At 37.0% G+C, this 57,671-nt stretch carries 53 protein-coding genes (1 of these 53 running past the window's edge); 32 read left to right on the top strand and 21 right to left on the bottom strand.

The genetic code is table 11. The features are described from left to right. A protein-coding gene (locus AC106K_RS24445) for a polyprenyl synthetase family protein (protein WP_482448164.1) crosses the window boundary here: on the top strand, positions 1-127 show its end. It extends 851 nt beyond the left edge of the window; the window shows 127 of its 978 coding nt (coding positions 852-978); the start codon falls outside the window, past its left edge; it ends in the stop codon at positions 125-127. A 1-nt stretch (position 128) separates the two neighbouring features. On the opposite strand, the gene AC106K_RS24440 is transcribed toward AC106K_RS24445, so the two are convergent. Then, complete coding sequence (locus tag AC106K_RS24440; RefSeq protein ID WP_482448163.1) at positions 129-422, bottom strand: hypothetical protein; 294 nt, start codon at positions 420-422, stop codon at positions 129-131. Positions 423-559: 137 nt separating this feature from the next. Between AC106K_RS24440 and AC106K_RS24435 the strand changes: the two genes are divergently transcribed. Both AC106K_RS24435 and AC106K_RS24430 read left to right on the top strand, forming a co-directional pair. Beyond that, positions 560-2,992, top strand: a complete 2,433-nt coding sequence (locus AC106K_RS24435; protein WP_482448162.1) for an alpha-ketoacid dehydrogenase subunit alpha/beta — start codon at positions 560-562, stop codon at positions 2,990-2,992. Between the two features lie 85 nt (positions 2,993-3,077). Then, positions 3,078-3,419, top strand: coding sequence for a hypothetical protein (locus AC106K_RS24430; RefSeq protein ID WP_482448161.1), 342 nt, complete (start codon positions 3,078-3,080; stop codon positions 3,417-3,419). Between the two features lie 54 nt (positions 3,420-3,473). Here AC106K_RS24430 and AC106K_RS24425 read toward each other — a convergent pair whose 3' ends face one another. Continuing rightward, complete coding sequence (locus tag AC106K_RS24425; RefSeq protein ID WP_482448160.1) at positions 3,474-3,854, bottom strand: carboxymuconolactone decarboxylase family protein; 381 nt, start codon at positions 3,852-3,854, stop codon at positions 3,474-3,476. 170 nt (positions 3,855-4,024) lie between these two features. Here AC106K_RS24425 and AC106K_RS24420 point away from each other — a divergent pair, with 170 nt between their 5' ends. Next, a complete protein-coding gene (locus AC106K_RS24420) occupies positions 4,025-4,768 on the top strand; it encodes a methyltransferase domain-containing protein (protein ID WP_482448159.1) in 744 nt (247 codons plus the stop codon). A gap of 108 nt (positions 4,769-4,876) precedes the next feature. On the opposite strand, the gene AC106K_RS24415 is transcribed toward AC106K_RS24420, so the two are convergent. Further along, a complete protein-coding gene (locus AC106K_RS24415; RefSeq protein ID WP_482448158.1) occupies positions 4,877-5,260 on the bottom strand; it encodes a winged helix-turn-helix transcriptional regulator in 384 nt (127 codons plus the stop codon). A 124-nt stretch (positions 5,261-5,384) separates the two neighbouring features. On the opposite strand from AC106K_RS24415, the gene AC106K_RS24410 reads away from it, so the two are divergent. Both AC106K_RS24410 and AC106K_RS24405 read left to right on the top strand, forming a co-directional pair. Then, positions 5,385-6,446, top strand: coding sequence for an NADH:flavin oxidoreductase (locus AC106K_RS24410; RefSeq protein ID WP_482448157.1), 1,062 nt, complete (start codon positions 5,385-5,387; stop codon positions 6,444-6,446). Between the two features lie 431 nt (positions 6,447-6,877). Further along, a complete protein-coding gene (locus AC106K_RS24405; RefSeq protein WP_482448156.1) occupies positions 6,878-7,963 on the top strand; it encodes an acyltransferase family protein in 1,086 nt (361 codons plus the stop codon). Positions 7,964-8,044: 81 nt separating this feature from the next. Here AC106K_RS24405 and AC106K_RS24400 read toward each other — a convergent pair whose 3' ends face one another. Together AC106K_RS24400 and AC106K_RS24395 are read right to left on the bottom strand one after the other, a co-directional pair. Beyond that, positions 8,045-8,206 carry a bacteriocin-like protein gene (locus tag AC106K_RS24400; RefSeq protein WP_482448155.1) on the bottom strand — a complete coding sequence of 54 codons (162 nt, stop codon included), beginning with the start codon at positions 8,204-8,206 and terminating at the stop codon, positions 8,045-8,047. 194 nt (positions 8,207-8,400) lie between these two features. Next, positions 8,401-9,603 (bottom strand): C1 family peptidase, encoded by a 1,203-nt coding sequence (locus AC106K_RS24395; protein ID WP_482448154.1) that lies wholly within the window; start codon positions 9,601-9,603, stop codon positions 8,401-8,403. A gap of 300 nt (positions 9,604-9,903) precedes the next feature. Here AC106K_RS24395 and AC106K_RS24390 point away from each other — a divergent pair, with 300 nt between their 5' ends. The 16 genes from AC106K_RS24390 (at position 9,904) to AC106K_RS24315 (ending at position 28,314) form a co-directional block, all read left to right on the top strand. Beyond that, positions 9,904-10,422 carry an RNA polymerase sigma factor gene (locus tag AC106K_RS24390; protein ID WP_482448153.1) on the top strand — a complete coding sequence of 173 codons (519 nt, stop codon included), beginning with the start codon at positions 9,904-9,906 and terminating at the stop codon, positions 10,420-10,422. A 12-nt stretch (positions 10,423-10,434) separates the two neighbouring features. Further along, positions 10,435-12,711, top strand: a complete 2,277-nt coding sequence (locus AC106K_RS24385; RefSeq protein ID WP_482448152.1) for a T9SS type A sorting domain-containing protein — start codon at positions 10,435-10,437, stop codon at positions 12,709-12,711. A gap of 69 nt (positions 12,712-12,780) precedes the next feature. Continuing rightward, positions 12,781-15,552, top strand: coding sequence for a SusC/RagA family TonB-linked outer membrane protein (locus AC106K_RS24380; protein WP_482448151.1), 2,772 nt, complete (start codon positions 12,781-12,783; stop codon positions 15,550-15,552). 3 nt (positions 15,553-15,555) lie between these two features. Continuing rightward, positions 15,556-20,070, top strand: a complete 4,515-nt coding sequence (locus AC106K_RS24375; protein ID WP_482448150.1) for a TonB-dependent receptor plug domain-containing protein — start codon at positions 15,556-15,558, stop codon at positions 20,068-20,070. Positions 20,071-20,219: 149 nt separating this feature from the next. Further along, positions 20,220-20,723, top strand: a complete 504-nt coding sequence (locus AC106K_RS24370; RefSeq protein ID WP_047097028.1) for a GbsR/MarR family transcriptional regulator — start codon at positions 20,220-20,222, stop codon at positions 20,721-20,723. A gap of 11 nt (positions 20,724-20,734) precedes the next feature. Further along, a complete protein-coding gene (locus AC106K_RS24365) occupies positions 20,735-21,430 on the top strand; it encodes a hypothetical protein (RefSeq protein WP_482448149.1) in 696 nt (231 codons plus the stop codon). 69 nt (positions 21,431-21,499) lie between these two features. Next, positions 21,500-21,844, top strand: a complete 345-nt coding sequence (locus tag AC106K_RS24360) for a hypothetical protein (protein ID WP_482448148.1) — start codon at positions 21,500-21,502, stop codon at positions 21,842-21,844. Between the two features lie 7 nt (positions 21,845-21,851). After that, positions 21,852-22,253 carry a hypothetical protein gene (locus tag AC106K_RS24355; protein ID WP_482448147.1) on the top strand — a complete coding sequence of 134 codons (402 nt, stop codon included), beginning with the start codon at positions 21,852-21,854 and terminating at the stop codon, positions 22,251-22,253. A 78-nt stretch (positions 22,254-22,331) separates the two neighbouring features. After that, on the top strand, positions 22,332-22,691 hold the full coding sequence (locus tag AC106K_RS24350; RefSeq protein ID WP_482448146.1) for a hypothetical protein: 360 nt from the start codon (positions 22,332-22,334) through the stop codon (positions 22,689-22,691). Positions 22,692-22,697: 6 nt separating this feature from the next. Beyond that, positions 22,698-23,510: a DCC1-like thiol-disulfide oxidoreductase family protein gene (locus AC106K_RS24345; RefSeq protein ID WP_482448145.1), complete on the top strand. Its 813-nt coding sequence runs from the start codon at positions 22,698-22,700 to the stop codon at positions 23,508-23,510. A gap of 11 nt (positions 23,511-23,521) precedes the next feature. Continuing rightward, the gene (locus AC106K_RS24340) at positions 23,522-24,304 is read left to right on the top strand and encodes a fatty acid desaturase family protein (RefSeq protein WP_482448144.1); all 783 of its coding nucleotides are present in this window, start codon (positions 23,522-23,524) and stop codon (positions 24,302-24,304) included. A gap of 3 nt (positions 24,305-24,307) precedes the next feature. Then, positions 24,308-24,769 carry an SRPBCC family protein gene (locus AC106K_RS24335; RefSeq protein WP_482448143.1) on the top strand — a complete coding sequence of 154 codons (462 nt, stop codon included), beginning with the start codon at positions 24,308-24,310 and terminating at the stop codon, positions 24,767-24,769. A gap of 63 nt (positions 24,770-24,832) precedes the next feature. After that, complete coding sequence (locus AC106K_RS24330) at positions 24,833-25,537, top strand: YqjF family protein (RefSeq protein ID WP_482448142.1); 705 nt, start codon at positions 24,833-24,835, stop codon at positions 25,535-25,537. Positions 25,538-25,595: 58 nt separating this feature from the next. Then, positions 25,596-25,886, top strand: coding sequence for a hypothetical protein (locus AC106K_RS24325; protein ID WP_482448141.1), 291 nt, complete (start codon positions 25,596-25,598; stop codon positions 25,884-25,886). 42 nt (positions 25,887-25,928) lie between these two features. After that, positions 25,929-26,828 carry a TIGR01777 family oxidoreductase gene (locus AC106K_RS24320; RefSeq protein WP_482448140.1) on the top strand — a complete coding sequence of 300 codons (900 nt, stop codon included), beginning with the start codon at positions 25,929-25,931 and terminating at the stop codon, positions 26,826-26,828. 49 nt (positions 26,829-26,877) lie between these two features. Further along, complete coding sequence (locus AC106K_RS24315; protein WP_482448139.1) at positions 26,878-28,314, top strand: alpha-L-fucosidase; 1,437 nt, start codon at positions 26,878-26,880, stop codon at positions 28,312-28,314. A 55-nt stretch (positions 28,315-28,369) separates the two neighbouring features. Here the strand turns inward: AC106K_RS24315 and AC106K_RS24310 are convergent, their stop codons facing one another. Both AC106K_RS24310 and AC106K_RS24305 read right to left on the bottom strand, forming a co-directional pair. Beyond that, on the bottom strand, positions 28,370-29,269 hold the full coding sequence (locus AC106K_RS24310) for a hypothetical protein (protein ID WP_482448138.1): 900 nt from the start codon (positions 29,267-29,269) through the stop codon (positions 28,370-28,372). A gap of 120 nt (positions 29,270-29,389) precedes the next feature. Continuing rightward, positions 29,390-29,776 carry a hypothetical protein gene (locus AC106K_RS24305; protein WP_482448137.1) on the bottom strand — a complete coding sequence of 129 codons (387 nt, stop codon included), beginning with the start codon at positions 29,774-29,776 and terminating at the stop codon, positions 29,390-29,392. Between the two features lie 310 nt (positions 29,777-30,086). On the opposite strand from AC106K_RS24305, the gene AC106K_RS24300 reads away from it, so the two are divergent. Together AC106K_RS24300 and lpdA are read left to right on the top strand one after the other, a co-directional pair. Next, on the top strand, positions 30,087-30,350 hold the full coding sequence (locus AC106K_RS24300) for a hypothetical protein (protein ID WP_482448136.1): 264 nt from the start codon (positions 30,087-30,089) through the stop codon (positions 30,348-30,350). Positions 30,351-30,576: 226 nt separating this feature from the next. Beyond that, entirely contained in the window at positions 30,577-31,965 is a 1,389-nt protein-coding gene (gene lpdA, locus AC106K_RS24295) for a dihydrolipoyl dehydrogenase (RefSeq protein WP_482448135.1), read from the top strand. Positions 31,966-32,033: 68 nt separating this feature from the next. Here lpdA and AC106K_RS24290 read toward each other — a convergent pair whose 3' ends face one another. Beyond that, entirely contained in the window at positions 32,034-32,792 is a 759-nt protein-coding gene (locus tag AC106K_RS24290; RefSeq protein ID WP_482448134.1) for a helix-turn-helix domain-containing protein, read from the bottom strand. A gap of 359 nt (positions 32,793-33,151) precedes the next feature. After that, positions 33,152-33,835: a helix-turn-helix transcriptional regulator gene (locus AC106K_RS24285; protein ID WP_482448133.1), complete on the bottom strand. Its 684-nt coding sequence runs from the start codon at positions 33,833-33,835 to the stop codon at positions 33,152-33,154. Between the two features lie 857 nt (positions 33,836-34,692). Between AC106K_RS24285 and AC106K_RS24280 the strand changes: the two genes are divergently transcribed. After that, on the top strand, positions 34,693-35,517 hold the full coding sequence (locus AC106K_RS24280; protein ID WP_482448132.1) for a LuxR C-terminal-related transcriptional regulator: 825 nt from the start codon (positions 34,693-34,695) through the stop codon (positions 35,515-35,517). Positions 35,518-35,775: 258 nt separating this feature from the next. Then, positions 35,776-36,576 carry a patatin-like phospholipase family protein gene (locus tag AC106K_RS24275; protein ID WP_482448131.1) on the top strand — a complete coding sequence of 267 codons (801 nt, stop codon included), beginning with the start codon at positions 35,776-35,778 and terminating at the stop codon, positions 36,574-36,576. A 52-nt stretch (positions 36,577-36,628) separates the two neighbouring features. Here AC106K_RS24275 and AC106K_RS24270 read toward each other — a convergent pair whose 3' ends face one another. Continuing rightward, the gene (locus AC106K_RS24270) at positions 36,629-37,069 is read right to left on the bottom strand and encodes a hypothetical protein (protein WP_482448130.1); all 441 of its coding nucleotides are present in this window, start codon (positions 37,067-37,069) and stop codon (positions 36,629-36,631) included. 393 nt (positions 37,070-37,462) lie between these two features. Between AC106K_RS24270 and AC106K_RS24265 the strand changes: the two genes are divergently transcribed. After that, a complete protein-coding gene (locus tag AC106K_RS24265; protein ID WP_482448129.1) occupies positions 37,463-37,744 on the top strand; it encodes a hypothetical protein in 282 nt (93 codons plus the stop codon). A gap of 39 nt (positions 37,745-37,783) precedes the next feature. On the opposite strand, the gene AC106K_RS24260 is transcribed toward AC106K_RS24265, so the two are convergent. The 4 genes from AC106K_RS24260 to AC106K_RS24245 all read right to left on the bottom strand — a co-directional run bounded on the left by AC106K_RS24260 (position 37,784) and on the right by AC106K_RS24245 (position 41,225). Beyond that, positions 37,784-38,479: an ABC transporter ATP-binding protein gene (locus tag AC106K_RS24260; protein ID WP_482448128.1), complete on the bottom strand. Its 696-nt coding sequence runs from the start codon at positions 38,477-38,479 to the stop codon at positions 37,784-37,786. Between the two features lie 81 nt (positions 38,480-38,560). Further along, positions 38,561-39,103 carry a hypothetical protein gene (locus AC106K_RS24255; protein WP_482448127.1) on the bottom strand — a complete coding sequence of 181 codons (543 nt, stop codon included), beginning with the start codon at positions 39,101-39,103 and terminating at the stop codon, positions 38,561-38,563. A 369-nt stretch (positions 39,104-39,472) separates the two neighbouring features. Further along, on the bottom strand, positions 39,473-40,168 hold the full coding sequence (locus AC106K_RS24250) for a LytR/AlgR family response regulator transcription factor (RefSeq protein WP_482448126.1): 696 nt from the start codon (positions 40,166-40,168) through the stop codon (positions 39,473-39,475). Next, the gene (locus AC106K_RS24245; protein WP_482448125.1) at positions 40,161-41,225 is read right to left on the bottom strand and encodes a sensor histidine kinase; all 1,065 of its coding nucleotides are present in this window, start codon (positions 41,223-41,225) and stop codon (positions 40,161-40,163) included. Before AC106K_RS24245 ends, AC106K_RS24250 begins: the two co-directional genes overlap by 8 nt. Before the next feature lie 181 nt (positions 41,226-41,406). On the opposite strand from AC106K_RS24245, the gene AC106K_RS24240 reads away from it, so the two are divergent. After that, a complete protein-coding gene (locus AC106K_RS24240; RefSeq protein ID WP_482448124.1) occupies positions 41,407-42,525 on the top strand; it encodes an acyltransferase family protein in 1,119 nt (372 codons plus the stop codon). A gap of 11 nt (positions 42,526-42,536) precedes the next feature. Here AC106K_RS24240 and AC106K_RS24235 read toward each other — a convergent pair whose 3' ends face one another. Next, the gene (locus tag AC106K_RS24235) at positions 42,537-42,746 is read right to left on the bottom strand and encodes a hypothetical protein (RefSeq protein ID WP_482448123.1); all 210 of its coding nucleotides are present in this window, start codon (positions 42,744-42,746) and stop codon (positions 42,537-42,539) included. 37 nt (positions 42,747-42,783) lie between these two features. Continuing rightward, complete coding sequence (locus tag AC106K_RS24230; RefSeq protein WP_482448122.1) at positions 42,784-43,812, bottom strand: serine hydrolase domain-containing protein; 1,029 nt, start codon at positions 43,810-43,812, stop codon at positions 42,784-42,786. Positions 43,813-44,385: 573 nt separating this feature from the next. On the opposite strand from AC106K_RS24230, the gene AC106K_RS24225 reads away from it, so the two are divergent. Beyond that, positions 44,386-45,699 carry a pepsin/retropepsin-like aspartic protease family protein gene (locus AC106K_RS24225; RefSeq protein ID WP_482448121.1) on the top strand — a complete coding sequence of 438 codons (1,314 nt, stop codon included), beginning with the start codon at positions 44,386-44,388 and terminating at the stop codon, positions 45,697-45,699. Between the two features lie 54 nt (positions 45,700-45,753). On the opposite strand, the gene AC106K_RS24220 is transcribed toward AC106K_RS24225, so the two are convergent. Together AC106K_RS24220 and AC106K_RS24215 are read right to left on the bottom strand one after the other, a co-directional pair. Next, positions 45,754-46,293 carry a hypothetical protein gene (locus AC106K_RS24220; RefSeq protein ID WP_482448120.1) on the bottom strand — a complete coding sequence of 180 codons (540 nt, stop codon included), beginning with the start codon at positions 46,291-46,293 and terminating at the stop codon, positions 45,754-45,756. Between the two features lie 44 nt (positions 46,294-46,337). Next, positions 46,338-47,792 (bottom strand): hypothetical protein, encoded by a 1,455-nt coding sequence (locus tag AC106K_RS24215; protein ID WP_482448119.1) that lies wholly within the window; start codon positions 47,790-47,792, stop codon positions 46,338-46,340. A gap of 540 nt (positions 47,793-48,332) precedes the next feature. Here AC106K_RS24215 and AC106K_RS24210 point away from each other — a divergent pair. Beyond that, complete coding sequence (locus AC106K_RS24210) at positions 48,333-48,887, top strand: hypothetical protein (protein ID WP_482448118.1); 555 nt, start codon at positions 48,333-48,335, stop codon at positions 48,885-48,887. 726 nt (positions 48,888-49,613) lie between these two features. Here the strand turns inward: AC106K_RS24210 and AC106K_RS24205 are convergent. The 3 genes from AC106K_RS24205 to AC106K_RS24195 form a co-directional block, all read right to left on the bottom strand. Then, positions 49,614-51,077 (bottom strand): RagB/SusD family nutrient uptake outer membrane protein, encoded by a 1,464-nt coding sequence (locus AC106K_RS24205; protein WP_482448117.1) that lies wholly within the window; start codon positions 51,075-51,077, stop codon positions 49,614-49,616. A gap of 9 nt (positions 51,078-51,086) precedes the next feature. Further along, positions 51,087-54,041, bottom strand: a complete 2,955-nt coding sequence (locus tag AC106K_RS24200) for a SusC/RagA family TonB-linked outer membrane protein (protein ID WP_482448116.1) — start codon at positions 54,039-54,041, stop codon at positions 51,087-51,089. A gap of 198 nt (positions 54,042-54,239) precedes the next feature. Next, positions 54,240-54,389, bottom strand: a complete 150-nt coding sequence (locus AC106K_RS24195; protein WP_482448115.1) for a hypothetical protein — start codon at positions 54,387-54,389, stop codon at positions 54,240-54,242. Positions 54,390-54,850: 461 nt separating this feature from the next. Here AC106K_RS24195 and AC106K_RS24190 point away from each other — a divergent pair, with 461 nt between their 5' ends. Further along, positions 54,851-55,660, top strand: a complete 810-nt coding sequence (locus AC106K_RS24190) for a phospholipase D-like domain-containing protein (protein WP_482448114.1) — start codon at positions 54,851-54,853, stop codon at positions 55,658-55,660. A gap of 421 nt (positions 55,661-56,081) precedes the next feature. Further along, positions 56,082-57,596 (top strand): amidohydrolase family protein, encoded by a 1,515-nt coding sequence (locus tag AC106K_RS24185; RefSeq protein WP_482448113.1) that lies wholly within the window; start codon positions 56,082-56,084, stop codon positions 57,594-57,596. Positions 57,597-57,671 lie beyond the last annotated feature (75 nt).

Below are 57,671 nucleotides of genomic sequence, written 5' to 3'. Positions count from 1 at the left end.
ATATGCCATTAAAGTGATGAAAGATTTCCAGCAAAAAGCCAAGGACATTCTTAATGAATTCCCTGAATCTGAAGCGAGAAAATCGTTACACATTATGCTTGATTACGTAATAGAAAGAAAATTTTAAATTAAATTATTTTTAGGGTTACAATAATAACCGCTAGAACTATACAAAATAAAGCGATTAAAAATACATAATCCGCAATAGTCTCAAACGTGTATTCCCGCTTTCTATTTCCTGTTCTGATGGCCAGAAAGGAAAAGAAGCAGCTGCATGCAAAAAGGATACATGCAAAACCGGCAAATTCATCTAAATGCGTATTCTGACTTATCTTAGCGATTTTCAAAGAGGTAATGATGATCAGCGAAAACCCTAAAAGATTGCTTGAAGCATTCAGAATATGAGGTGACTTTTTTTCCATCTTTACAATTTTTTTCAAAATAAAGCACAATTTTTTTTATTATCAAATTTTTAAAAAAGATTATTAAAAATTAAAATTAATTTAAAAATTGTATATTAGCAAAATACTTGAAGATTAAAAAACTTTTTTACTTAGCTATGCAAACAACCTATATTGAAACACAGCAAATATCCTTTCAAGATTTTAAAAATCAAATACTTGAAGACTACAGGTTAGGAAGGATCTCCCGTGAAATGTCTTATCTCGGAAGAAGAGAAGTACTCACCGGAAAAGCTAAATTCGGAATTTTTGGGGATGGTAAAGAGCTTCCTCAGTTGGCTATGGCGAAAGTTTTCAGAAATGGGGACTTCCGTTCGGGATATTACAGAGACCAGACTTTTGCATTGGCTATTAATGCTTTGACGGTAGAAAGTTTCTTTGCACAGATGTATGCAGATACAAGCGTGGAAAGAGAGCCTGCTTCTGCGGGAAGACAGATGAACGGGCATTTTGCAACAAGAAGTTTAAATGAAGATGGAAGCTGGAAAGATCTTACCGCTCAGAAAAATATCTCTTCTGATATATCTCCTACAGCAGGGCAGATGCCTAGATTATTAGGATTGGCTCAGGCTTCTACAATCTATAAAAGTGTAAAATTCGAAGGTTCAGAAAAATTCTCAAAAGAAGGAAATGAAGTGGCTTTCGGAACCATCGGGGATGCTTCTACAGCAGAAGGGCATTTCTGGGAAACATTGAATGCAGCATGTGCGCTTCAGGTTCCTATGATTGTTTCTATCTGGGATGACGGATATGGAATTTCAGTGCCTACAAAAAATCAGAGAGCAAAAGCTGACATCAGCGAAATGTTGAGCGGATTCCAGAGAAAAGAAGGCGAAAAACAAGGTTGCGAAATCATTCAGGTTAAAGCCTGGGATTACCCTGCATTGTTGGATGCTTATGCTAAAGCAGAACATTTTGCAAGAACGGAAGGCGTTCCTGTAGTGGTTCACGTAGTAGATGTTACCCAGCCTCAGGGACACTCTACATCAGGGTCTCACGAAAGATATAAAAATGAAGAACGTCTTGCCTGGGAAGCTGAGTTTGACGGATTGGTAAAATTTAAAGAGTGGATCTTAAATTATTCTATTGAGATCGACGGAAAAGAAGAAGTGATTGCTACAGCTGAAGAGTTGGAAGCGATTGATGAAGAAGCTAAAAAAGCGGCTAAAGCGGGACAAAAAACAGCTTGGGATAACTACCAGACCGCAATTAAAGAATTAATTCAGTCTATCGTACCTTTAGTAGAAAACCTTAAAGGTCAGAATGCTGAAGTAGAAGCTGCCCTTACTCATTTCAACAAATTGGTTTCAAAAGCTAAGAAAGATGTATTCCATCTGGCAAGAAAAACTTTATTGGCAACAAGAGGAACAAATTCTGCGGAAAGAAACCAGTTGATGCAAAAGTACAATGAAGTTGCTGAAATTGAAAAAGATAACTATTCCTCTCACTTATACTCTCAGTCTGAGTGGAAGGCTGAAAACATCAAAGAGATCAAACCTGTTTATTCAGACAGCTCAGAAGATGTAGACGGTAGAGTAGTGATCAGAAATAACTTTGACAAAATTTTTGAAAAATATCCTGAAACTTTAATCTTTGGTGAAGATACCGGAAATATTGGTGACGTAAACCAGGGATTGGAAGGAATGCAGGAAAAATACGGTGCATTGCGTATTGCTGATACAGGAATTCGTGAAGCAACAATTCTTGGACAGGGAATTGGTATGGCGATGAGAGGTTTGAAACCTATCGCTGAAATCCAATACCTGGACTATGTTCTTTACTGTTTACAGGGGATGAGTGATGACCTTGCAACCGTACATTACAGAACTAAAGGAGGACAAAAAGCTCCATTGATCATCAGAACAAGAGGACACAGACTGGAAGGAATCTGGCATTCAGGTTCTCCGATGGCGGGAATTCTTAACCTGTCAAAAGGTATTCTGGTATTGGTTCCTAGAAACCTGACTAAAGCTGCTGGATTCTATAACACAATGCTTCAGGCAGACGAACCTGCGATTATCGTAGAATGTCTGAACGGATACAGGCTGAAAGAAAAACAACCTGATAATTTAGGTGAGTTTACTGTTCCTGTAGGTAAAATTGAAGTGACCAAAGAAGGTAAAGACGTTACCTTAGTTACTTACGGTTCTACATGGAGAATTGTAACGGAAGCTGCTAATGAGTTAGAAAAACTTGGTATTTCTGCAGAAGTGATCGATATTCAGTCATTGATTCCTTTCGATTTATCTCATGAGATTGCCGAGAGCGTTAAGAAAACGAACAGATTAGTCGTGATCGACGAAGATGTGGAAGGAGGAACTACAGGATTCATCTTACAACAGATCTTAGAAAAGCAGAAAGCATTCAGATACTTGGATTCAGATCCGTTGACGATTGCTGCCAATGATCACAGACCAGCTTATGCAAGTGATGGTGACTACTTCAGCAAGCCATCTGCAGATGATATGGTAGAAAAGATCTACGCTATGTTTAACGAAACAAATCCTCAGAAATATCCTGCGATATACTAATTGGATTTTAGATAAATTTTGAAGCCGCTTTCTTTTAGGAAGCGGCTTTTCATTTATATTTGTTAAAACCATTTAATAATCAACCATGAAGCTTAGACTTTTATTTCTGATTCTATTAATAATAAGCTGTAAACATGATAAAAAAGAAGTCTTGCTGGCAGACCGGGAAGCTCCGTTAGGCTGGATTTATCTGAAAATGTATGATGATAAAAGCTTTGAATTTATTTCACAGGGGATGATACACGATAAAAATGTGTTTAGCGGAAGCTATGAGATAAGGAATGATACTCTTTATTTTAAATATAAAGATTCAATTCCAAAAGCGGGCTCAAAAGCAGTGATAGACCATGGATTTGTAAGTTATCTTAATGGCAGCTATCCCGAAAGAGTTCAAATAAAGCTTGATAAACTATCAATTGACAAATAAAACGATCAATATGGGTTGCTTAATCCTCTTCTGCCAAGGTAATCCGCAGTTTATTTAAAGCACTAATAAGGTAATACACGTCGTAAGTTCAACAATTTCTCTTTCAGTAAAATGCAGGAATAGCTTCCCTTTGATTTCGCACCCATCCGTATTGTTGTACGTGACAGCTTCTGCCCAGCTTAAAACAAGTTTCTGCTTTAGATCAAAGACATTGGTGTGCTTCCAGCCGGGAAGCCTGTTGATGACATCCTGTTCAAAGCCAAAGCTGAGAAGCTCTTTAGCATGATAGCTGCAGCAGTAGGCACATCCGTTGATTTGAGAAACCCGCAGTTCGGCTAATGCGATCAGCTTTTCATCAATTCCGGATTTTCGGATGCTGGTATGAGCTTTATACAGATGACCAATACTTTTTTTTGCAATTTCTTTGTAATTCATAATGAAATTTTTTCTGCAAATTTGAAGCAGAAATACATGAAAAACGATATACTTACTTTTTCGTACTATACTTACCCTTTTGAAAGTGCCTTTTGGAACAAAGTGGGGGAGATGGAATCCATGAAATTCGTACATTTGAAAGACAAGTCATTTGCATACTGAAAACTACCATGAAAATTACCCGGTTAGTCATCCTTTTCAATTACAAAAAGATCCTTCTTGGAATCGTTATTTCACTGTTTCTTTTTATCCTGTCATTTCAGATAAAATCCGATGTTTTGATGATCTTGATGCGAGGACTGGGAATTCTCATTATTTTGAACATCCTAGCGTCTCTTGTTGCTTCTTATATACTGTATGATACCTCTGATCTTTATGAGTTAAATGACCTGGATGATGTAGTTAATTGGGAAACAGCAGAAAATGCGGTTCTCATTCATGCGAGCTTTGATCCTTTATCACAAAGACTGGAAGAAAAATATCCTCATTTGAATCTGACGGTATGTGATATTTATGGAAACAGGCACGAACATGAAAGCGGGATTGAAGTTTCTAAAAAGATGTTTCCGCCCAATCCAAAAGAAATAAGGATCTCACCGGATAAACTGCCTTTTGAAAGTGAATCTCAGGATCTTATTCTTGCTGTGACTGCTCTTCACGAGATTTTAGATCATGAAAAAAGGGTTTTGTTCTTTAAAGAAGCTAAAAGAATCTTGAAGAAAGGAGGTCTGATCATTGTTTCTGAGCAGTTCAGAGATACGACCAATTTTATTTTCTTTAATATCGGGGCATTTCATTTTTTAAGCTGGAAACAATGGCAAAACTCAATAGCTCCCTCCGGATTAAAAATAGCCGGAAACAAAAAGATTACTCCGTTTGCAAATACATTGATCATAAGAAAAGAAGCTGTTTAAAATTTTCCTATCCATTGATAAAAAATTCGTGCATCCGTAGAAAAATAAGACATACTTTTTTGTCACGGATGCACGAATAATATATTTCAGGTTTGCTTAAAAATAAAGCTAAGCGTTCACCGCTTTTTTCTTTTCCTTACTCAAAACACCACAGTGCTCAGATTGTAATCCCTTCACCTGATATTTTGCCTCCCATTCTTCCAGCAGATATAAAATAGGCAGCAGGGCCAGTCCTTTTTCTGTCAAAGAATATTCTACCCTTGGCGGAAGTTCCTTAAACTCTTCACGGATGACCAGTCCATCAGTTTCCATCTCCCTCAGCTGATCCGTAAGAACCTTTCTGGAAATGACATTAATTCGTACGGCAAGCTCCCCGAAACGAAGCTTACGGTCTTTAATCACCAATACAATGATAGGCTTCCATTTGCTTCCCAATGCGGCCATAGCCTTGCCAAGCGGACAGCTGTACTGCATCAATTCATTCTTTTTCATAGGAGTTACTTTTATGTTACTAATGTAAGTTACTGCGAAGTTACCACTATTTTTTTAATAAAAGATACAAAAACGAACTATTATTAGTTACTTTGTGTAACAATTATAAAACATAATTTTAAATATGGACACATCATCATTATTTAAACCGTTCCAATATAAAAATCTACAGCTTAAAAATAGAATCGTAATGGCTCCCATGACCAGAGCACAATCTGATAATGGAGTTCCTACACAGAGCATTGCAGACTACTACGGAAGAAGAGCTGCTTCAGAAGTAGGATTGATCCTTTCAGAAGGAACTGTCATCAACAGACCCGGATCGAAAAACCTGCCAAACATCCCTGATTTCTACGGAAATGAAGCTCTGAACGGCTGGAAAAACGTAATCGATACCGTACATCAGAACGGAGGGAAAATGGGACCTCAGATCTGGCATGTAGGAGATACCAGAATGTCGGAAGAATATCCGTTGGTAGCAATGGAAAAGGCTTCCACAATGACAATTGAAGATATTCAGGATACGATTGCCCAGTTTGCAGCTTCTGCCAAAGCAGCAAAAGACCTTGGCTTTGACTGTCTTGAAATCCACGGAGCTCACGGTTACCTTATCGATCAGTTTTTCTGGGAAGTAACCAATACCAGAACTGATGAATATGGCGGTAAAACGTTGAAAGAAAGAAGCAGGTTTGCAGTAGACGTTGTAAAAGCAATCAGAGCAGCAGTAGGAGAGGACTTTACCATTATCATTCGTCTTTCGCAATGGAAGCAGCAGGATTATAAAACTCAACTGGCACTTACTCCAAATGAAATGGAAGACTGGTTATTACCTTTGAAAGAAGCCGGAGTTGATATTTTTCACTGTTCACAACGCCGTTTCTGGGAACCTGAGTTTGACGGTTCTGACCTGAATTTTGCCGGATGGGCGAAAAAAATTACCGGACAGCCAACCATTACAGTAGGATCTGTAGGTTTAAACGGAGATTTCCTTAATGCCTTTGCAGGACAGGGAACAGAAAAAACAGATCTTACAGAACTAATCAGAAGACTTGATAATCAGGAATTTGATCTTGTAGCAGTTGGACGTGCTATTTTGCAGGATTACCAATGGGTACAGAAGATCAAAAACGGAAATACCGAAGAGATTCTGGACTTTAACGCAGAAAGTATGGGCGTATTATTTTAATAGAGATCGTGAATCATTAATGAGGCTTCGTTGTCAATTTTTTTTAACAGCATATTTTACTCATTAACGGGGCAGAATTAACCATTCACTATTTCTATTAATCAACATAATTCACTTTATTTTATATTTAATTTTCACCTATTTATTAAATGACGGATTTTCAGATTTCTGGAAGTCCGTTATTTTTTTATTCATTTCTGAAATTGTATTTAACCTAAAAAAAGCAAAATAAGAATTCAGGCAATTAATTAAAACTCAATAAAAATTTCACATGATTTTTATTTTAAAGCCGTTTTATAAAGTGGATCTCAAGATTCATTAAAATTCAGTTTCAATACTTTTGCCAATGCATAAATGATTGATTAAGTGAGGTTTTTATTAATTGTGAAAATTGATGAATTCCCCCCTGAAACAATTTCTATTGAACTGTTTTGGAAAAAAGAATTTTTGGTTTTGATCTGATTCGCTCTCTTGCTATTGTGTTGGTAATGACGGGGCATGTTCTTGGGTATATTTACACCGGTGAGTATTCCTTTTTTATTGCTTTTTTCAGTGGTTTGTTCGGAGTAGAGCTTTTTTTTGTATTAAGTGGAGTGCTGATAGGTGGATTATTGATTGAGGTCTTTAATCATGAAGATGTTCAGAAGAGATTAAAGATTTTTATTTTCAGAAGGTGGTTTCGTACTTTACCGCTATATTTCATAATGCTTTTTATCTATTGGTCAGGCAATAAATATGCTGATTCAGTAGAAAATACAGATGTTGCTTTATGGAAATATTTTCTGTTTATTCAGAATTTTTTTCATGTCCAGCCTACTTTTTTTGGTGTTTCCTGGAGTTTGAGCATCGAGGAATGGTTTTATATTTTATTTCCTGTCTCTTTATTTTTACTTAAAAAAGCAAGGATTGATTTTTCTGCCAAAAGAATATTCAGTATTGGAATTTTTATATTTCTGTTCTATTTTCTTTTCATACGGATAATAACCTTTGATCATTATGATTTTACCTTTTATGAAGGTGTACGGAAAATCGCTTTTCTTCGTTTGGATGCCATTGTTTTTGGAGCTGCAATGGCTTTTGCTTTTCATTTTTATGAGGATAAAATTTCATTAAACAAATATGTTCTGCTTTGTATTGGAGGTATAGTATTGCTCGTTAATCAATATTTTATTTTTAGGAATAATTATTCAGATCTATATTACTTTAATACGATTTATTATTCTTTTTTAGGACTGGGATTAGCCCTTGTTTTTCCGTTTTTCAAAGAGATAAAATGTTCTGGTGCTTTATTTTCAATAATCATCAGATATACCAGTAAGGTTTCCTATTCTTTGTATTTGCAGCACTGGTTGGTATTTAAATTGCTGGAGCTGCCTTACTTTAGTTTTCTTCCCGGAGTAATAAAATTTGTTCTCTTCTTCACCTTCTCTTTTATTATAGCTGGAATATCCTATATCTATATCGAAAAGCCTGTGATGATGTATCGGGATAGGACATTCCGGAGTAATAAAGACTAACCTGGATAGGGGATTGATGAAGATTCAAATAAATCTTAAACTCAAAAAAACAGCTTTCAGAATTACTGAAAGCTGGGATTTTTAGATTCTGCATCCAAGAGTTTCTGGCTCACAAGACCAATAAGCAGGGATGCCGGGTTTAGCCGCATGACGACATGGTATCTCTCCTTCCGGGCAGAGAGGTGCTCCACCGCCATGAATTTTTTTTAGCTCTGACTTTACTAATTTTTTTAGATTTTTCATATTTGATATTTTTTGATTACAAACAAATGTAGTGTTTTTTTATAAATAATGTAATACTTTGATAGAAATATGAGGTATTTGTTATTTTTATAGGTTCTTCATAAAAATAACCCCGCTCCCGGAATTTCCGGGAGCGGGGTTTAACAGATTTAAATATCTAAACTGCCCTATTAAAAAAAGCAGAAATGATTTTTTTACAAACCAATATTTTTAGTTGGCTTAAGCTGTTTCAAAATGTTTTTAGGAATAGCATTTTTGTGTACCAAAATAGCTGTTGATTTATATTCAACATAAGGTCTGGTTACATAAAGATACCCTGCAAAGTCATTCGTTACTCCCCATGAGTTTTTCACCATATAGTATTCTTTACCCGTCTGATCTTTTGCCAATCCTACGATGTGCATCCCGTGGTCATCCGTTGTAGAAAGGTTGTTAAGCCCTTTCTGACGCATATCTTCCGTAATGGTTTTATCTTTTTTAGGCTCTGTGAACAAAGTCTGCTTATTGTCTGCGTTGATCTGGTCCAGATCCATATCCGGAACATAGGCTACCCCATTTTTGTAAGAGAAATAAGGCTCAGAAACGTCAGTTGCCCAACCTACAGAATATCCTTTGGTTACAGCATTATCAATAATTGCCGTAAGATCTTTCATCGGAACATTCCAGTCAGAATCGTGGCTCCAGTTATCAGGAATCGGAACTACGAATTTCTGATAGTAAGGATAATCTTTGTAAGAAGACAATTCTACATAATCTTCAGGATTGATTCCTACCACTTCTTTGGCAAAAGTTTTTGGAGTGTAGTTCTTCCCTTCATAAGTAAAGTTGGCAGGTACTTTTCCTAAATATTCATCAAGGATCACATCTACAGAATCCATCCAGTTATCGGTAAGCTTCCCTTTTGAAGAAGCCTGAACAAGGCTGTCAAGAACCGGCTTCAGCTTCCCTTGCATTTCTTTGAAGTTGTTGGTAGTCTGACCCGCCTTTAGTCCTGTATAAACGTCCTGAGGAACTGCACCGTATTTTTTATACATGTTGATTACATCGTGAAGTTCACCTCCATCGCCCCAGCTGATCGCTCCGTTATTCAATACATATAACTTAGCTTTATCATGATAAGAATTTCTTGCCGTAAAAATTTCAGCAAGATCTACAGGTTTTTTGCCCATTCTCTGCATTTCAGATTCAAGGAAAGAATTTCCGGAGTAGCTCCAGCAGGTCCCTGATGAACCCTGGTTCTTTACAGAAGTTGCGCCAACGTCTTTCAACGTGGTGAACTGAAAATTAGCATTTTGTGAGTGGTTGTTTTTTAACTTGTTGATTAAGTCATCTTGGGCAAACATCATACTTCCTGCAGACAAAACAAAAAGTAATGATGCCATTTTCGCATTTTTCATTACTATAAAAAGATTATTTGTATTAATAGTCGTTCATAGTAGAGATTTGTTACAAGAGGAAAAGTTAAATTTGGAATAGGAAGTTTTTTGTTGGAAGGGAAAGAAATGAAGAAAGCTGATAATGGCAAAGAAGGCTGAGAAAGTATATAAAAATAATGAGCGAATGTTTAAAAACTCATACACAATAAAATAACAGCATATTCTCTTTGCTTTCTCAGCCTTCTTTGCCTTTTGCAAAAAAAAACATATTTCCAACCCCAACAAAAGTTTCCGCATCTATACTGATATAACCTCCTGACTATGGAACGAGAATTATTATTAGAATGTCAACGTAGCGACCGCAATGCGCAGCGGAAGGTCTACGAGAAAATGGCGGGCAGGCTGTACTCGGTATGCAGACGCTATTTAAAGAACGACGAAGATATTGAAGAAGTATTGGCCGATACGTTCTACAAAATTTTCACGAAAATAGGGCAGCTCCAGAATCCGGATACTTTTGAAGCGTGGGCCCGGAAAATTACCGTGAATGAATGCCTTCAGAAGCTAAGGACGAATAAGGCGCTGTTTATCTCATTAGAAGAAAACCACATCGATACTTCGGAAAGCAGTACAGAAAGTCTTTCATTAGAAAAAGATATTCTGAATCTGCTGAACTTTCTTCCGGAAGGCTGCAGGGCTATTTTTAACCTTTTTGCTATTGAAGGTTATCCGCACAAGGAAATAGCAACGATGCTTTCCATCAGTGAAGGAACATCAAAATCCCAGCTCAATTTTGCAAGGAAAAAACTACAGGAACTTTTGGTGAATCAAAACATTTAAACTTTTACAACAATGGAAAATAATCATATAGATCAGCAATTCAATGAAGCTTCCAGGCTTTCAGAAGAACCAACGGTTTTTCCTGGTTTTGAAAAAGTGTGGGAAAAGGTTGAAGAAAAGCTGGATGCCAAAAAAGAGAAAAAGAAAACGGTCCCTTTTTGGCTTCCTTATGGGGTTGCTGCAAGCCTTATTATAGGTTGTGGAGCTTTTTACTTCATGAGTAAAAAAGATACTGTGGAACATATAAAGCCTGTAATCGCTGAAAACAGAACTCCACCAAAACCCGTCATAAAAACAGATATTAGAGGGATAGACAGTCTGACAAAGAAGAATATCCTGAAAGAGAAAAAAAATACAGAGCCAGTGGTAGAAAAATTGGCGATACATGTTGCCCCGGTTCCGCCACCTAATCCTGTTTTGCTTCCTTCAGAAGGTTCAACAGCAGTTGGTATTTCGCCACCACCGATAGTCCGTCATATGGAGACTTCTACTGGTTTGGTTAATAATATTGATGAAGTAGTGGTAAGAGGATACGCACCTGTTAAAAGAGCAAAAAGCCTCACATCATCAAGCTCAGTTGTTTCTTCATCCGACATTTCTGTAGCAAAAGAACTAAGTGGAAAGGTGGCCGGATTATCAGTTTCTAAATCAGGAAAAGAGATGAAAATGATGATCCGAGGGATGAGTTCGGTGGGAAGTTCAGCAAATCCATTGGTCATTATTAATGGAAAACCTGCCAATATGGAAGCTCTGAAAATATTAGATCCGGAACGTATTAAGAAGATGTCTGCGATCAAAGGAGCGGAGGCTGCAGCAATATATGGAAGCAAAGCAGGTCATGGAGTTCTTATCGTAAAAACGAAACGTCTGAGTCGTGCGGAAAAAGAAAAGATCAGCGAATTACTGGCAAAACCTGTTGAGGAGACTGAAAAGGAAATCAAAGAACCGGAAAAGGAACTTCCTAAAGCAGGACAGCTGACAGGAGGAGAGGTAAACGATTTTTCTAAATGGGAATATTGGAAAGATGTTGCCGTTCCTGAGCTGGACCGATATAAAAATACCTGGAAGTTTTTCCCGGACAGAAGAGTCTCTGTACAGTTGGTGAATAAAGACAAAAAACCGGTAATCGGGGAAAAAGTAAGGCTTTTGGATGAAAAGAAAAATGTAATCTGGGAGGCTGTATCTGATAATTTGGGAAATGCCGAATTATGGATCAGTCCAATGACCAATGAAAGCTCAGATTCCGGTAAATATTATCTGTCAGATGCTTCCGGACAGGTGATAAGTTCCAATATCAGAGAATTTAAAAACGGGCAGAATGTGATTATTCTGAATAAATCCTGTCTGGAAAAACGAAAACTAGATCTGGCATTTGTAGTGGATGCTACAGGATCTATGGGAGATGAAATTTCTTATCTACAGTCAGAGCTGTTGGATGTATTGAGAAAAGTGGAGGCAAAGCTAAACAATACGGAGGTAAGGTACGGTTCGGTTTTCTATAGAGATAAAGGAGATGAATATGTCACAAGAAAATTTGACTTTTCTGATAAGGCAGAAGATCTGATTGGTTTCATCAAAAATCAGAGAGCCACTGGCGGTGGAGATACCCCGGAAGCTGTAGTGGAGGCGATGCAGGTTTCTATCGATGAATTGAAATGGAGCAGTGGCAATTCTACCAAAATTATGTTTTTGATTTTAGATGCTCCACCTCATCAGTCAGAAGAGAACATCAGAAAATTGTATGATAAAATAAAAACGGCGGCTAAAAAAGGAATCACCATCATTCCATTGGCGGCAAGTGATACCAATAAAGAAACAGAATACCTGATGAGAACTTTTGCTTTGCTTACCAACGGAACTTATACCTTCCTGACGAATGATAGCGGTATTGGGAATAACCATATTAAACCAACTACAGATTCTTATGAAGTTGAAAAACTTAACGACCTGTTGCTAAGATTGATCCTTCAAAGAGCTACTCTTCCTGAATGCAACAGTGGCATTTCTAATGAGAATCTCAATAAGAAAATGGAGACTGAAATAGAGAACCAGGCAGAGTCGAAAACGGTTCTGTTTCCGAATCCTACAAAGGGACCTGTTCAGATCAAAACGAAAAAAGCTATTGATGAACTTTTTGTGTATGACATAGCCGGAAAGATTATCATGAGAAAAGAACATCTGAACGAAGGTAAAAACACAATCGACATGACTTCATATCCGCAGGGAGTTTACCTGATTCGTATTCGGTCTGGTGAAGCCTGGGAGACCTTTAAAGTCATTAAAAATTAATTTAAAATCAAAAAAAGAAATTTCTCCGGGAATTTCTTTTTTTCTTTATCTTGAGACATATTTTGATTGATGAAAAAAAGCTACTTACTGCTGTTGTCTTTTACCATTACCGGATTACAGGCACAGGATTCACAACTCTATTATTCGGGGACATTTTTAGGGCCTAAAAATAAAGCTCAGAATTTTCTGAAAGTTTATAATAAAAATACAGGGATCTATGAACTGACCGATGAAAAAGGTTTTGCCATCATTGCAGCAAAACCTTATGATACGCTGACATGGAACCAGGGCAAAAATATTCAGGTAATTCCTTCCTACCAGCTGAGAGAGCTGAAAACAATCCTAAAAGATCAGGTAGATGAAAAGTATGTAAAAAATATTCATAGTAAAGCTTATGACAGCCTGACTGCCAGAGACGAAAGAGATTATTTCAGTATTGAAAACACCAAAATAGCCTTAAGTAAAGGTTCAAATCGATATGTAAACAATGTAAGAAAGCTGCAACAACGGAATGACAGCATTTATATTCTGAAAGATTTCAGGCAGAGAACTTTATATTTTAACGGAAGTTTTACGACTGCTATGGAAGTGAAAAACAGAAATAGGATTCCCGAAACACAGAGGCAATATGTACAGGGAAGATCTGAGAATGGGAACCTGGTATGGAGGGATCCGGAAACAAATGAAATGTTCAGTTTCGGACCGGATATTTCTACATTGGGATTTGATGGGCAGCCTTATCCCTATGATCAGAATGGGAGGTTGATTAGCTGGACAGCTGGATTACCACGGGCAAAAGGGTATCAGAATGACCTTTTTAAGAGTACGGTAGGTTACAGCAACCGGCTGAATGCAAATCTTTTTATAAAAGAAGGATATACTGAGAAACTTCGGCTTTCCCTTGATCTGGGGCAGCAAAAAGAGCAGATGTATTTTATCGATCAGTTTAATAATACCAATACATTCAAAACAAAACTTACAACCAATTTGGGTGGCTATATTATGAATGTCGCGTTCAATTATGAAGAAAACAAAGCCACAAACGTTAATCGGATAGGGCTGTTCAATAGGGTATACCAAAACTCACTGCTTACTCCTGTTTCATTTTCAAATGCACAACAGCTTCTGTTGAATGATGGCTCACAGAGACGATATAGCCAGTTTGCGGATAACCCTTCATTTCTTTTGGCACAAAATAATAAATACCATTATCAGAATCATCAGAAACAGCTGAGCTTCAGTGCTGTGAAGACGTGGAGAGATTTTAAGCTGAGTATTGCTCAGTCTTATGAACATAATACGATCTGGAATCTGGATCAGTATAAACCTTCCACCTATGGATTCAATTATGGAATTTCCAATGAAAGAAGCCAGAATAACAGTTTGTATTACTCTAACATACAGGGGGCGTACACACTGCCGGGTGATTCAGATTTTCAAAATAGTTTTCTCTTCAATTTTATTTTAAATGATAAAAAATCGGAGATTTACAACAGTCTTACAGATCGGAAATACAGCTATCAAAGAACTTCACAGGATTATATATTGAATTATAATATGGAGTTTCATGGGAGGGATTTTGAAACCGGAATCAATCTTGGAAATTCATTTTACGTCTCCAATACATCAAATAAAAACAGTTATTGGCTTCCACAGGCGAGTGCTTATGTGAAATTTGAAGATATTTTCGAATGGAATAATATTAATTTAAAAATCCTGGGAAGCTATACCCGGTTGAGCTCCGAACCGGAAATCACCAGATCTTATGCTTCTTATTCAACTACTTTACTCAAAGCAGAAAACTATTATCAGTATTTTCCGATACAGGAGATAGAAAGCTTCAGAGGTTTATCCAATATCAATACCCGCGAATGGAAAGTGGGGGGAAGAATGAATATAGGCTATCATCTAAGTCTGGAAGGAGAATATTTCAGAAGAAAAATTCAGGATGATGTTTTTCCTTTCTTTGAAAACAATCATTTGAAAATAAAGAACATGGCAGATCATACCTACAGTGGGTATGAGTTCAACTTTGCTTATGAACGGTTGCGTTTAGGAGATAATTTTTTTACCACCAGCAAAATTTCATTTTTTAAATACAGGGATATTGTAGATCGTGTTACTCCGGGAGATAATAACCGGGCGGTTTCAGGATTTCAGGATATTTACAAAACATTGACAGAAGGTGAGGTATTGGGGGCCGTCAGAGGAAGTTATTTTGAGCGGAATGGTAACGGACAGTTAATCATTGATGAATTTGGATTTCCCAAAAAAGCTGACGGGATGAAGATTATTGCTGATCCTACTCCTGATTTTGTGATGAAATTCAATCATAACCTTGCTTACAAATGGCTTTCTTTAGATATAAACTGGGAATGGAGAAAAGGCGGGCAGGTTTGGAACGGTACGCAGGCCGTTCTTGATTATTATGGCCGTTCTTATCAGTCCGGTGAAGAACGGAATATTAAAAATTATGTTTTTCAAGGGGTACATTCCAATGGAAATGTCAATCAGATTCCTGTGGATTTTTATGATCCGAGCAGGAATGTTCAGGAAAACAGATGGTCAAGATACGGATACCTTGGAGTAGCGGAAGACTATGTCCAAAAAGCGGACTATATCAGAATCAATAATATTTCCCTATCTGCAACTTTACCCATCAATCACAACCGGCGTTCTCTGAAACTTACTTTTTATACGAACAATATAATATTGTGGCAAGCTAAGAAAGGCGCAGATCCCACTCAAAATTTTTACGATACGAATAATGGAAGAGGCCTGGATTTTTTTAATCTGCCATCTTTTAAAACATTGGGATGTATTGTTTCATTCAAATTTTAACCTATGAATTTCAAATTGACACCATATATTATTTTATTCTGTATTCTGCTATCCACTATTGCGGTAAAGGGGCAGAGGATCATACAGGATTTTGAAAAAGAAAAGACTTATATTCAGACGAATCATTTTTTTTATAAGCCTGGAGAAGGAATGTATTTTAAGATTTACGTGGTAAAAGGAGTAAGTAATCTTCCGGCAGAAGACAGCAGAGTTGTTAATCTTGAAATTCTTGATCCGGCAGGAAGCCTGGTGAGAAAGATGAAGTATGAAATTACCAATGGCTATGCTCAGGGGTATTTTCATTTTTCTGATGATATGAAAGGAGGAATCTATAAGATCAGAGCGTATACCAATTGGATGCAGAATGAACAGGGGAAAAATGTATTTGAAAAAGAGATTACCCTTCAGAAAGTTGTTTCTCCGAGGGTTTTAATGAAACTGGACTTTCCTAAAAAAGGATATGGTCCCGGAGATGAGGTGACCGCGGATTTTTCTATGCGAAGCCTGGGGAATTTGCCCATCCCTTTTTATGAAGCGGAATATAAGGTGATGCACAATGGCGAAGATATTTCAGAAGGAAAGCTGATCACCGATAAAGAAGGGAAAAAGATCTTGAAATTTACACTTCCTGGAGTGCTGAAATCTACTGATGTCCTGTTAAACATTAAAGTGAACTTTGATGGCTTTACAGAATCTATTTCCAGAAATATTCCAATTGTTTTAAACCATCTGGACGTTAAACTAATGCCTGAGGGAGGAACGCTGATCAATGGGATAGAACAGAATATCGCCTTTAAGGCTCTGGATGAATTTGAGCAGTCGGTAGACATAGTTTTAGGGATCTACAATCAGAATCATGAAAAAATAAAAGAAGTTCCAGCTTATCACTTTGGGATGGGAAGCTTCCTTTTGACTCCCAAAAAGGAAGAAACCTACTACGCTAAGGTGCTGAAGCCGGAAAATATCACACAAACATTCAATTTCCCGGTGATCAGGAATGATGGAGTGGTGCTGAATATCGGAAAAGAAAATGGGATGTTGAAATTCAGAATCATTTCCACTCAGGAACGGAATAGCATGATAAAAGGGAGTTTCCGTGGAAAAGAAGTGTATACTTTGCCTCTTCTATTGAAGAACGGAGCTAACTCCTTTGAAATCCCCGAAAAAGATTTTCCCACTGGAATCATCCGGTTTACCATTCTGGAAGGTAATTCAGCACTTGCCGAGCGTATTCTGTTTGCCAACAAAGCGAATCAACTTCAGATAAAAGTAAAACCAACAAAACAGCATTATCTTCCAAGAGAAAAAGTAGTGCTGGATATTGAAACTACAACCGAAAATAACAGACCGGTTCCTGCTAACCTGGCTCTCAGCGTGGTAGATGACAAGCTATGGACTTACGCTGATGATCAGCAAAACCATATTGTTTCATGGTTCCTTATGGATTCTGAACTGAAAGGTAAGATTGAAAGACCTCAGTTTTACTTCGATAAAAAAGAAGAAAAAGCTGATAAAAGCCTTGATCTTGTCATGCTGACAAACGGATATCGATACTTTGAGCTTCTCCCGGAAATCATGACTGCCAATACGTACAAATATCTTCCTGAAAAGAAGAATACAGTCTACGGAATAGTGGAGGATGAAAACAAAAATCCTGTAAAGTCAGAGGTTTTTCTGGTAGATGTAAAGAAAAGTAAAATCCTTAGACAGGCTACTGCGGAAGATGGAAAATTCTATTTTTCAGATTTAAATGGAGGTAATGCATATAGGATCATTGCCAAATCTCTCCTGCCTAAACATAAGGTGAAAATCAGAGTTTTATCTTATAATCTGGACATTAATCCTTTGGTTAAACAGAAATTGAGCAATATAAATGTAGAAGAAATTATCAGAGAAGCGGAAATTAAAGAAACAGTCAGTAAGGAATCTAAAGAAGTAATCAGTACTCCCAAGCGTAATAGAGCAAAATCAGATACCATCAGAAGTAGCCGGGTTGAGGAGGTTATTGTAACAGGATATTCTATTTTAAAAAAAGAAAATAAGGCCAATTCTGTTGCTTCGTTATCAGTTCCTCAGGAAATTCAGAATACCAATATTACTTCATTACTAAGCGGAAAAGTAGCAGGAATAGTAATTACTTCTAGCGCTCAGCCGGTTACTGGTGGAGAGATTCATATAAGAGGGGCAGGTTCCATTTCTAACAAAAATCCTTTATTTGTTGTAGATGGTATTCCGGTAGAAAATTTTAATACAGCTATAAATCCCAATGATATAAACAGTATTATAGTCCTTAAAGATGCTGCTGCTACAGCGATCTATGGAAGCCAGGCTGCGAACGGCGTCATTCTTATCAATTCTTCTAAGAACAACAATACTGAGAATCAATGGGACATTACCCCAAAATCTTATTTTGCTGTAGAAGTGATTCCGGAAGAAAGTCTGACTGAGTTCTCCGAGGTCAGACATTTTGCTTATCCGGAATATAAAACCACCAATACTTCCTACAGATTTGATTACAGAGAAGCCCTTTACTGGAATCCTGTGGTAGAAACAGATAAAAATGGCAGAGCAAAAGTTGAATTCTATAATTCTGATGCCAATTCTACCTTTAGAGTGATGACAGAAGGTGTTTCTGCAACCGGAACCGTAGGAAGAGATGAAACGACTTATGCTGCACAGAGCATGATCTCAATAGATGCTAAAATACCGCAATACCTGACAAGAACAGACCAGATGCTGATTCCGGTAGTTATAAAAAATAATTCTCAGGAAACCAGAAAAATGACTATGGATGTTGTGGTTCCCAATCATGTGAAACTAATGAATGCTGACAGTCTGATTACTTTAAAACCATTGGAGTCCGGAAGATTATTGGTCAGAATACAGACAGATGAGATTATAAATTCCAATATTCAGTTTACCGTAAGATCTGGAGATTTCCGGGAAACCATGATTTTGCCGTTTCAGGTGGAAGAAAAAGGTTTTCTTCATCGGTATTCATTGATCAATAACAAAACGGAGAATATCAGGATCAATATTCCGGAATACATCAACGGAAGCATGCTTTCGTCTTATTATGTATTTGAAAATGCAGCATTGCAGATGTTTGAAGATCTGGAGAGACTGAAGAAAGAGCCGCATGGATGTTTTGAGCAGCTTTCTTCAACCGTATATCCTAATATTTTTATTCTGGATTATTTAAAATCAGCCAAAAAAATTGATGCTTCAACCGAAAATTTGGTCTTGAAAAACCTGAAAAAAGGATTCCAGAAAATGCTGAGCTACAAAAATAAAGATGGAGGTTTTGGATATTTCAATACCACAGAATCTGATGTGGCACTTTCGGCATTTGCGCTGTTGGAGTTTACAGAACTGAAAAAATATGTAGCCGTTGATCCGAAACTGATCCAGGAACTTTACTCGTTTATTCTGTCCAGGAAGAACGGAAACGGTTTATTTGAAGTGAGAAGAGACTATGAAGCAAAAAACGGCTATCCAGAACATTTGTGGTCCAGAAATATGTATGTTTTGTATGCTTTGTCGAAAATGGGCATTAAAAATGAAATTGAAGATTCCTACAAAGTGATGCTGAACAGGGCTCTGGCAACAAAAGATGCTTATCAGCTTGCATTACTGGCCAATGCCTCTGCCAGTCTTGGAAAACATAAAGAATATGGAGAATTGATCACGATTTTGGAGCAAAAATATATAACCCAAGATGTAAAAACACAGATTACCTTTACCGGTTCAGGCGGTATCTCAGCAGATGCAGAAACCCTTTCGCTGTATATGATGGCCTTGCAGAAAGATGAAAAATTGAATAATCTGGAAATTGCAAAAGCTGCAGATCAATTGCTGGGCTATAATGGCTATTATGGGTTTGGTTCTACACAGGCGACAAGTCTGGCAATAGAAGCTTTGTCTGCTTTTTTCTCTAAAAATGAAAAACTTTACAAAAATGAAGTACCGGGTATTAAAATAAACGGAACCTCAGTTCTCCCGGGGATCAGTATTTCATCAGCTTACAAAACAGGAGAGAATCATATCAATATAACGTATCCAACTGCAAAAGGACTTCCTTATAAACTGGACTATCAATATTACACCCTGCAGCTGCCAGCCAGCAATGATATTCCTGTAACCATGGAAACCAAACTGAAGGCTGCTCAGTCTAAGGTAGGAGAAACAAACAGAATGACAGTGACCATCAAAAATAAAGTGAATAATCAACTTCCTATGACCGTTGCCAAAATTGGTATTCCAGCAGGGGTGACGTTGCAGAATGCTCTATTGAAAGATATGGTCGACAAAAAACAGGTTTCTTACTATGAAATTTTTGATAATTACCTTATATTGTACTGGGAACATTTGGATGCTGAAGAAAAAAAAATAATCAATCTCGATCTGAAGGTGGAGTTTGCAGGAGACTATACAGGAAAAGCCAGCAATATTTATCTATATTATATGCCGGAATCTAAATATTGGAATCAGGGGGCTGCTGTTACAATTGCACCTTAATATTCAGGCTTGCTGACATGATCAGATAAACCTCTAAAACAGGCATCCAAAGCGATGTCTGTTTTATTTTAAAATTAATTTTCAAAAATTATTGAAAATTCGGAAAATATAATTATATTTGTATCAGAAACTTAAAAGGGAACACAAAAATGCAACTTTCAGAAGCAAAAGAAAAATACATTCAGACTTGGGGAACCTTTGCGACGAACTGGGGAATCAACCGGACAATGGCACAGGTGCATGCATTGCTTTTGGCAAGTGGTAAGCCTTTGTCTACGGATGAGGTAATGGAGCAGCTGGAGATCTCAAGAGGAAATGCCAATATGAACCTGAGAGCCCTGATAGACTGGGGAATTGTAAAAAAAGAATTCATTAAAGGAGACCGAAAAGAATATTTTATAGCCGAGAAAGACGTCTGGTATCTTTTCAAGCAGATCACTAAAGAGCGCAGAAAAAGAGAAATAGAACCTGTCATTTCTTTCTTGGAAGAACTGAAGAATATTGATGATAAAGACTCCGAAGAAGCAAAAGAATTTATCAGACTGATGAATGACTTCAGCTCAGTTACCGGGAAGATCAACAATATTATGGATCTGGCAATAAAAAGCGATGATCACTGGCTGGTAGGAAAGATCACTAATCTGTTGAAGTAAATTCTTTGAATATGAGAAATCTTCTGTTATTATTTCTTTTTGGAACCATGATCAGCTGTAAGAAAAACGGAAATGCAGTTTTTTATATTCATATACAAAATGCAGATCAGTTTGATAAAGCGTGGCATGATTTGTATACCATTGAAATCTATAAAAATGACAGGATTTTTAAAATATTAGAACCAGAGGAACACGCTCCCTCCTTAAAATCGCAGATAGAAATAGATAGCCTGGAGGATGGGAAATATGCATTTGTATACGAAAGTATCTTTGGAGATAAGATAAAAAAAGAAATAGAAGTGGATGGCTCTAAAGTTTACCAGGTCAATATCAATCCGGACACTTTGAGCAGGAAAACTGAAAAGTCGGTTTTTGGGAATATAAGAGATGGAGTTGTGAAATTGGTTTATAAATCAAGCGGATGTTTCCATAAAGAGGAAGACTCTCTTGTTATTATCAACAAAGCGAATAATTATTTTATCCGGCAGCGAAATGGCAATATAAAACCAATCGATAGAAAAGTATGGTCTTACTTCGTCAGAGCTGAAAATAGAATCAGACATATTCCTAAAGATGGTGAATGCACAACGAAGGATATATACATTTTTTATGATAGAGGAAAGATCGATACCATTAAAGATGGAACATGCCATTTCTCAGTATGGAATACTCTTGAGAACTATCTTAAAAAGAATAAGCTAAAATAAATCAGGATGAAAATCCTTTTTTATTTCAAATGAAGTTTCAAAAATTATTGAAAATATAATATATTTAAAATGTTCAATATTGTTTCATATCTGCTTTTCCTTGGCATCAGTTCGTATATCACGATCGATGTAGGAAGAAGATGTTTTCAGGCAGGGAAAATATATCTGAAATATGTTCTTCATGATGATGCCCTTTGTCTGACGATCAACAGAATACTTCTAGGCTGTTATTACCTGGTAAATCTGGGATATATTGCCATAAATCTTGCTTCCTGGGAGAAAGTAAATAATATGGAGGAGGTAATAGGAGTAACCGCTGTACGCATTGGTAGTATTGCTTTGATCCTTTGCGGGCTACACTATATGAATGTTTTTGCCTTATTCTTTTTCAGAAAAAAAATAACCTTAAAATAATATCATTATGGAAACTACAGCTTTAACAACAACGTACAATTTTTCTGCGTACATGATCTATCTGCCTATCGTCATTACCCTTACCGTCTTTGTTTCCCAGTTCCTATTTAAAAACTCAAAAACATTTATGATCGATATTTTTCATCAGAAAGAAGACATTGCCATGGCAACAAACTCCCTCTTCAAAATAGGATTTTATCTTTTAAATATTGGCTTTGCCCTGTGTATTATAGAATTTTTTCAGATTGATACCGTAGAAAGACTGGTGGTTGCCTTAAGTGAAAAAATCGGGGGCTTTTCAATCTATCTGGGAATCATGATGCTTCTCAACCTGCTATTGTTCCTGAAAGGACGTAAACATGCAATCAATAAAGAAAACCGAATCAAAAATGAAAACCCTGCTCTTTAAAATCTGGATGTATTTTACTTTCAAAATGCAGCATAAAAGAACCAGAGGAGATTTCCTTAATCTTTAAAATAAATTGCGATGAAAAATTTTACCAAATATGACTTTTATATTCAGTTTTCCTTTCTGATCATTGGCTTTCTTGTCGCTATGAATGAAGATTGGGGCGGATGGATACTGTTTTATTTTGTTGTAGGAATTCCTCAGCTGATCAGTTTTTTAGTCAAAGTTTTTCTTAAAGTAAAAATATCACCCCTTTTCCTGATCTATGGAATGGCAATATTGCCTGTATGGATTTCTTTATTGATGCTGACCGTCGGGATTGATGCCCGTATTACAGAAATCCCCGGATTTATCGTAATAATGGCGTTCTTCTATAGTCCTTTTATGGCGTTATTATATGTCCTGGAAAGTCATAATCTGTATATATCCTTAAAATAATTTCCCATGAAAACGCTCAAAAATCACACTTTGATTTACGATAACGAATGCCCGATGTGCAATCTGTATTCCAAAGGTTTTACCCACTGTGGCATGCTTGATGAAGATGGGCGGGAAGCCTTTACGGAAATATCCGTGAGAAACAGAACACTGGTTGATTTTAACCGGGCCAGAAATGAGATCGCACTGGTAGACCATACCAAAAATGAAGTGGTTTACGGATTAGACAGCCTTCTTCTGATCATTGGAAACTCTTTTCCTTTGTTGGAGAAAATAGCAAGAATACAACCTCTTTACTGGTTTTTCAAAAGACTGTATTCCTTCGTGTCCTACAATCGGAAACAGATTATCCCATCTGCGAAAGACGATACTGAAACCTCATGTATTCCTGATTTTAATCTTAAATACAGAATCGCTTATATTGCCTTTGTCGTCATTTTCTCAGCATCTATTTTAAGCCTGTTTTCCGGAAGAATGGGATTGAATTTAAAGCCGGATTTCATAAGAGAGTTGACTGTTTGTTTAGGCCAGATCCTGTGGCAGACAATTTTCCTAAGAAATTACCTGAAAGATAAGATCTGGGATTACCTCGGAAATATGATGACCGTTTCCCTCATGGGAACATTACTTTTAATCCCTGTGCTGTTGACTGATTTTGCCCCTGTTTTTTATCTTATTTATTTCGGGATTGTAGTATTGGTTATGTTTCTGGAACACCTGAGAAGATGTAAAATTTTAAAACTGAACTATAAACCTACTATTTCGTGGATACTGTTCAGATTAACCGCTTTAGTGATCATTATTTTAATAACCATTTAAAAAACTAAAACATGAACCACCTTGAACTCATCAGAACAGTAGAATGGAAAGACCTCCGGAAACTTTCAATCAAAGAAATGCTGATAGAAAACAATATCAGTCTGCCATGGCTTTTCATTTCCTTATTTTTAGCTTATAAAGGATATTATTGGGCCGCAATACCATTCTCGGGATTCTATTTTCTGACCGCATTAAGACAGGTACACAATGGCTTTCACAATTCTCTGGGAACCGGAAAATGGCTGACATGGCTCTCTCTTTATCTTAACAGCCTTACGATGATGGCTTCCATCCATGCCGTAAAATTCAACCACATCAGACATCACAAATATTGTCTGTCCGAAGAAGACTATGAAGGGAAATCAGCCTCTATGAAATGGTATGAAGCCATTCTCTACGGCCCAAAACATATGTTCCTGATTCATTGGATGACCTTTAAAAAAGCAAATAAGATGTATCGGAAAAATATGTTTCTGGAACTTACCTCGATCGCTCTGCTTATAACGGCTTCATTCTACTTTCAGATTCATTTCCTGATCTACCATATATTGATCATGATTTTCGGGGAATTTCTGATGGCATTCTTTGCGGTCTGGACCGTTCACCACGATACCCATGAGAATCCCAACATGGCAAGAACACAAAGAGGGTTCTGGAAAAACAAGTTGACTTTCAGTATGTTTTATCATATGGAACATCATCTTTTTCCCGCAGTTCCTACCATCAAACTTCCGGAGCTGGCAGAGAGAATAGACAGAACTTTACCGAAATTGAATAAAAAACAAACCTTTTGAAAAATGTCACGAATTTATTTAGAAACCTATATCAATGCTGACCTTCAAACAGTCTTTGATCTGGCAAGAAATATAGATCTGCATCAGGAATCAACGTCAAAGACTCACGAAAAGGCCATCGCAGGACGTACATCCGGACTGATTGAGAAAAATGAAACGGTAACCTGGCGGGCTAAACATCTGGGAGTTTACCAGAACCTCACCACCAAAATCATCAGTATGGAGAAACCTCATCAGTTTACCGATGAAATGCAGAAAGGAGCTTTCAAGTCTCTCCGTCACCAGCATATTTTTAAATATGTAAACGGAAAAACAGTGATGACAGACATCTTTGAATTTGAATCTCCACTAGGAATAATAGGAAAAATTTTCAATAAGATCTTTCTGAAAAATTACCTTAAAAACTTCCTGCTGGAAAGGAACCGTTTAATCAAAGCAAAAGCAGAATCTACAGCAGTACACTAAGTAGCGGCTTATCCCACGATAGAATACAATGTTACTATCAACCTATAATAAAATTCCATCATCATGAATTTTTTAAAAGCAGAATGGCGAAAATTAGCCATCATCAATTACGAAATCAATCCCGATATACTCACACAATATCTGCCTGAAGGCACTGAACTCGATTTTTATAAAGGAAAATGCTATGTGAGTGTTGTAGGATTCATGTTTTTAAATACCAGACTATTGGGATTGCCTATTCCTTTCCACAGGAATTTCGAAGAAGTAAACTTAAGGTTTTATGTAAAGAAAAAGGAAAATGGGGCATGGAAAAGAGGAGTGGTATTTATCAAAGAAATCGTTCCCAAACCTGCTTTAAGCTTTGTGGCCAACTCCATTTACAAAGAAAACTATCATACCATGCCGATGAAAAACCTGATTCATGAAAAAGAAGATGAATTGCTGATCCGGTATTCCTGGAAAGATAAAAGCTGGCACTCCCTTCAGATTACAGCAGAAAATAAAGCCCTGCCAATGGAAGCTGATTCAGAATTTGAATTTATCACAGAGCATTATTGGGGATTCACCAAAAATGAAAATAAAACCTCAGCATATGAAGTCTGCCACCCAAAATGGGAACATTATCGTGTTAAAGATTATGAATTGGATATTCACTTTGGTAAAATATATGGAAAAGATTTCGGATGTCTGAACGATCAGGAACCCATCTCTGTCATGTTGGCTGAAGGTTCCGAAATACAGGTGAAAACAAACAAATACATGAGCTGAGCATCTGGAAAATGCCAATATTAGTGAGTTAAAATCAGAATCTTTAAAATAAAAAATAATGACCGGAATGTTTCCTGACATAGGATATGTAATCGTGCTGGCATCCATTGCGACAATAGTTCTTCCTATTCTTTTATTGATCGTGATGAATAGGATTCTTCACCGAAATAAAGCAAAAACAATATATCATGCCTGTTGTAATTTTTCTTTTATCATTCTTTTCTTTTGGGTTCAGAAAAATATCAATGCCAACAGATCGAAGTATCTGATTCCTGTTTTAGAAACTGAAAGCCTGATTGCTGCGGGATTACTCATTTTCTTAGTCTGGAAATTTTCAAAGAAAGGATGATTTTAAAAATAATACTCAATCTTCAACTTTAAATACTAAACAATGAAAATACTCATAGCCGGAGGAACCGGATTTCTCGGTGAAAACCTTGAGAAATACTTTACAGAAAAAGGAAACCAGGTATCTGTTCTGACCCGCAAACCCAAAAGTAAAAATGAAATCTATTGGAACGCCCGAACCATAGATGATTGGAAAACGAGCCTTGAAGGAGCCGATGTACTGATCAATCTTACAGGGAAATCTGTGGATTGCAGATATACCGAAGAGAATAAACAGGAAATCTATTCCTCAAGAATAGACAGCACAAAAGTCTTACAGGAGGCCGTAGACCAGTGCCTGAATCCACCAAAGATCTGGTTGAATGCAAGTTCTGCCACCATCTATGTACATTCAGAAAGACATCTGAATACAGAAGAAGACGGAGTCGTTGGAGATGACTTTTCAATGAATATATGCAAAAGCTGGGAAAACAGATTTTTTACCATTAACAATGAAAAAGTAAGAAAAGTAGCTCTTCGGACCTCTATTGTTTTAGGTAATAATGGCGGAGCCTTTCCCAAATTACGGATGATCACAAAACTGGGGCTGGGCGGGAAGCAGGGGAGAGGTAACCAGATGGTAAGCTGGATCCATATTGATGATTTTTGTAAAGCAGTGGAGTGGATCATTCAGCATGAAAATATTACGGGAGCAATTAATGTGACGGCTCCTACACCTTTGTCCAATACTGTAATGATGGAAAAATTAAGAAAAAAACTGAAAGCTCCTTTCGGTTTGAATGCTCCCGTTTGGCAACTGGAAATAGCCTCCATATTCCTGAAAACAGAAACCGAATTACTATTGAAAAGCCGTAATGTATATCCTGAAAACCTCATGAAAAGCGGATTCAAATTCTATTATCCCACCTTCGATGATGCCCTCAATAACCTGTTAAAATCCTGATATTTGTACATTAGCTACAGGTTAATTAAATTAGCGGAAACTACTTTCTATGCTAATCCGGTCAAAAGCCAACTTCCTTTTTTTATCACTTTTTACAGGTTCAGTACTGTTTTCGCAGGCACATAACGTATCAGAAGGCTATCAGAAACCTACAGATCCCCTTGTTATTCAGAATCTGGAACAATGGCAGGATCTGAAGTTCGGACTCTTTATGCATTGGGGAACCTATAGCCAATGGGGAATCGTAGAAAGCTGGAGCTTATGTCCGGAAGATGAATCGTGGACTCAGAGGAAACCTGAGCATGGAAAATCTTATGATGAATATGTAAAAAACTATGAAAACCTTCAGACGACTTTCAACCCGGTACAGTTCAATCCTCAGAAATGGGCCGATGCCGTGAAAAAAGCGGGAATGAAGTATGTAGTGTTTACCACGAAACACCACGATGGTTTTGCCATGTTTGACACCAAAGAATCCGATTATAAAATAACCTCTTACCAAACCCCCTTTTCAAAAAATCCCAAAGCAGATGTTACCAAAGAGATTTTTAATACATTCAGAAAAGAGGGATTTAAAATCGGGGCTTATTTTTCAAAACCGGATTGGCATTCCGATGATTACTGGTGGCCTTACTTTCCACCGAAAGACAGGAATGTCAATTATGATCCGAAGAAATATCCTGAACGATGGGAAAATTTTAAAAAATTTACGTTCAATCAACTGAATGAAATTACCTCCAATTATGGGAAAATTGACATTCTATGGCTGGATGGTGGCTGGGTGCGCCCTTTTCATACCATCGATCCGAAAGTAGAATGGCAGCGTACCATCAAGGTAGAGCAGGATATTGATATGGACAAAATAGGGATGATGGCCAGAAAAAATCAACCGGGAATCATCATTGTAGACCGCACTGTTCCGGGTAAATGGGAAAATTATGTTACCCCGGAACAAGCCGTTCCTGAGCATGCCCTTTCCATTCCGTGGGAAAGCTGTATCACGATGGGAGATTCCTTCTCTTATGTTCCCGATGATCACTACAAAACTTCCCAAAAGATCATTGAAACATTGGTTAAAATCATTTCAAGAGGGGGAAATTATCTGATGAATATTGCACCGGGCCCTAATGGGGATTATGATGCCATAGTCTATGAAAGATTAAAGGAAATTTCCGGATGGATGGATCAAAACCAATCTGCAGTATTTGCTACAAGAAGCGTAGCTCCCTATCATGAAGGTAATTTTTACTATACTCAAACTAAAGACGGCAATACACTGAATGTTTTTCATCTTGACGAAAAATCAGAATATCAGGCACCGGCAGAACTGACCTTTACACTCCCTGAGCAATTTAAGCCCAAATCATTAAGTATTTTAGGACTTTCCAAAGTTCACTGGAAGCAATCAGGAAATACCATTAAAGTGAAGCTTGCTGAGAACCGGAAGAACCTGAAATATGCTTCGGTAATTCAATTAAAACAATAAAAAAGAGCAGAAATACATCCGCTCTTATGAAAAAAAAATATGTAAATTAAAATCTTTAATATTTTCTGGCCAGCAGTACGTTTAGTAGGAATGTACCGGCCCAGTTACTGTTATTACCTCCTTCAGTTCCCACAAAATCTACACGGGCAACCGATACCGTAAGTTGGGTTTTCCCACCTACATTGGCAAGGCTTACAAATGAAGCTGTAAAAACATCAGGATAGCTTGAGTTATTTCCGGCGGTAAGGATAGGGTACATATTGGTCACATTAAAAGGAGCCCCTTGATATTCATAAACAAGAGTCATTCTGCTGCTTTTGGTAAAACCGGAAGTAATAGGACTCCCATTTACGGCACCAAATGACGAGTTTACAGAAGATTTACTGATAATCCACCACGCATCCGCTCCTGTTCCGGTATCAAAAGAGGTATTGGTATGATTCGTCCAATCTGTGACTCCAGGACTTGCACTGTTGTGGGGCGGTATTGTAAGCTGCGCCCCATAAATTTCAACGTTACTCGGTTTTGGAAGCACGGTGAAAGACAGATCCCAGGTTCCGCCTGTAGTATTGCTGTTGTTGACTACTTCTGCGTAAGCTCCTGTAGGAATCACAAAAGATGAAACCGGAGTATTGTCAATTCGCAGTGTATTTCCACTGGAAGCCTGAAGGGTAATACTGGAGGCAGAGATATTTTTAATCTTATAGATCCTTCCCGTATAACTTGAGGTTCCGGTTCCAATGACTGGAAGAGTAAAGGTAGCATTACCTGCTCCATTATAAGTAATGTAGTGATCAGTGGCCAGAATGCTGTAGTTGGTTGCAGTAACTTGAGTATAGCCTGCTCTGAGGGAACCGTTGATTGCTAAAGTACTATTCGGAGTAAGTGTATTAATACCTACTTGCGCAGCCAGGGGAACAGCTCCGAATAGAAGAATCAGGATGTATTTTTTCATATTTTTAAAATTGGTTTAACAAAAATATGAAAAAAGTAATATAAAAAATCACTTGATAATGAATAAATTAAATATTTAATTTAAAGTCACTATTGTGTGATAACATGCGGCTTTGAAATGCTAGACTAATCTGCAGGGAACTTCTAAATCTTCGGTCAGATAATAACTGCAACATAGCCGATGATACCCATCTGCAATAATCAATTCATTTTTTCCTCTTACCAATAAAATGGGCGAAAGTTTTTTATTTTTCTCTACCTTTTTTAGGTTTTCCTTCACATGAATATTGGTCTCCGGTAGCAGAGCAAGCTTACTGGCACGGAGAATATCTTTCGATTTTTTGATGATAGTAGGAGCAGCTTTCAATTTCTCTACTGTTTTTTTTACTTCAGCAGGCTCAAAAAGAAGTTCCAGGTAGTCTTGGGCAGCAGGGAAATCATGGTCTTCAGGTTCTTTCAGCCATAGATTATCTCTGGTCAGATTCTTGTTTTTTGCAGGTGTTTTCATAGATTTTAAGTTAAAAAAGATCAATAAATTTATAGAAAATATGCCGTAATCAGCATGGCAATTGTCTATAAGCCGAATGCCATATTTTAAATCTCTGATCTTTGAATCTCAGCTTTTAATGCTGCAATTTGTGCACCATTTCCCACACCGTGGATCTTAGAATTTTAAAACATGCTTTCCATACCCTGAAATCCACAATTGTAATCCCACATCAAAAAAATGGTATGATATATGCAAGATTCATGATGAACCGGAATGAATTTAATTAAGAATATTGAATTAATTGAAATCATTCAAAAATATGAACATTATGAAAAAGTTATTCATTTCAACACTATTAGTATTAGGTTTCACCATGAGTGTTTCAGCCCAGAGACGTCCACCTGCTCCGCCACATCCTTCAAAAAGCGAATTGGTGAATATTAAAATGCAAGAGCTTACCAAAAAATACAACACTGAGAAAAAACTGATTCTTAATCACCCGCTTGCTACCAAACAGATGAAAAGAGATCAGATGAAAGCTTTAAATAAAAGATTTGCGATGGAAAAACAATTGCTTAGAGAAGCGAAATAATATAGATTTTCTGTTATTTCTAAAACCATAAGAACAGGTTTTTATCTTTTTGATTTTGATAATTTTCAAAGGTAAAGTAAGATTTATTGAAAGAGAATGCGTATTGCGTTCTCTTTCTTGTTTATAATTGAATAAATGAGGCCTGTTGATGCATTTTCAGATCGATTCGCAGAAATGTAAAACATCCAATATTTTTCCTTAAATTCGCATAAAAATTTTTAAAGTAATGAATTACGATATTATTGTCATTGGAAGTGGTCCTGGTGGATATGTTACTGCGATCAGAGCAGCACAATTGGGTTTCAAAACCGCAATTATCGAGAAAGAAAACTTAGGAGGAATCTGCCTGAACTGGGGATGTATTCCAACGAAAGCTTTATTGAAATCTGCTCAGGTTTTTCATTATATCAACCATGCTGAAGATTATGGATTAAATAAAGTGGAAGCAAGCTTCGAATTTCCGAATGTGATTCAGAGAAGCCGTGGTGTTGCCAGCAAAATGAGCAAAGGAATCGAATTCTTGATGAAAAAGAACAAGATTGACGTAATTCTTGGTACTGCGAAAGTACAGAAAGGTAAAAAAGTTTCTGTAATAGATAAAGACGGTAAAGTAGTAGAATATACAGCAAACCACATTATCATCGCTACAGGAGCGCGTTCAAGAGAATTACCAAACTTACCGCAGGATGGTAAAAAAGTAATCGGATACAGACAGGCATTATCTCTTCCTGAGCAGCCGAAATCTATGATCGTTGTAGGTTCTGGTGCTATCGGAGTAGAATTTGCTGATTTCTATAATACAATGGGAACTAAAGTAACTGTTGTTGAATTTATGCCAAACATCGTTCCTGTAGAAGACGAAGAAATCTCTAAACACTTAGAGAAATCTCTGAAAAAATCAGGAATCGAGATCATGACTAACGCTTCTGTAGAAAGCGTAGATACAACAGGAGAAGGCGTAAAAGCTAACGTTAAAACGGCTAACGGAAACATCACTCTTGAAGCTGACATCCTTTTATCTGCTGTAGGTATCGCTGCCAATATCGAAAACATCGGTTTGGAAGAAGTAGGAATCCAGACAGATAAAGGTAGAGTATTGGTGAACGAATGGTATGAAACTTCAGTACCTGGTTACTATGCCATCGGTGATATTATCCCAACTCAGGCATTGGCTCACGTTGCTTCTGCAGAAGGAATCACTTGTGTTGAGAAGATCAAAGGGATGCACGTTGAGAAAATCGATTATGGTAATATCCCTGGATGTACATACTGTCACCCTGAAGTAGCTTCTGTAGGTCTTACAGAAAAGCAGGCTAAAGAAAAAGGATACGAAATCAAAGTAGGTAAATTCCCTCTTTCTGCAAGTGGTAAAGCTACTGCAAACGGAAATACAGACGGATTTATCAAAGTAATCTTTGATGCTAAATACGGAGAGTGGTTAGGATGCCACATGATCGGTGAAGGAGTAACGGATATGGTTGCTGAAGCAGTTGTAGCAAGAAAACTTGAAACGACAGGTCATGAGATCATCAAATCTATTCACCCGCACCCAACTGTTTCTGAAGCGATCATGGAAGCAGCAGCAGCAGCTTATGGTGAAGTGATTCACATCTAATATGAAATACAGAAATCATATAACAAAAGCCTGGAGAAATCCGGGCTTTTTTTATTTATACAGCTATTTTATGAATTTTGTGTTTCGTTATTCAGGTTCTCAAGCGTTTTCTGATAGCTGCTATAGCTTTTAAATCCCGCGATATAGATCAGCTCTGTCACAGGTAATCCTTTATATGCAGGGGACGATTTTAGCTCTTCTATTTCAGCTAATCGCAGTCTGTTGATATAAGTACTGAAGTTCAGACCATAATTTTCATTAATAAAACGAGAGAGATAAGTTCTGTTGGTTCCAATATCCCGGGCAAAATCTGTGATTTTTAAATGACTGTTCAAATGGGGTCTTTGTTCCGCTATATATTTGTCAAACTTCACTTTATCAATAATCTGTATGAGCTTTTCATCACCGGTTTCAATATTCTGATAGGGGATTGCTGAGGATGGAAAATTTTCGGTAAATATATTATAACAGAGACTGGTAAATAAGAAAAAAGAAAGGAAACTTAATGAAATTGTGACAATATAAATACCCACTGGAAGGATAAAAGACAGATTCGGTAAAAAGTATAAAATAACACTCGTTGCAAATAATATAGAGGTTGTCAGAAGCCACCGCATGTCACCTTTAAAATAAGGGGTGTGATTAAACTGAGCAAGAAAAGTAGTACTGCTCTTTAAAGACAAGAAACAGAAAAACAGAGCAGACAGTATACTTACATACATTCCCGGCTCTCCAAGATAATGGAACAGCCGGAAACCATTAATAATGTTATATTTTTTATTGGATACAAAGATTGATCCTTCCTGCGAATCAGAATTATAAATCATCCATATACTGTATAAGAGAAAAAAAGTGATGGGGATAATATAAAACAGAATTGAAAAACGCTTTCTTGTAATAAGATAAATATTGTGGCAAAATAGGATAGGAACTACAATAACACATAAAAAATTCAAAATAATGATGCTTATCAAGTTTTGAAAAGCTATGAGAAGTATATTGAGATAAAAAACTGCTGATAAAAGGAGAAAACATGAGCTTACAATAAATAAAGCGCTGTTTTCAGAAGTATTCCTGTTGAGCAGTGACTTGATGACTAATAGCAAAAAGCAGAATAGACTTCCTATTAATGGAATATAAACCGAGAGATGAGCAAGATGTTCCATGATACACTTTGAAAAATAGATTAAGTATTATTTTTTACCGCTCTCCAATAGCTTCGTACACTTCCAAAACCAGCCATTCTGGAGATTTCTTCAATGGATACTGTACTGTTCTCATCAAGAGAAGAAAGTACCTTTACTTCATGCACCCTCCAATTGTTGGTGTACTGGCTAAAACTCATTCCGTATATTTCATTAATAAATTTTGAAAGATAAGATCTGTTGGTACTGAAAGCGGAGGCAATATCTGTAATTTTCAGGTCCGGGTTCAGATAAGGCTTATGATCCCTGAAGTAATCTTCAAATGCTTTTTTATTGATAATAGTTACCTGTTCGATCTCCTGTTTATATCCGTGAATAATATGACCGGTAGGAGCAAGCATTGCGTTGTTGCTGGCTGGAGTCAAAAACTGATAATTTCTTTCCAGAATATGGTAGGTGGTAAAACAGAAAAGGAATGAGGCCGTAATAAAATTAAGCATATATAATATATCCCCGATTTGAGGGGAAGTAAAAGGAAAAGTAAAGGACAATAAAAATGAAAAGGTTTTGAGGACAATAATTCCGTATAGCCAATACATTTTTCTGGGAAGCTTTTCTACGGACTTACTTTTAATAGAATCATAGTATAGATTGATATATTTTAAAGAAAATGAAGTATAAAATATGAGATAGAATACAAGTGAAAATGCCGTATATGGCTTCATGTACCTATTTATTTCAACTGGAGAAGGGGTCTTATCATTGAGTAAAGTAAAAAAGAACCAAATGATAATAAACATGACAACAGGAAAGATGTAATGAATCATCGGAATAAACAGTTTCTGGTCTTTATTGGTTATTACATAAATATAGTGAAATGACACTACTTCAAGAAGTTGAATATATAAAATTAAAAAAGGATAATCTTGAATTTTTTGAGGGATTATGTGTATGTCACGTAATGATAGATAAAGACCTAATATGGCATTCATTCCAAAATAAACCATTAGAATTATTCTTACTGCTTTTTCTCTTCTGAATTCTTTTTTATGATAAGAATTGAAAATTAATGAATAGCAAACCATCCCTGAAATCATAAAAATCAGAAAAAAAATAAGTTTATAGCTGGATGGTAACATAAAATAATGTATTTTGTAATTTATTGATAATCAATTTTTTGTTTTTTAATTTACGATTTGTCACTCATGTTTTTACGCTTTATTCTCTATCAAAGTGTATTTATTTATTGCTTTGTATCCAGTAACAAACCCCATACATGATGAAAAAAAATAACCTTTATTTTTTCTGCTTTCCAATGCTTCCCCCTTCAATTTCCAACATGGAAATGAAAAATGAAATTCCTCTTTTTTTTAGTGAATATACTAAAATTGACAGGATAAAATGGAACCCTATTTAAATTAAACTTTTAGAATGTTAAAGTACTGTTTTACATCCATATAAAACATTGAAAAGCTGTTTAGTATAAACAGTAGTCTATCGTCCTTATTCCCTTTTACCCTCACTTTATCTTTAAAACAATCATAAAATTTCTGCTTAGAATAAAAAGCGGACGCATACACTCATGAAAAAAAACACCTACACTTCTGCCAATACACTTCCTCCGGTTCAGCTAAAAGACTTCATGACTAAACTTCAGATAAAAAATGCAAACAATGAAGAACAGCTTGAAAATTACTATCATAAAGTCTCAGGAATGGTGAATAACATCAGAGATCTTGCTTTGGGATCGTTCTTTTGGTACGTGCTGGATTTTAGTCAATTAAGAGCAAGATGGATGAGTGATGATATTGGACATATGACTTCATATCCGTCAGAAAAATATACAGATTCTCAGCTTGGTTTTTTCCTGGAATTATACCATCCTGAAGATCAGCCTTATATTCTGTCAGCGATCTTATCCGCCGTGAACTTGAGTACAGATATGGATCTTTATGAAAAAGAGAAAACACGATTTAATATCTACGGAAGAATGCTCAATTCCCAAGGAGAATACAGATGGACGCTGATGCAGCTTTCCAAACCTTTGCTTAATAAATACAATGAAATAGAATCTGCACTGGCACTGGTTTATGACCTTGCTTACCTCAGAGGGTGCAGTCTTCCATTACTTTCTGTAATAGACTGTACAGGAAAAGAAGCCTTTTATTATAAACGTTACAAAAATGAAGATAATGAGGAATCTGAAGAACAGTTTGTCACCAAAAGAGAGAAAGAAATACTTTATCTGATTGCAAAAGGATACAATACACCACAGATTTCTGAAAAACTATATATTTCCTATCACACCGTAGAAAAACACAAATGCAATCTCAGAAAGAAGACCAATACGAAGACATTATCAGAGTTGATGGTCTATGCACTTACGCACAACCTGTTGATATTGTAGTTTTTTAGAATATTTTAGGTAGGAAGCAGGAAGGGAAAACAATGATGGGTATTTATAGTACCCATAAAACTCCCTATTATCCTGCTTTCTTACCTCAATATTTCACGGTTCCCAACCTCAGATTTCCTGAGATGATTAAAGCCAAAAATTGCTTACCACGGATTCCCTCAAAGCAGATTTTTATTAAAATAATTTTAAAATCGACAGATTTATAAAAATTAATCATGTTATATCAACCTGTTTTCTTAAATTTATTCAATGAATTTTGAGAAAGTAGGACTTGTTTTATCAGGAGGTGGTACCAAAGGAATCGCCCATGCAGGAGTATTAAAATTCTTAAAAGAGAAAGACATAGAAATAGATATACTTTCCTGCTGTAGTGCCGGATCTATTGTTGGCTGTCTGCATGCTGTAGGAAAAACCCCGGAAGAGATCCTGGAGTTTTTCAATTCGGTGTATTTTTTCAATTGGAAACACTTTACATTCAATCAGCCGGGACTGGTTTCATCGGTCATTTTCAGAAACTATCTTAAACCCATTTTTCATGAGATGAAACTGGGAGACCTGGATATGGAAGTGAAAATTGTAGCCACAGAGCTGGTTTCAGGAACTCAGAAAATTTTTGATAAAGATTTTGAAATCGTTGATGCGGTCATTGCTTCCTGCTCGATTCCGGGAATTACCACACCTTATATCATTGGAGAAGAGATGTATTGTGATGGAGGAGTACTCAATAATTTTCCGGCAGATATTATCAGGGATGACTGTGATAAGCTAATTGGGGTTTTTGTATCTCCGCCGAATGATGCAAAGATCAAAGACCTGAATTCTATCAAAGCCATTGTCTCCCGTTCCTACGATCTTCTTTCCTATAGAATCGAAAAAGTGAAATTTGATTACTGCGATTGGTTTATCTCTTCTCAGAAACTCTCCACTTACGGCACCTTTGAACGAGGTAAAGACCGTCTGGAACAGATCTTTAATATAGGTTACGAAGCTGCTAAAGACAGCTACGAATCAAGCCGTTTTCTTACTACGCTCAGACATTCCGGATCATAAAAAAATCCTGCACAAAAGTACAGGATGGTATCTTTTAAAGAATATCAGATAACTATTTTTTAACTACATAGCCGTCCTGACGTACGATTTCACGGTCGTTCGCATCATTCACGGTAAGCGTATAAGGGGCTTTTTTTGCAGAATCAGTCAGGTAGTTTCTCCAGACCTGATAGCTATGACCTTCATTGTTGAAGACGATATAATAATTACCTCCTGTCCCGTCAGGAACAAGTTCTCCATCGCTGATGATCATGCTTGGCTTGGTGGTAAGACTGGCATTGGCATTCCATGACTGATAAAGATATTTGCCATTAGGCTGTTTATCAATTCTTATTTTAAATTTTTTGGTTTTTATAATGACCGTCTTAGGTACCTGTTGAAAGGCTGACATGTTCATAAAATTTCCGGTAACCGGATTAGTAGACGTTTCTTTCGCATAAGCGAATGAAAACTGAGCTAAACAGAAAGCTCCTAATAAAATAGGTTTGATCATATTGAGTGGTTATTGGTTGATATTTCAGATTCTATCAAATATGAAGCCATTTTTCAATATTAAAAATAGATAGAGCTTGAAAATGTTGGAAAGGAAACGTACCTGACATTAGAAATTCCAATTTTTGGAACAGTTTGAGTGAAAAATGAAGAAACATCGCTGCAGTGGAAGAAAAACGGATAAAAATTCTTACCTTCAAGTTTAAAATTAATTAACCCACAATTTCGAATACGATCTGAGATGATTTTTATAGTTCAGTGTATGGTCACCCTTCTGATTATCACTTTTTTTATTTTCTCCATTATTGTAATTTATTCTAAAATTTTTAAAAAAGAATCCAAAGCTTTTTTTGGGATGATGATCAGCTTTATTTTACTTTTAGGAGTAACAAAAATGAGTCATCATTTAATTAAAAATGAGCTTGTAAAAAATATAAAGCATTCAAAAATAGAGCAGAAGGATTCAGCTTTTTCAAAAGAAGAGTTATCAGATATTACGGTGAGTGATGAAAGAAAAAATACAATTGATAAGGATATTTATCTGATTCTTTTACCTGAAAAAGATACGATCTACCTTAATCAGGATGCTCGTGACAGGAACAAATTTTGGATTCATTATAAGAAATACGAAATTTTAAAAAATACTGCATCCATAGGGTATATAATGAAAAAGTAAAAATCGCCCGAAAAAATTTTCGGGCGATTTTCATATGATTTATACAGTATAACTCGCAAATGCTTCTTCCAGACTGTCGAATTTTCCTTTAAACTCATCAATCGGACAATCCTGAAGAATATTTCCTTTATGAATCAGAATCACTCTGGAGCAAAGCGCTTCCACTTCCTGCATGATGTGCGTGGAAAGTAAAACGGTCTTTTGCTGTCCGATTTCCTTTACTACATTTCTGATTTCAAGAATCTGGTTAGGATCCAATCCATTGGTAGGTTCATCCAGAATCAGAAGGTCAGGCTGATGAAGAATTGCCTGTGCCAGCCCTACACGTTGTTTGTATCCTTTGGAAAGCTGTCCTATTTTCTTAGATTTTTCAGGAGTAATGCCTACCAGTTTGATCACCTCATCTACTCTGGATTCAGTGATTTTGTGAATATTGGCCACAAACTGAAGATATTCTTTCACATACATTTCCAGATAAAGCGGATTGTTTTCCGGCAGGAAACCTATTTTTTTCTTGCTTTCAATCTCATGGTCGGAAATGTTTAAGCCATTAAAGATGATCTCCCCCTGATCAATTTTCAGGGCACCTACGATCGATTTCATGAGGGTAGATTTTCCGGCTCCGTTGGGGCCGAGAAGACCGATGATCTCATTTTGGTCAATAGAGATGTTGATATTGTCAAGAGCGGTCTGTTCACCGAATTTTTTGGTTAGATTGATGATCTGAAGCGGCATATGTTTTTAATGTCTTTCTGCAAAAATAAAATAAAAAAACTCATTCAATGGAATGAGTTTCGTAATATTTATAAAATATGATTATTTTCTTGATTTTTTCCCGCTTGAAGGGGTAGCTGTAGAAGCAGTACTGGATCCGGATTTATTGGCACCCGGAGCAGGCTTGTCATACAGCACATACTTTCCATTGGTTCTTCCAAAGACTTTATCAACCTGTTTCTGGGTAAGAAACTGTGATTTTCCGATGTACTTTCTGTTTTTATTGATCACCTGAATAAACTGTACGGTTTGCTGGCCGTAGTTTTTTTCATAATGCAGCTCAATAATGTCATTAGGAAGTTCCAGGATCACATTTTCATCAGGAGCTGATATAAAACCATCCATAATCAGTTTATATAACCCTGCTACATCTCCGTTAAGGTTCTGGAATGAAAAAGATCTGATCGTATTCAGGTTGCTGGTGTTAAGGTCCTGGTAATTGATTGTAAATTTATCTTCCTTTTTATAGAGACCAACGGAATTATCTTTACCAACTTCCACCAAACTTTCATTTTTCAACACTTTGATCTGTGAGAAAACCGAAATACCGAACATACATGTAATAAGTAGAATTATTTTTCTCATGGAATGAATTTTAATGTTTTATAAATTGGTGCACTTAAATTTACTAATAAAAAGGTAAATACTTTTATTAACTTGAAACAAAAGTAACACTTTTTTTTAATATTTATAGGGGATTGGCTGCGAATACTATGGATGTCATTGGTGTTGCAAAATATTGTCAATCATTTTGTTACATATTTCTTATAGAATGGCTATAGAACACGTTTTGGTGAAATAATCTAAATCAACATGGTGTAAGGTGTTGAAAAACAGATTAGAAATAAGCTTTTCAAGAGGTGGTGTTAAAAATAATTTAAAATAAATGTTAAAAATGATGACTGACGAGATAAGAATTCATTTTCTTCAGGCATTAAGTACTTCATAGGCAGTTTATAGCAGCCGTTTTTTTAAAATGAGATCCGTGAAAGAATCATATTCCTGTTTATAGCTTCTTCCTACCGGGATGTGATGATCGCCGAGAAGAACTTCATGGCTGCTGAATGCGGTAACGAATCTGGTATTGATGATAAAAGATCTGTGAATTCTTACAAAACCTTTACCGGATAAAGCTGTTTCAAGATGTGCAATCTTAGTTTTGGAAATAACGTTTTCCTGAGCAACGGAAACAATTTTGACATCATTTCCCTGACTTTCCAGATATAGGATCTCAGAAAGAAGGAGCTTCCTGTGCATTCCTTCAGTTTTTATGATGATGAAGTCTTCTTTTGTATCCGGAGCATTTCTCAGAATACGTTCTACCGACTTGAAGAAACGTTCAAAGGTGATCGGCTTCAAAAGGTAATCTACAGCTTCAAGTTCAAACCCTTCAATGGCAAAGTCGCGGTAAGCCGTTGTGAAAATGGTTCTGGGCTTTTGAGGAAGTGATTTCAGAAAATCAATTCCGCTCAGATCCGGCATCTGAATATCGAGGAACATGAGATCTACTGTCTGATTCTGAAGGATCTTATAGGCTTCGATCGCATTAGCCGCTTTTCCGACAAGTTTCAAACCGTCGATTTTAGAGAGATGATTTTCCAGTAATGCTGTAGCTAAAGGCTCGTCGTCTACAATGATACATTTAATCATGGTGGGAAGGAGTGATTATTTCAACTTTAAAAATATTGTTTTCCTGTGAAACTCTGAAATCAAAATTTTCATGGTAATGATGCCGGAGTTGCTTCCTTATATTTTGAAGTCCTATTCCACTTTCATTATTGCTTTGATTTCCGGTGCAGGTATTCTCAATTTTGAAAACAGAATACTGACTGTTGGTTTCTGCCTCAATTTTTATTTCAGTCGTTGCTGAACTTTTTCCCGCTCCATGCTTGAAGGCATTTTCTACCAAGGTAAGATATAACAATGGCGGAATAGCATTAGCAGAATGAATGGCCACCTGTTTGCTTATTTTTAATCTTTCATCATGATACCGGAGACTTTCCAGGGAAATATAATGATCGATAATCGCCATTTCATCAGAAACCGAAACCCATTTCTTCTGACCTTTGTATAAAATATAATCCAGAATATCAGAAAGCTGGCTGATCGATTGAGATGTTTTATCAGACTGGCTTACAGAAAGAGAATAAATATTATTCAGGGTATTAAACAGGAAATGAGGGTGAAGCTGGGATTTCAGAAACTGCAGTTCAAGTTCGGTTTTTTCTTTTTGCAGCCTTATCGTGTTTTCTTTTTCATCTTTATACCGTAAGATAAACATGATGGCAATGAATATAAAGGCTCCGCTGATAATAGGGAAGGTATAATGGAACAGAAGATACTTTATATCGGTCAATATACTGATGATGCTGTCTTTAGGCAGATCTGTAAAAAAGGGCTCGGCGAGATAAACAATGAAAATTCTATTAATAACGGAGATAAAATAAAGACTAATCACAAGATATACTACAAACTCAATATACTTTTTGCGATCAGAAAACTGACGGATCAGAACATAATAAATCCAATTGGCTCCCATGATCTGAAAAATCCAATGACAGAAATTGTAAATAATTAACTCTTTGAAAATGCCTTCCGAATACTCACCATAAGTTCTTGCTACTCCAAATAGAAATAGGGCAGTCCAGAAGAATAACTGAAAATACAGATGCTGTCTGATATGAATCTTTGAATAGGGTTTCGCCATGATCAAAAATATAAAAACTTAGTGTATCACCACCGAAGCGGATGCCAAAGGATACAAAAATAAGATGAATAACCTGATGATGGATGTAAACTGCAGGTTGTACCGTTGACAGCAGATTATAGGTTGTCTGAATGCCGGACAAAAAACCGATTGAAGATTGCTCAATCTTTGCTGGAAAAAAATGACAGAAGAACCTTCAGAAAGACTTTATGGGCTGGATCACCTGAGAGCGGCAGCCATTATACTGGTGCTAATGTATCATTACCGGGCGTTTGAACATCCTTTATGGATTGACCGTGTGGGAAGATTTGGCTGGACCGGGGTAGATCTATTTTTTGTCTTAAGCGGATTCCTCATTTCGGGGCAGTTGTTTAAAGAAATTGATGCCAAAGGGAGTCTTCGTTTAAAAATATTTTATATCAAACGTTTTTTCAGAATCATTCCGCCTTATCTTTTTACCCTTTTCCTGTATTTTGCGATTCCTTTATTCAGAGAGCGGGAAGCATTATCTCCCTTATGGAAATTTTTGACATTTACCCAGAACTATGGTCTCAATGTCATTGACCGGGGAACCTTCTCTCATGCATGGTCACTATGTATCGAAGAACAGTTTTATCTTATCCTTCCTGTATTACTTCTTATCGCAGCGAAAACCAAACGTTTTAAATATCTGCCTTTACTGATCATAGTTGTGATTGCTTTTTCAATAATGTACAGATTGATGGTATGGAATGAGTGTATTACCACTTTGAAACCCGGTTCTCTGGATTTCTGGAGATTATGGTATATGAAGATCTATTATCCTACACATACAAGGCTGGATGGGCTTAGTGTCGGAGTTTTGATCGGATATTTAATGCAATATTCATCAGGATTTAAAAAATGGGTTCACCAGAACGGAAATATGATCTTTCTGGGGGGAATGCTGTTGTTGGGAATTTCCTTTTGGGTGTGCGATGATCAGGCTTCAGAGCGGGCTTCATTATTCGGATTTACGATCGTGGCGGTAAGCTATGGAATGATTGTGATGTCTGCAGTCTCAAAATCATCATTTCTGTACCGGTCGAAGTCTTATATAACCTCACAGCTGGCGGCTCTATCTTATGCTGTCTACCTTTCACACAAAGGAATTATTCATATGACTCAGGCTGCGCTTGAACGTTGTGACATTCAGACATCGGGTCATATCAGTCTGGTTTTTTGTTTGCTGGCTTGTATTACAGGTGGAATTTTGTATCGGTTTCTGCTTGAAATTCCTTTTTCGCGGATTAAATTCCGGATATTAAAAAGAGAGAAATAGGTAGGGAAAATTTATCTTACAGGTTGGGTGAATTCTTCCGCGGGCATTTTGGGATCCCGTCCCCTTTCAAATCCTTTAATAAACAGATAGATGGTCAGAAATAGAATACTGATGATGATACAAACCGACCACAGAATTTTTTGTTTTCCCGGTATTTTTAACTTTGAAACAAACAAAACAGCGATAGCAGTTACTGAGAAAATAAGTAATAGGATTCCCATAGTCGAATAGTGTTTCTATAAGAATTGGATGTCATCATTATTTAGAAGTCATAGTTTTCAATACGGTATTTTTGATGGCAGCTTCCTGAAAGCTCCAGTTTTCACTCTTCTTAGGCATTTGGTTTTCGAGGATAATTAAAGAGGTATCCGTAGAAGGAAAATATACATTAAGGCATGTAAATCCGTCTCCAAGCCCGGTAACTCCATAATAATCGAGGCCGGCTTCTTTGATGAATCTTACATTATAACCAAATCCCATGCTTTCTTTACCGAAAACGTTATGTTGGGCAGTGGTAGAAGGAGTAAGCATCAGTTTCTGAAACTCCGGAGATAAAAGTTTTCCTTTAAAGAGGGCTTCATCCCACTTGGCAAGATCCTGTACAGTAGAAATGACGCCTGCTGCAGGGGCAATCTCTTGATTCAAAAATGATTCTTTCACCTTTTCAAACTGATTATTATCGCTTCTGTAGCCGGATACAAGAGACTGATTATTCTTCACGTTATAGATAAAACTCTTGTCCATTTTCAGTTTTTTGAAAAGGGACTGGGCGAGTTCCGTAAAATCTTTGCCGGTAGTGCTTTTAAGAATTTCTCCCAACAGCATATAAGAAAGATTTCCGTACTTAAACTGTGAACCGGCTTTGAATGCAGCAGGTTTCTCTGTATCTGTAATGCCATGTGTATGATTCAGGAGATGATGGACAGTAACAGTGTCTGCCCAGGACTGCGTAAGAGAAGGAAGGTATTTCTTTATAGGAGTCTTCAGATTAAGCTTTCCCTGTTCTGCAGCCTGTAAAACCAAAACAGCAGTGATCTGTTTCGAGTTGGACATGATTTCGAACTGGTCATCCGTCTTCAAAGGAATCTTCTTTTCAAAATCTCTATAGCCATTAGCTTTCAGGTATTGTATTTTACCCTTTTGAGAAACCAGAACAACACCATTGAAGGTGAGTGGAGAAGAGGCTGTCATAATGCTGTCGATCCTATGGGTATAATTGGGTTTCTTTTGTGAAAAAAGAGGTGAGCTTAAAAACAGGATGGATAATGCAAAAATGGTCTTCTTCATGATAAATAGTGGTGTTGAGTGTTTTTGCTGTCAAATATATCTATTTTCTGACCTTGTTTTGAAAGATTGTGAAAATTTAAGAGATTAATGATAATTTTTTTGAACAGAGAACGTTATAAAACTGTATTCTGATAGTTATGATGTTTAAAAACTGAGATCAGAATTGAAGAATCAGGCTTTATCATTGACCCCTTATTTTTAACAGGAGATTCATTGGAAATACTGGTAGAATTTGAGTTTTCTGTGTTCCGTATCGGAATTCATTTTATCTGAGTCTTTTACTTATTATGACCAGAAGCATAAATCACCTTCATGAAAATTTGTATTTTTATGCTAAAGACTTTGATAAACTTAAAGAACCCCAAAATATAAGCAGGATAAAAACTAGTTTTATTGAATATCAAATTGTATAGAATGGCATCATTTAAAATAATGGTGTCATTTGTTTTTACCTGAATTTTTGCCATCATGATCAATGGAAGAGAGAAAAATAAATGATCTTCCTATTTTTATATTAAATGATCCGTGTGAATTTTTAACCTGTCAATAACAGATACCAATACTATGAATGAAATGCGAAAGCGAATAGAAAAATATACAGAGACAAGATTAGCTCTTGTAGGTAAAACCATCTTTAAGCTACTGACATCCGTAATGCTGCTGATGTCTGTTTCAGGATGGGGGCAAACTCATAATTCTGCATTTGAAAATATATACAGGCAGATAAAACAGAAGAATTTTTTCAAGGCCCGGAATCTTTTTGAAGGAACAGAGAAAAAATTATCCGCAAATGATAAGTATTTTATAGAAGCCATTCTTGATAATGCTTTTAACAAACCTGAGGAATCTAACCGTAAGATTCTGAAGCTTCTGGCTTCTGAAAAAGAGCTTTCGGATTCTCTGATGCCTAAGATTTTGCATATTAAAGAAGACAACTGTATGAAACGCAGCGACTATGCCGGAGCAAAAAATGCAGTAGAGGAAGCACTCCATAAATACGATCATCTGCTTACAGAAGAAGAAAGAACTGATCTGAAAAATAATCTCAAGATCTGGACGGCCCTTGAGAAACAGCCGGCACAGAAGATTACCAAAAATGGAAATACCCGTCTGAAAATGCAAAAAGATGTTGCAAATCTGAAAAATCTGAAAGTGAAGACAAAAGAAGATTCTATGAACTTTATTTTTGATACCGGAGCCAATATATCTACGATTTCTGCTACGGCTGCCAGGCGGTTGAAAATGAACATTATTCCTGCCGATATTGATGTGGATGCCATCACGGGTATTGCTGTAAAGGCAGATCTTGCAGTCTGTGAAAAACTGATGTTGGGAAATATTACGATTGAAAATGCAGTATTCCTGGTTCTTGCAGATAAGGAGCTTAGTTTTCCGCAGATCAGTTATCAGATTAACGGAATTCTTGGATTTCCGGTGATAGAGGCTCTAAAGGAGGTGCAGCTGACGCAGGATGATTATTTTATGGTTCCCGATCAGGAAACGAAAATAAACGGAACTTCCAATATGGCCATTGACGGACTGACTCCGCTTATCTTTGTGGATGGTCAGCATTTTACCTTTGATACCGGTGCAGATCATACCATTTTATACGCTCCCTTTTATGAAAAAAATAAAAAGAGTATTGACCGGCAGTACAAGATCTCCAGAATCAGTATGGGTGGGGCAGGAGGAAAGGTTGAATATGATGGATTTAAAATAAATCACACCTTTCATATATTGGGAAAACAGGTGCCTCTGAAAAATATCAGTTTGCTGACATCCAAGATCAATAAAGAATATGTTTACGGAAATATGGGGCAGGATGTGATCCGCCAATTCAAAAAAATGACCCTGAACTTTGATCAGATGTTCATTAAATTTGATTAAAGATAAAACCCACTTCGTTTCGGAAGTGGGTTTTTATTATATAGTCTGAGATTATTACGGTTTCCAGTAAGACCATTTGCTGCCGTTGTAAACAGCTAAACGTTTCGCTCCTGCTTTATTCACGTAAACCATCATTCCTGGTGAAGGACTTGGAATATTCTGTACATCAGCTACAATAGGCAGAACCATTGATTTGGTCGTAGATTCTAAAACCAGAACTCCATTAGCTGTGCTGGATTTGGCCCCTACAATTACTTTTGCAGATGGAAATTCCGATACTTGTGCAGCAGTGGGCTGGGTTGCTAAGGTACTTGTAATATTCGAGTCTTGTCCGCTTAAGTCTACCCATGCACCGTTGTAGTATTTTATACGGGCTTTGGTAGGGTCGGTAGCATCAAGAAGCAGAGTTCCTTCGGCCGGAGTGGCAGGAAGAGTTCGTACATAGGGCAAAATAAGTCCTTTGTTCTGGTTGGCAGGAAATTCTAAGAGAACAGATGTTTTTACAGCTGCTGTGCCGATAGCATTTCCAATCACAACCTGTGCATTTGATAGAGCTGTTGCTCCTATAAAGATTGTTAATAGTATTTTTTTCATTTTCTTTAAATTTTTAATTCGATGGCGATGATACTATATAAATTTTATGGACAGGTTGGAGTACTGAAGCAGTTCCATGCGGTTCCGTCGTATAATTTCAGGCATTTTGCCGTTGTGTCATAGACCATCATGCCTTCTTGTGGAGATACAATAGCGTTGATCTGAAGTGTGGTTAATCTGTTGATAACGAATCCCTGAGTATTTGATTCCAAAACAGCATGAGCTGATTTTCTCAGCATTGGCCAGCTGCTGCTGTTACCTCCCGCTCTTTTTAAAAGGGTAATACCAAACTTAGAGTCTACTCCTGCAGTTCCGGTATTGGCGTCATCATAGCATATACATCTCTGGATGATATAATTATTGGTAGTAGGATAATACGTGTCACCAAATACAGGAGATGATGTTGAAACAAAATTGTTGGTAGAACCATTTGTTCCCTGTTGCTTGATCTCAAACTTAAAGGTTTCGTTGGGTTCATCAATTCCGTCATTGACTGATGCAATATTAATGGCGATTCCATCTTCGTCGTTATTGGGACTTGCATACCCTGGAATAACACCCCCGTCATAGTTCCCTGGTGGGATGGTAATCAGGTAGATTGTACTTCCCGGAGTGTGGGAAATTGTTGGCGTACCGTTGGAGTTGGCAACCGGAGTTAAAGTAATGTCACTATCTGTAGCAAATGCAGTACCATTCGCCGGGTCTACCAGCTGAACAGCTACTGTTGTTGCTGCGGCTACGGCACCACTGATTCTTAAAAACAGGTTACCGTTGCTTGAACCTTCACAAGATGATAATGCATTAGAGAATTTTAAGTCAATAAGCGGATTCAGTGAGATTCTGATGTCATCCAAAAAGTTTCCTAAACCTGGAGATCCTCCATCAACCAATGCTCTGAAACCTACACGGTAAACACCTGAAGCACCGTTGAAAGTATAAGTACCCTGATAATTAGTCCAGTTGGTCATACTTGCAGGGGTAGTGGTTGCTCTTACTGTAGCAATATTTACCTGATTCTGATCTTCAATAACCATTGCTGCCTGTTCCGCTGTACGGGATCTTGCTCTGTGCATGAAAGAATACGTAATAATGTCACCCGTTGCCAGGTACATATTCTGGTAAATCATTGAACTGACGAATGCATTCAGCTCAACAAAGTTAGTTCCCTGTGAAGCATTGACTCCGTTGAATCCTGAACCCCATACTTCAATAGGGTGACAGTCTCCGGAACCACCGGCAGAACAGGCACCTGCCTGTGTAGGGTGTGATGTATACCATGGGGAAGTTACCGGAGCTCCGGCATCAAAGGTCGCCCCAAATCCAAAATTCGCATCAAGCTGGTTGACTGTACCATTGGGCATCCCAAACTCAAGGCCGGGATTCACGACAACTCTTGTCTGTGCAAAACCGGTTTGCGAAAAAAGCGAAAGAAATAAAGCCGTAAAGGCCAATTTTTTTGCCTTCAATGAGAAGAGGGGTGTTCTGATAGATGTTTTCATAATTATATGCTGTTTTGTGCAAATACCAACGTGTGCATTTTAAAGAGGTTTTTTTGAGAAAGAATCTTTTAGGAAAATAAATGAAATGGGAAAATATGAAAAATATTCATATTTAAAAATGTTAAAATATTCCGTATTTGTGCTTGTATGGAAATAATTTTCTCAAGTATAAAGATTTATTTTCACAAAAGTAATAAAAATAAATAATTACACCTCTTATTTTAATATATATAATTTGTTGTAATACAAGTGTTTTATATCATATTGCAAAAAAAGAATAATATAGCTATCTTAGACTTATTTTTATCTGCATATTTTTTCTTAGTCCTATCTTAGGATTTTAGACCAATCGTTGTATTTTATTAAATTCTTTCTTAAAGTTGGCGACAATCTTTGCTGATCCTAAAAAAGATTTTCTCTCATTAATAGCTTTCATTGAACTTTTAATCAGAAAAGTATAAGGCTGCAATTTTATCAGCAATTTTTTATAAATTGACAGATATTAAAAAGGCAACACTCAGCAGATCCTGACAAATTATTATGAGGCACAGAGTTTTATCTATTGGTTTTAGTCTGAATTCATTTTACCTTTCGTTTTTATACTTCCGTTTGTTTTGGCTCTCGGATGGTAAAGAAACAGCGGAACTTCTGACGTATAAGTATATGTTGTACTCCGTTTTTTTAGTCTATCCCTTATTTATTTTTTCATCGTTTGTTTTTTCTAAAGGGATTAAAGCAAATTTTTTTCTGAGACTGTTGGTATGGCTGATGTGTCTTTCCGGTCCGGTTCTCTATTTCTATACCTTTGATCTGTTTGATCAGAAAGAGCTTTTTTACGGATACGTAATGATTCTGATTCAATGTATGATCCAGTCACTGATGGTGAAGGATGAAGAGATGACAGCGCGGATTGCAGGAGTTTTTGCAGCAAAATTATTGTTGTGGTTTGTGGTTTTGCTGTTGTCTATGTTTTCACTTATATTCTATTCAAATAGAGACATTCTTATGAATATGCTGGCTGGTGGTCTGTTTTATTTATGTGCGGGAATTCTGGATATTCTGATCGGTAAATACAAATTTCTGTCCGAAAAATAAAAGTAGCTGATACCAGATTTTGTATTTCTCAACCACAAATACTAAAGTAAAAAGGGTTGTAGCTTTGTTTTGCCACGGATACATGAATTATATTGTTATGAGTAGAGACTCTACAGCAGATATTTTATTCGTGGATTCGTGCAAAAAAAAATAAGTGTAACACTTGCTGAAGATCTTAGATTTTCTTGCGCCTTAAAATACCCATAATGTATATAATCCTTTGCGCCTTTGCGATTTCCAACAAATCTACGTCATTTGCAAAATTTTAATAGAGCTCAAAAAGCTTAACAGCATAGAAATAAAAAAGCACTCCCAAAATGAAAGCGCAATATGAAATAGAAAAGGAAATTCTGGAGTGCCGTTATTTTGTGCTGTTGAATTCTTTGGATTGACTTTTATTTTCAGCGGATGACATTGATTTTAATGAAAATAAAATTATTGGTTCGCAGGTTTTACAGATGACCAGGGTTCTGTGCAGAAAGTATGAAAGGTTGGAAATCGCAAAGGCGCAAGTTCTTTTACATACAAAGTGTTGTAAGGCACAAGGATTTTATCTTCGATAAAATTGTATACCGCCGAATATTGCCTCGGATGTGGTATGCTGTAAACTCGTCTATAGAATTTTCGCTTAGGTCGGTAGATCAAACAAGAGGCGGTCCCATGAGACCGCCTCTTCTTCAAAATATATTAAAATTTGTTGTGCTTTTCAGCTAATGTTCTTTTTATTTACTCATTCTGCTTGATTTGTGGGTTATTATTAATCTCTTTATTCGGGATCTGGAATCTGAACTTATCCGGTGTGAGGTTAAACCTTCCAAAAGTATGGTTGGTGCCCGGATATATCCTTTCCAGAGGGGTATTTAATCTTTTCATATCAAACCATGCATAGCCTTCACCCCAAAGCTCTATTCTTTTTTGAAGAACGATCTCATTGATAAGCTCATTGCCTGATTTTGATGATAATAGATAGCTTTTATCTCTTTTGGAGGTAATGTCAAACAGAATCTGTCTGGCTTCAGCCTCTCTTCCCTGTCTCGCAAGAGCTTCAGCTTCTATATAATAAAGAGAAGATGCTCTGATGTAGATATAATCTCCTTCAAAAAGGCTTGGGTCCTTAAACTTCCAGCTTACATAAGCCGGATAATTTTTTGTTTTTCCGTTGAACGTATAAGAAGCGTTCTGGCTGCCATTAAATACTTTTTTACGGTAATCCGTTGCCGGGATCGCTTCATAAAGACGTTTGTCGATAAGCTTTCTGATCTGGGCAGCACCGGCATAGCCTTCATTCGTATTATCAAACATTGAGAAGAACGAAGCATAATAATTTCCGATACTCATCGTAGAAACATTATTATGAAAACCCCATATCACTTCAGGATTATTGATATTCGAAAATCCGGTGGTGGTGTAGTCGTCTTCAGTCATTAGAGGGATTCCCTGCTTACCTTCTGCTGCATATTTTCCGGCTTTTACATAATCTCCTGTCTGTAAAAATACCTCAGCAGCAATGGCTTTGGCTGTTCTTTGGTCAATCTGTGCTCTTGATGGGCGTGCAAAGCTATCCAGAAGTACAATAGATTCTTCAATATCTTTGATGATCTGTCCGTAAACCTCGGATACTGTAGATCTTGGAAGTCCCTGGCTTTGGTTGCTGCCTGTAAGAACAAGAGGAAGTCCCGGATCAGATGGATGTCCTTTATAGTCATTAGCATAGAAACGAACCAGATAGAAATAAGAATAAGCCCTCAGTGCAAGCAATTGTCCTTTGATAGCTCTGTTCTTTGCACTTGTATCTGTCTGAAGATCGTCAAGTAGTTTGTTGATAATAAATATTCTGGCGTAGAACGTTGTCCATACAATTTCTGAAGCCAGATTACTGGCATTGGTTGCTTCATAATTATAAAACATTCCCAGGTGCTGATTGGTCGCCTGAATCACATCATTAGACATCAGGTCAGCTCCTGCTTTAATGGCCATGATTCCGAAATCTGAGTGAGAAGTTGTTCCTCCGGCACCGTTACTTCTGAGATCAAGGTAAATTCCGCCTAATATCTTTTCAGGTTTTGACTGATCATCATTCAGCTGTTCACCGGAGATGTCTCCTTCCGGCAGTGTATTCAGATCACTGGAGCAGCTATTGATCACGGTGGCAATCGTAATAGCGGCTATAAAGTATTTTATTCTTTTCATTGTTTTCTTTTAAAATGTTAATTTAAAGCCTAAAGAAACGCTTGATAACAGAGAGTATTTGTAGGCATCCGAAACTCCGGTCAGAGAAGCTCTCGGGTCATATCCCTTTCTTTTAGACCACAGATAAAGATTATTTCCTGTGAAATAAATTTTTAATCCAGATAGGCCTGCCTGTTTTGCAAACGCATCAGGAAGCTGATAAGATAAAGTCACGTCCTGAAGGCTGATGTAATCTGATTTGATCAGATACAATGTAGAATTCCCGTTCTGATTCGTAGCAGTAAGGTCTACTCTTGGCAGGGCTGCAGTAGGATTTTCCGGAGTCCATGTTTTATCCAGATCAGTTGAATAATTGGATCGGTACATATCCGAATGGAATAAGCTTCTGTAGATGTCATCATAGCCGTATCCTCCAAACTGGTAGGCAAAATTGACCGCCAGGTTGAATCGTTTGTACGTTATATCAGTTCCGAATCCACCATATACCTTTGGAATTGCTGATTTCCCGGTGTTGTAATCCGTTGCTTCCTTATAATTGCTGGTGATGACTCTTTCTTCCTGTTTGGTATCAGGATTGATGATGGTACGGTACCACTGTGCATCTCCGTTTTCAGGATTTACCCCGGCAAACTCTTTCAGATAATAGGTATAGCGGTCGCCGCCTTCCGTAAGGATAAACAAACCACTAACGAGGCCTGTATTTCTCTGTTCGGCAGGGAGTTTTGTAATGGTATTTTTATAATGAGTTGCATTGGCATAAACATTCCATTGAAACTGCTCTGTGCGGAAAATATCTACGCTGATGTTGGCCTGCACCCCTCGGTTGGTCATATCACCAATGTTTCCGTATTTTACATAAGAGCCCGAATTAGAGGGTGGGAGGGGAAGGGTATAGATCATATCCGATACCTTTCGTTCAAAATAATCGGCATTCAGATTAATCCTGTTATTTAAAAGAGAAATTTCAAATCCTGCATTCAGGTTTTTGGAGGTTTCCCATTTCAAATCCTTGTTTCCCTGTTTTTTAAGAGATAAAACCGGCTTCCCATCCCCGAAATTATTGATCCCGTAGATGTCCTGATAAGCGTAATAGTCTCTTGTAGAGCTGTCCAGAAGGATATTGTCATTCCCCTGTTGTCCGTATGAAGCTTTTAACTTTAAAGAATTGATTACCCTGTTGTCTTTAAGGAAATCTTCCTTTGCAACATTCCATGCTGCTCCTAATCCGTAAAAATTCCCCCATCTGCTTTCCGGTGAAAATACAGAAGAACCGTCTCTTCGGATGTTGGCATTGAAGAAATATTTTCCGTCATAATTATAAAGAAGTCTTGAGAAATATCCTTCCACGGCATATTCATACCCATTTCCTGACAGATCCGTTATTTTTACCGCATTGTCAAAAGATGTTGAATTAGGCAGTAAAAGCTGCTGCTTTGATCCGGAAATTCCTTCATTTTTTATTTTATTCAGTTCATGCCCTACAAGAATGTTGAAGCTATGCTTGCCCAGTTTTTTCTGATAAGTAAGCAACTGCTGATGATTCAGAGTGTATTTGAATATAGAACTCTGAGAAATTGTTCCCCCTACAGAAGATGAAGTTCCCCCTTCTGTGTTTCCGAACTGAAGATTCTTTACATTTTCAAGATAAGCCCCGAAATTATAGGTGAAGTCAAGCCCTTTAATGATCTCGTAATTCAATCCAAGGTTAAGATTGGTAATGTTGCTGGTGGTTTGTGACTTATCCTTTTGAAGATTCCCTACCGGATTTTCAAAAACCGCATACGATCTTGCTGCTCCGTTGGGACCTTGCCCGTCTCCGTAGTCATATAAGGCATTTCCGTGGCTGTCATAAAGCCTCTGGTAATTGTCATCCCTTAGATATACCGGATAAAAAGGAGCGATGTTTCTGGCAAACTGGAATGGGTTGGAAAAACCACCGGTCTCCCCAAAATTCTGCTTACTATAGGTGTAGGAGAGGGCACTCGTTAATTTTAATTTTGAAGTAATGGTATAATCCACATTGGATCTGATCCCGAATCTTTCAAATCCTGAAGAGATAAGGTATCCTTTATCATCCAGATAGTTAAGAGAAGTATAAGATTTTACCTGATCCCCATTGGCATTGATCCCCAGTGTGGCTTCTCTTCTCAATGCAGGTTTGAAAAGCAGTTTTTTCCAGTCATCCTGATACAGAAGTTTAGCATTAGGATTAAACGAGCCGTCTTTACCAATCAGCTGATTGAAAGGGAGATTATAAACATTATAACCCAGTTTACTTAATGCAGAAAGACCTTCCTCATGAGGCGTAGTGCCGGATGGTAAAGCTCCCGGCTGTTTTAGCCTTACAATTTCCCCGATTCTTCCTCTATTGTAGAATGCCGTATAATAATCCTGTGGTGAAGTATATACCGAATAGTCTTCAATCGATCTGAAATTGACCCCCGTTCTGACATCTGCTTCAATGCTCAGTCCTTTATTTTTACCCCGTTTAGTATTCACAATGATCACTCCGTTGGCTCCTCTGGAACCGTACAGAGCGTTGGAAGAAGCATCCTCAAGGAAAGAAATACTTTCGATGTCTGATGCCGCAATACTGTTCAGGTTTCCACTGTAAGGAATACCGTCCAGTACAATTAACGGGTCGCTGGATGCGTTGATAGAACCTATTCCTCTCATTCTGATGGTAGGCTGTGAGCCGGGCTGTCCGGAGGATACCACCTGTACTCCCGCTACTTTACCACCAATTCCCTGAAGGATGTTTCCATTTTGAAGATTAGAAAGATCTTTGGCTTTCAATGATTGTACAGATCCGGTTATTTCTTCTTTTTTCTGCTTTCCGAAGGCTACCACCACCACTTCCTTGATGGAGGTCTCCTTCGAAAGACTGTCTTTGGTTTGTGCAAAAGCATATTGAGCTGATAAGATCACAGCCAATACACCAATTTTGCATTGTTTTCTTTTCATTATATTAATCTTAGGTTTAAAATTGAATGTGTGTATTACTGCCGGTCTCTGCGGTTATGAAAAATAATTCCCTGCCTCCCTTTTCAGAGAAGATATAAGAGAAGATTGTTAAAATAGTACAGGAGAGAATTCCGGATTAAAGAAGCTTTGAATTCATCTGCTTCAATTCCTACAGTAATGAATGTATTTCCGGGAAGATTATGACATCATCATTTTGCACATCATATCAAAACACATTTTCTTAGAAGAAGGATGGTGTTGTGAAAAATCGGCTGCTGTACAGGGCTTCTGAACAGATTTTGCTGCCGTGATGTTGCATAGGTAAGAATCAAAGTTGTTCTTATTCATGAGAATAAAATTTATTGTTTTTTTTAACTGGGTCAAAATTATTTAATAATTCATAAAACTTTGTTAAAATAGGGTATGAGAAATATCATACAAGTCTACTAATTTAGTAGGATAATAAATATATTGCATTTAATGTGTTGTAATTCAGTTTGTTATTTGATGTTTTAATCTTTCGTTTATTATCATTTTTTAGGATGAATAAAACTTAACAATATAAGTCTATTGTTTTTATAGACTTTTTGTTTATTTTATTGCACAACTGTTTCTTATCGCTCTGGCCGGTATTCTTTTTCAGAAGTCTAAATTTTATGGTAAACCGTAAAATATACCAGGAAAAGAAACGTACATTTGGCGCTTAAAAACAAGAGTACATCGCGTCTGTTCAGTTTTGAACAGTATTCTTTGAAGAAAGATGTATATTGAAATCATCGTCATTTGAATAGCATTTAAGAAAATCAGGAGTGTATTACAGAGAACACAAAAAGTATTATTTTAAAATTGATACTGAAAATAAAGAAGGAGTTGAAGTTTTTGTTGGGCAAAACGCAGGAAATCAAGTAAATAAAGATATTCTAAATGCGCAGGAAGAAGTTTTGATCATTTCACCTTATATAGACGAAGTCAAAGTGGATGATCTTCTTATGCTGAAAAGCCGGGAAGTGAATGTAAGGCTGGCATTCAGTGATCTACGGCCCGAGCAGTATGATGATGTACTCAGAAAACTTATCCATCAGCATAAAGTAACAGATGTAAAGAAAAAAGAAAGGAGAGAAAGTCTGAAAAGTATCTATCTGATGTCTTCTGTTGTTTTGCTTTGCGTGGGGATCTTTTCACTCGCTTATTTCGGACTTCATATTATTGATGACCTGATCAATGCCAATAATTTTTTTGCCCTTCTGATTGCAGTGGCCACTCTTTATGGATTTTACGTATGCTGGGAAAAGAAGACGGAAGTGGAAAAAATGGAAATTTATAAATACCATTATTCTGAAAATCTGAATTTCAAATTCATCCGGAACAACCGCTATGAGAGTAAATTCCTCCATTCAAAAATCTATGTGATCGACAGGAAAGTGGCCTATCTTGGTTCATTGAACTATACGAAGAGCGGTTTCACCACCAATTTTGAATCCCGGATCAGAATTACCCAAAAGGAAAAAGTAAATGAGCTGGTCAGCTTTGTTCATGATATTTTTGAAGATAATGTAAACCTTAAAAAACACGAGCTTTTTTATCTTGGGAGAAAAATCTACCACGAAGAACTCTACTAATCACTAATTTCGTCAAATATTACTTATCCTTAATATTGAATTGATAAAAATTTAATTTCAGGAATTATCGTCTTATATCAACAGATTTAAGAAATTTTTTTTAATTTTATCACAATAAATGAATCAGACGGTTCGATGATGAAAAGTTTTCCCCGGCATTTTTATCGTCACTGTTTTCTGCATTGTAATGATAGGGCTTATCATCAATCTTATGATTAAAAATATAGATCCTATCCGGCATGCTGATCTTTTATTTACCATGACCACCCCAATATAAGTTTTATACTCACTGGAAACGGTCATGATCAATATCCCTGTTTTACCAGAAAAATTAATTATTATTTTTGGAAATTATTGTATACATGTGAACCTTCATTCAAAATAAGAATGACGGTCATATAAAGCAACACCCAATAGTATTATGAAAAAATATCTTACATATATCTTAGTTTTAGGATTCCCGCTGCTGGGAGCCCAAAATAAAGTAACTGAAGGTTCCTCTTATCAGCAGAAGTGGACGGCATTGGAGAAAGAAAACGAAGGATTGGCATTTGATGCTGATCTGAAGCTGTCTGAACCGGAAAAGATATTGGACCAGAAACTCTTTAGACTGCGCAAAGATTTGATCACTGAAGCAGGAAACAAGAAGATGCCTTTGTACAACCTTTCCTTTAACGAAATAAAACCGATGATAGAAAGCAGTAAATTGTTTGAAGTCATTCGTTCGATGCCTAAAGGAGGATTGCTACACACCCATAGTGGAGGAGTTACCGATGTGAAATGGATGATTGCAACAGCAAGAAAATATAAAGAATGCTATGTTTATGATCAGAAAGATAATGATAAGTACATTTTCGGGCAGCTTGCTTTCTTTGAGAAAGGAAAAGTTCCTGACGGGTTTGTCAGTCTTGATCAGAAACTCAGAGATAAACCAGGTTTTGAAAAAGAATTACAGGATCTTCTTATCCTGAAGCGGGACAACCTATGTACGTATAACAATTATTGGATTGAATTTGAAAAACGTTTTCAGCGTATCGGCTTACTGTTACCGTATCGTCCCTTTTTTAAGGAATATTACACCAAAGGATTCCAGGACCTCATCAAGGATAATGTGCAGCATGTGGAAATCAGATTTATCTTTGATGAACTTTACGATTTTCAGCATGGAAAATATCCGCTGAAGACTTCCATTACCGATTTGCAGGATATTGTGAAACAAATCAGACAGTCTAATCCTCAGTTCAGCCTGAAATTAATTTATTCAAGCTTTAAGTTTCTTAAAAATGCAGGGATTGAAAAACAACTGGAAACCGCTTTCGAACTTAAAAAACAATATCCGGATATGATTTCCGGGTTTGATCTGGTTGCCGATGAAGCGGCAGGTAACAGCATCAATTATTTCCAGGATAGCTGGGCGAAGCTGAATGATCTTTCTAAGAAATATGGAGTAGAAATGCCTCTTTTCCTCCATGCAGGTGAAAGTAATTCTGTTTTCAACAAAAATGTTCTGGATATTGCGCTGCTGAATAATCAGAGAATCGGTCATGGGCTGAACCTCATCTATTTTCCGAAGGCAATGGAACTGATCAGAGAGAAGAACAGACTTGTTGAGGTAAGCCCTATCAGTAATCAGATTCTGGGCTATGTAAGTGATATGAGGAATCATCCTGCAAGAGTTTTACTCAGCAATGGAGTGCAGTGTTCCATCAGCAGCGATGACCCGTCAGTCTATGGCTATGAAGGACTCAGCTACGATTTCTGGATGGCTTATGTATATTGGGATCTGGATGTAAAGGCTTTGAAAAAACTGGTTTTTAATTCGATCAATTATTCTTCCATGAATGAAAGTGAAAAGAAGCAGGCTGTTGGAAATCTTAGCAGACAGTGGGATGACTTTGTTCAGAAGAGCAATCTTAAATTAAATGGAATCAAGTAACTAAAGCTACTTAAAATAAGTGTAACACTTGCTGAAGATCTTAGATCTTCTTGCGCCTTAAAATACCCATAATGT

This window comes from Chryseobacterium sp. FR048, from assembly GCF_056844665.1.
Note: the sequence above shows the minus strand (reverse complement) of the source record. Positions and strands in the feature narration are given on the sequence as shown.

What these genes read in the sequence shown, in the direction of transcription:
- AC106K_RS24440 (WP_482448163.1), bottom strand. Translation starts at nt 422, where the DNA reads ATGGAAAAAAAGTCACCTCATATTCTGAATGCTTCAAGCAATCTTTTA.
- AC106K_RS24435 (WP_482448162.1), top strand. Translation starts at nt 560, where the DNA reads ATGCAAACAACCTATATTGAAACACAGCAAATATCCTTTCAAGATTTT.
- AC106K_RS24430 (WP_482448161.1), top strand. Translation starts at nt 3,078, where the DNA reads ATGAAGCTTAGACTTTTATTTCTGATTCTATTAATAATAAGCTGTAAA.
- AC106K_RS24425 (WP_482448160.1), bottom strand. Translation starts at nt 3,854, where the DNA reads ATGAATTACAAAGAAATTGCAAAAAAAAGTATTGGTCATCTGTATAAA.
- AC106K_RS24420 (WP_482448159.1), top strand. Translation starts at nt 4,025, where the DNA reads ATGAAAATTACCCGGTTAGTCATCCTTTTCAATTACAAAAAGATCCTT.
- AC106K_RS24415 (WP_482448158.1), bottom strand. Translation starts at nt 5,260, where the DNA reads ATGAAAAAGAATGAATTGATGCAGTACAGCTGTCCGCTTGGCAAGGCT.
- AC106K_RS24410 (WP_482448157.1), top strand. Translation starts at nt 5,385, where the DNA reads ATGGACACATCATCATTATTTAAACCGTTCCAATATAAAAATCTACAG.
- AC106K_RS24400 (WP_482448155.1), bottom strand. Translation starts at nt 8,206, where the DNA reads ATGAAAAATCTAAAAAAATTAGTAAAGTCAGAGCTAAAAAAAATTCAT.
- AC106K_RS24395 (WP_482448154.1), bottom strand. Translation starts at nt 9,603, where the DNA reads ATGAAAAATGCGAAAATGGCATCATTACTTTTTGTTTTGTCTGCAGGA.
- AC106K_RS24390 (WP_482448153.1), top strand. Translation starts at nt 9,904, where the DNA reads ATGGAACGAGAATTATTATTAGAATGTCAACGTAGCGACCGCAATGCG.
- AC106K_RS24385 (WP_482448152.1), top strand. Translation starts at nt 10,435, where the DNA reads ATGGAAAATAATCATATAGATCAGCAATTCAATGAAGCTTCCAGGCTT.
- AC106K_RS24380 (WP_482448151.1), top strand. Translation starts at nt 12,781, where the DNA reads ATGAAAAAAAGCTACTTACTGCTGTTGTCTTTTACCATTACCGGATTA.
- AC106K_RS24375 (WP_482448150.1), top strand. Translation starts at nt 15,556, where the DNA reads ATGAATTTCAAATTGACACCATATATTATTTTATTCTGTATTCTGCTA.
- AC106K_RS24370 (WP_047097028.1), top strand. Translation starts at nt 20,220, where the DNA reads ATGCAACTTTCAGAAGCAAAAGAAAAATACATTCAGACTTGGGGAACC.
- AC106K_RS24365 (WP_482448149.1), top strand. Translation starts at nt 20,735, where the DNA reads ATGAGAAATCTTCTGTTATTATTTCTTTTTGGAACCATGATCAGCTGT.
- AC106K_RS24360 (WP_482448148.1), top strand. Translation starts at nt 21,500, where the DNA reads ATGTTCAATATTGTTTCATATCTGCTTTTCCTTGGCATCAGTTCGTAT.
- AC106K_RS24355 (WP_482448147.1), top strand. Translation starts at nt 21,852, where the DNA reads ATGGAAACTACAGCTTTAACAACAACGTACAATTTTTCTGCGTACATG.
- AC106K_RS24350 (WP_482448146.1), top strand. Translation starts at nt 22,332, where the DNA reads ATGAAAAATTTTACCAAATATGACTTTTATATTCAGTTTTCCTTTCTG.
- AC106K_RS24345 (WP_482448145.1), top strand. Translation starts at nt 22,698, where the DNA reads ATGAAAACGCTCAAAAATCACACTTTGATTTACGATAACGAATGCCCG.
- AC106K_RS24340 (WP_482448144.1), top strand. Translation starts at nt 23,522, where the DNA reads ATGAACCACCTTGAACTCATCAGAACAGTAGAATGGAAAGACCTCCGG.
- AC106K_RS24335 (WP_482448143.1), top strand. Translation starts at nt 24,308, where the DNA reads ATGTCACGAATTTATTTAGAAACCTATATCAATGCTGACCTTCAAACA.
- AC106K_RS24330 (WP_482448142.1), top strand. Translation starts at nt 24,833, where the DNA reads ATGAATTTTTTAAAAGCAGAATGGCGAAAATTAGCCATCATCAATTAC.
- AC106K_RS24325 (WP_482448141.1), top strand. Translation starts at nt 25,596, where the DNA reads ATGACCGGAATGTTTCCTGACATAGGATATGTAATCGTGCTGGCATCC.
- AC106K_RS24320 (WP_482448140.1), top strand. Translation starts at nt 25,929, where the DNA reads ATGAAAATACTCATAGCCGGAGGAACCGGATTTCTCGGTGAAAACCTT.
- AC106K_RS24315 (WP_482448139.1), top strand. Translation starts at nt 26,878, where the DNA reads ATGCTAATCCGGTCAAAAGCCAACTTCCTTTTTTTATCACTTTTTACA.
- AC106K_RS24310 (WP_482448138.1), bottom strand. Translation starts at nt 29,269, where the DNA reads ATGAAAAAATACATCCTGATTCTTCTATTCGGAGCTGTTCCCCTGGCT.
- AC106K_RS24305 (WP_482448137.1), bottom strand. Translation starts at nt 29,776, where the DNA reads ATGAAAACACCTGCAAAAAACAAGAATCTGACCAGAGATAATCTATGG.
- AC106K_RS24300 (WP_482448136.1), top strand. Translation starts at nt 30,087, where the DNA reads ATGAAAAAGTTATTCATTTCAACACTATTAGTATTAGGTTTCACCATG.
- lpdA (WP_482448135.1), top strand. Translation starts at nt 30,577, where the DNA reads ATGAATTACGATATTATTGTCATTGGAAGTGGTCCTGGTGGATATGTT.
- AC106K_RS24290 (WP_482448134.1), bottom strand. Translation starts at nt 32,792, where the DNA reads ATGATTTATAATTCTGATTCGCAGGAAGGATCAATCTTTGTATCCAAT.
- AC106K_RS24285 (WP_482448133.1), bottom strand. Translation starts at nt 33,835, where the DNA reads ATGAAGCCATATACGGCATTTTCACTTGTATTCTATCTCATATTTTAT.
- AC106K_RS24280 (WP_482448132.1), top strand. Translation starts at nt 34,693, where the DNA reads ATGAAAAAAAACACCTACACTTCTGCCAATACACTTCCTCCGGTTCAG.
- AC106K_RS24275 (WP_482448131.1), top strand. Translation starts at nt 35,776, where the DNA reads ATGAATTTTGAGAAAGTAGGACTTGTTTTATCAGGAGGTGGTACCAAA.
- AC106K_RS24270 (WP_482448130.1), bottom strand. Translation starts at nt 37,069, where the DNA reads ATGATCAAACCTATTTTATTAGGAGCTTTCTGTTTAGCTCAGTTTTCA.
- AC106K_RS24265 (WP_482448129.1), top strand. Translation starts at nt 37,463, where the DNA reads ATGAGTCATCATTTAATTAAAAATGAGCTTGTAAAAAATATAAAGCAT.
- AC106K_RS24260 (WP_482448128.1), bottom strand. Translation starts at nt 38,479, where the DNA reads ATGCCGCTTCAGATCATCAATCTAACCAAAAAATTCGGTGAACAGACC.
- AC106K_RS24255 (WP_482448127.1), bottom strand. Translation starts at nt 39,103, where the DNA reads ATGAGAAAAATAATTCTACTTATTACATGTATGTTCGGTATTTCGGTT.
- AC106K_RS24250 (WP_482448126.1), bottom strand. Translation starts at nt 40,168, where the DNA reads ATGATTAAATGTATCATTGTAGACGACGAGCCTTTAGCTACAGCATTA.
- AC106K_RS24245 (WP_482448125.1), bottom strand. Translation starts at nt 41,225, where the DNA reads ATGGCGAAACCCTATTCAAAGATTCATATCAGACAGCATCTGTATTTT.
- AC106K_RS24240 (WP_482448124.1), top strand. Translation starts at nt 41,407, where the DNA reads ATGACAGAAGAACCTTCAGAAAGACTTTATGGGCTGGATCACCTGAGA.
- AC106K_RS24235 (WP_482448123.1), bottom strand. Translation starts at nt 42,746, where the DNA reads ATGGGAATCCTATTACTTATTTTCTCAGTAACTGCTATCGCTGTTTTG.
- AC106K_RS24230 (WP_482448122.1), bottom strand. Translation starts at nt 43,812, where the DNA reads ATGAAGAAGACCATTTTTGCATTATCCATCCTGTTTTTAAGCTCACCT.
- AC106K_RS24225 (WP_482448121.1), top strand. Translation starts at nt 44,386, where the DNA reads ATGCGAAAGCGAATAGAAAAATATACAGAGACAAGATTAGCTCTTGTA.
- AC106K_RS24220 (WP_482448120.1), bottom strand. Translation starts at nt 46,293, where the DNA reads ATGAAAAAAATACTATTAACAATCTTTATAGGAGCAACAGCTCTATCA.
- AC106K_RS24215 (WP_482448119.1), bottom strand. Translation starts at nt 47,792, where the DNA reads ATGAAAACATCTATCAGAACACCCCTCTTCTCATTGAAGGCAAAAAAA.
- AC106K_RS24210 (WP_482448118.1), top strand. Translation starts at nt 48,333, where the DNA reads ATGAGGCACAGAGTTTTATCTATTGGTTTTAGTCTGAATTCATTTTAC.
- AC106K_RS24205 (WP_482448117.1), bottom strand. Translation starts at nt 51,077, where the DNA reads ATGAAAAGAATAAAATACTTTATAGCCGCTATTACGATTGCCACCGTG.
- AC106K_RS24200 (WP_482448116.1), bottom strand. Translation starts at nt 54,041, where the DNA reads ATGAAAAGAAAACAATGCAAAATTGGTGTATTGGCTGTGATCTTATCA.
- AC106K_RS24195 (WP_482448115.1), bottom strand. Translation starts at nt 54,389, where the DNA reads ATGAATAAGAACAACTTTGATTCTTACCTATGCAACATCACGGCAGCA.
- AC106K_RS24185 (WP_482448113.1), top strand. Translation starts at nt 56,082, where the DNA reads ATGAAAAAATATCTTACATATATCTTAGTTTTAGGATTCCCGCTGCTG.